Source organism: Rhizobacter sp. P2_H3, assembly GCF_056403355.1.
This window is the reverse complement of record NZ_JBFUFQ010000027.1, coordinates 1-45,364: the sequence shown is the minus strand read 5'-3', so window position 1 is coordinate 45,364 and position 45,364 is coordinate 1. Positions and strand designations below refer to the sequence as shown.

General features: G+C 69.4%; 35 protein-coding genes. 20 read left to right on the top strand and 15 right to left on the bottom strand.

What is annotated here, in order from left to right:
* Positions 1-172: 172 nt before the first annotated feature.
* The 4 genes from AC1D1T_RS08110 to AC1D1T_RS08095 all read left to right on the top strand — a co-directional run bounded on the left by AC1D1T_RS08110 (position 173) and on the right by AC1D1T_RS08095 (position 6,978).
* On the top strand, positions 173-613 hold the full coding sequence (locus AC1D1T_RS08110; RefSeq protein WP_477991740.1) for a hypothetical protein: 441 nt from the start codon (positions 173-175) through the stop codon (positions 611-613).
* 183 nt (positions 614-796) lie between these two features.
* Positions 797-5,935, top strand: coding sequence for a putative Ig domain-containing protein (locus AC1D1T_RS08105; protein ID WP_477991739.1), 5,139 nt, complete (start codon positions 797-799; stop codon positions 5,933-5,935).
* 6 nt (positions 5,936-5,941) lie between these two features.
* The gene (locus AC1D1T_RS08100) at positions 5,942-6,412 is read left to right on the top strand and encodes a hypothetical protein (RefSeq protein WP_465113358.1); all 471 of its coding nucleotides are present in this window, start codon (positions 5,942-5,944) and stop codon (positions 6,410-6,412) included.
* Positions 6,409-6,978, top strand: a complete 570-nt coding sequence (locus AC1D1T_RS08095) for an SCO family protein (RefSeq protein WP_477826675.1) — start codon at positions 6,409-6,411, stop codon at positions 6,976-6,978. Before AC1D1T_RS08100 ends, AC1D1T_RS08095 begins: the two co-directional genes overlap by 4 nt.
* A gap of 319 nt (positions 6,979-7,297) precedes the next feature.
* Here the strand turns inward: AC1D1T_RS08095 and AC1D1T_RS08090 are convergent, their stop codons facing one another.
* The 4 genes from AC1D1T_RS08090 to AC1D1T_RS08075 are packed head-to-tail and all read right to left on the bottom strand — an operon-like array spanning position 7,298 to position 10,450.
* Positions 7,298-7,936, bottom strand: a complete 639-nt coding sequence (locus tag AC1D1T_RS08090; protein WP_477991738.1) for an ATP-binding cassette domain-containing protein — start codon at positions 7,934-7,936, stop codon at positions 7,298-7,300.
* A gap of 4 nt (positions 7,937-7,940) precedes the next feature.
* On the bottom strand, positions 7,941-8,678 hold the full coding sequence (locus tag AC1D1T_RS08085; protein ID WP_052211912.1) for an ABC transporter ATP-binding protein: 738 nt from the start codon (positions 8,676-8,678) through the stop codon (positions 7,941-7,943).
* Entirely contained in the window at positions 8,675-9,418 is a 744-nt protein-coding gene (locus tag AC1D1T_RS08080) for an ABC transporter ATP-binding protein (protein WP_047506165.1), read from the bottom strand. Before AC1D1T_RS08080 ends, AC1D1T_RS08085 begins: the two co-directional genes overlap by 4 nt.
* Positions 9,419-9,421: 3 nt before the next feature.
* The gene (locus AC1D1T_RS08075) at positions 9,422-10,450 is read right to left on the bottom strand and encodes a branched-chain amino acid ABC transporter permease (RefSeq protein ID WP_465113362.1); all 1,029 of its coding nucleotides are present in this window, start codon (positions 10,448-10,450) and stop codon (positions 9,422-9,424) included.
* A gap of 117 nt (positions 10,451-10,567) precedes the next feature.
* Here AC1D1T_RS08075 and AC1D1T_RS08070 point away from each other — a divergent pair, with 117 nt between their 5' ends.
* The 11 genes from AC1D1T_RS08070 to AC1D1T_RS08020 all read left to right on the top strand — a co-directional run bounded on the left by AC1D1T_RS08070 (position 10,568) and on the right by AC1D1T_RS08020 (position 27,222).
* Entirely contained in the window at positions 10,568-11,434 is an 867-nt protein-coding gene (locus AC1D1T_RS08070; protein WP_477991737.1) for a MurR/RpiR family transcriptional regulator, read from the top strand.
* Complete coding sequence (locus AC1D1T_RS08065; protein ID WP_477991736.1) at positions 11,431-13,428, top strand: bifunctional 5-dehydro-2-deoxygluconokinase/5-dehydro-2-deoxyphosphogluconate aldolase; 1,998 nt, start codon at positions 11,431-11,433, stop codon at positions 13,426-13,428. The genes AC1D1T_RS08070 and AC1D1T_RS08065 overlap by 4 nt, the downstream gene beginning before the upstream one ends.
* The gene (locus AC1D1T_RS08060) at positions 13,374-14,378 is read left to right on the top strand and encodes an NAD(P)-dependent oxidoreductase (protein WP_477825553.1); all 1,005 of its coding nucleotides are present in this window, start codon (positions 13,374-13,376) and stop codon (positions 14,376-14,378) included. Before AC1D1T_RS08065 ends, AC1D1T_RS08060 begins: the two co-directional genes overlap by 55 nt.
* 56 nt (positions 14,379-14,434) lie before the next feature.
* Positions 14,435-15,781: an ABC transporter substrate-binding protein gene (locus tag AC1D1T_RS08055; protein WP_477991735.1), complete on the top strand. Its 1,347-nt coding sequence runs from the start codon at positions 14,435-14,437 to the stop codon at positions 15,779-15,781.
* Entirely contained in the window at positions 15,778-17,055 is a 1,278-nt protein-coding gene (locus AC1D1T_RS08050; protein ID WP_477825548.1) for an ABC transporter substrate-binding protein, read from the top strand. The genes AC1D1T_RS08055 and AC1D1T_RS08050 overlap by 4 nt, the downstream gene beginning before the upstream one ends.
* A gap of 13 nt (positions 17,056-17,068) precedes the next feature.
* Complete coding sequence (locus tag AC1D1T_RS08045; protein WP_047506173.1) at positions 17,069-17,998, top strand: branched-chain amino acid ABC transporter permease; 930 nt, start codon at positions 17,069-17,071, stop codon at positions 17,996-17,998.
* Positions 17,999-18,006: 8 nt separating this feature from the next.
* A complete protein-coding gene (locus AC1D1T_RS08040; RefSeq protein ID WP_465113366.1) occupies positions 18,007-18,753 on the top strand; it encodes an SDR family NAD(P)-dependent oxidoreductase in 747 nt (248 codons plus the stop codon).
* A gap of 4 nt (positions 18,754-18,757) precedes the next feature.
* Positions 18,758-19,570 carry an SDR family NAD(P)-dependent oxidoreductase gene (locus tag AC1D1T_RS08035; protein ID WP_477991734.1) on the top strand — a complete coding sequence of 271 codons (813 nt, stop codon included), beginning with the start codon at positions 18,758-18,760 and terminating at the stop codon, positions 19,568-19,570.
* Between the two features lie 62 nt (positions 19,571-19,632).
* Positions 19,633-20,487, top strand: a complete 855-nt coding sequence (locus AC1D1T_RS08030; RefSeq protein WP_477840725.1) for a MurR/RpiR family transcriptional regulator — start codon at positions 19,633-19,635, stop codon at positions 20,485-20,487.
* Positions 20,488-20,635: 148 nt separating this feature from the next.
* A complete protein-coding gene (locus tag AC1D1T_RS08025) occupies positions 20,636-24,607 on the top strand; it encodes an Ig-like domain-containing protein (RefSeq protein WP_477840723.1) in 3,972 nt (1,323 codons plus the stop codon).
* Positions 24,608-24,624: 17 nt separating this feature from the next.
* On the top strand, positions 24,625-27,222 hold the full coding sequence (locus AC1D1T_RS08020) for a PQQ-dependent sugar dehydrogenase (protein ID WP_477991733.1): 2,598 nt from the start codon (positions 24,625-24,627) through the stop codon (positions 27,220-27,222).
* Between the two features lie 2 nt (positions 27,223-27,224).
* Here the strand turns inward: AC1D1T_RS08020 and xerD are convergent, their stop codons facing one another.
* On the bottom strand, positions 27,225-28,133 hold the full coding sequence (gene xerD, locus AC1D1T_RS08015; protein ID WP_477828946.1) for a site-specific tyrosine recombinase XerD: 909 nt from the start codon (positions 28,131-28,133) through the stop codon (positions 27,225-27,227).
* Entirely contained in the window at positions 28,134-29,111 is a 978-nt protein-coding gene (locus tag AC1D1T_RS08010; protein ID WP_047506185.1) for a tripartite tricarboxylate transporter substrate binding protein BugE, read from the bottom strand. It lies immediately after the preceding gene.
* Between the two features lie 144 nt (positions 29,112-29,255).
* Between AC1D1T_RS08010 and AC1D1T_RS08005 the strand changes: the two genes are divergently transcribed.
* On the top strand, positions 29,256-30,158 hold the full coding sequence (locus tag AC1D1T_RS08005) for an AEC family transporter (RefSeq protein WP_477991732.1): 903 nt from the start codon (positions 29,256-29,258) through the stop codon (positions 30,156-30,158).
* Between the two features lie 108 nt (positions 30,159-30,266).
* Here the strand turns inward: AC1D1T_RS08005 and AC1D1T_RS08000 are convergent, their stop codons facing one another.
* From AC1D1T_RS08000 to queG, 4 genes are all read right to left on the bottom strand, one after another.
* Complete coding sequence (locus AC1D1T_RS08000; RefSeq protein ID WP_477826085.1) at positions 30,267-32,492, bottom strand: TonB-dependent receptor; 2,226 nt, start codon at positions 32,490-32,492, stop codon at positions 30,267-30,269.
* 77 nt (positions 32,493-32,569) lie between these two features.
* Positions 32,570-33,613: a purine-nucleoside phosphorylase gene (locus AC1D1T_RS07995; protein ID WP_465113377.1), complete on the bottom strand. Its 1,044-nt coding sequence runs from the start codon at positions 33,611-33,613 to the stop codon at positions 32,570-32,572.
* On the bottom strand, positions 33,610-34,641 hold the full coding sequence (locus AC1D1T_RS07990; RefSeq protein ID WP_477991731.1) for a 5'-methylthioadenosine/S-adenosylhomocysteine nucleosidase: 1,032 nt from the start codon (positions 34,639-34,641) through the stop codon (positions 33,610-33,612). Before AC1D1T_RS07990 ends, AC1D1T_RS07995 begins: the two co-directional genes overlap by 4 nt.
* Before the next feature lie 64 nt (positions 34,642-34,705).
* A complete protein-coding gene (gene queG, locus AC1D1T_RS07985) occupies positions 34,706-35,800 on the bottom strand; it encodes a tRNA epoxyqueuosine(34) reductase QueG (protein WP_477991730.1) in 1,095 nt (364 codons plus the stop codon).
* On the opposite strand from queG, the gene tsaE reads away from it, so the two are divergent.
* Together tsaE and AC1D1T_RS07975 are read left to right on the top strand one after the other, a co-directional pair.
* On the top strand, positions 35,801-36,289 hold the full coding sequence (gene tsaE, locus AC1D1T_RS07980; RefSeq protein ID WP_477826088.1) for a tRNA (adenosine(37)-N6)-threonylcarbamoyltransferase complex ATPase subunit type 1 TsaE: 489 nt from the start codon (positions 35,801-35,803) through the stop codon (positions 36,287-36,289).
* Entirely contained in the window at positions 36,286-37,653 is a 1,368-nt protein-coding gene (locus AC1D1T_RS07975; protein WP_477845084.1) for an N-acetylmuramoyl-L-alanine amidase, read from the top strand. The genes tsaE and AC1D1T_RS07975 overlap by 4 nt, the downstream gene beginning before the upstream one ends.
* A gap of 1 nt (position 37,654) precedes the next feature.
* On the opposite strand, the gene AC1D1T_RS07970 is transcribed toward AC1D1T_RS07975, so the two are convergent.
* Both AC1D1T_RS07970 and AC1D1T_RS07965 read right to left on the bottom strand, forming a co-directional pair.
* Positions 37,655-38,299, bottom strand: a complete 645-nt coding sequence (locus AC1D1T_RS07970; protein WP_477826944.1) for a DedA family protein — start codon at positions 38,297-38,299, stop codon at positions 37,655-37,657.
* Between the two features lie 53 nt (positions 38,300-38,352).
* A complete protein-coding gene (locus AC1D1T_RS07965; RefSeq protein ID WP_465113383.1) occupies positions 38,353-39,984 on the bottom strand; it encodes a cation:proton antiporter in 1,632 nt (543 codons plus the stop codon).
* A gap of 44 nt (positions 39,985-40,028) precedes the next feature.
* Here AC1D1T_RS07965 and mutL point away from each other — a divergent pair, with 44 nt between their 5' ends.
* Both mutL and AC1D1T_RS07955 read left to right on the top strand, forming a co-directional pair.
* The gene (mutL, locus tag AC1D1T_RS07960) at positions 40,029-41,909 is read left to right on the top strand and encodes a DNA mismatch repair endonuclease MutL (RefSeq protein WP_477991729.1); all 1,881 of its coding nucleotides are present in this window, start codon (positions 40,029-40,031) and stop codon (positions 41,907-41,909) included.
* Positions 41,910-41,911: 2 nt separating this feature from the next.
* On the top strand, positions 41,912-42,505 hold the full coding sequence (locus tag AC1D1T_RS07955) for a MarC family protein (RefSeq protein ID WP_197066902.1): 594 nt from the start codon (positions 41,912-41,914) through the stop codon (positions 42,503-42,505).
* A 59-nt stretch (positions 42,506-42,564) separates the two neighbouring features.
* Here the strand turns inward: AC1D1T_RS07955 and AC1D1T_RS07950 are convergent, their stop codons facing one another.
* From AC1D1T_RS07950 to AC1D1T_RS07940, 3 genes are all read right to left on the bottom strand, one after another.
* A complete protein-coding gene (locus AC1D1T_RS07950) occupies positions 42,565-43,533 on the bottom strand; it encodes a porin (protein WP_477842189.1) in 969 nt (322 codons plus the stop codon).
* A 186-nt stretch (positions 43,534-43,719) separates the two neighbouring features.
* Positions 43,720-44,472 carry an amino acid ABC transporter permease gene (locus AC1D1T_RS07945; RefSeq protein ID WP_477991728.1) on the bottom strand — a complete coding sequence of 251 codons (753 nt, stop codon included), beginning with the start codon at positions 44,470-44,472 and terminating at the stop codon, positions 43,720-43,722.
* A gap of 18 nt (positions 44,473-44,490) precedes the next feature.
* The gene (locus AC1D1T_RS07940) at positions 44,491-45,360 is read right to left on the bottom strand and encodes a basic amino acid ABC transporter substrate-binding protein (protein WP_047506211.1); all 870 of its coding nucleotides are present in this window, start codon (positions 45,358-45,360) and stop codon (positions 44,491-44,493) included.
* Positions 45,361-45,364: the final 4 nt, after the last annotated feature.

Here is a 45,364-nt window from a genome sequence, read left to right as displayed (position 1 = left end):
GCTTGAACGGACTTCGGCCTTTCGAGTGCCTGATGTCCAACGAAAACCTGCCTCGGGCCAAGGTTCTTGCCAAGGATGAGCTCATCGCCTACCTGAATCTGTCCGCTGGTTCTTCCTTGTTGGAGCCCGTCAGGCGAGCGTTGGAAAGAGAACTCACCGAAGGTCAGGAGACATGAGCGGTCCCTTCCCGGTGCTTGATCCGGCCTTCGTTCTTGCCGTCGAGACGGCCACCAGGGAGACTTTCCATCGGGTCTATTGGTTTGGACAGAACCCGATGAAGCCGAGTGTGGCGGGGGGCAATCGCTATGACTGTCCTGCTGCGCTGCCGCCTTCCGATCAGTTTGGGGTTCTCTACCTCGGCTACGACCTGCCGACGTGCTGGATGGAGACGGTCGTGCGCCAGAACATGGTCCGCCCCGCAGGAACGGACATCCAGATTCCCAAGGCGAAGATGACCGCCCGATGGGCCTGTGAGATCTCTTCCAGGGATCCGCTCGTGCTGGCCCAGTTTGCCGATGAGCCCCTCATCGACCTCGGTGATTGCGCATCGAATGACGTCGACAGAGGCTCAGTCGATCATGCGACGGTACCGCGTGGTGCCCATCTAGGCTGAGTCGCTGATCCCGTCGCTCTGAGTACCTGCCCGTGTTGACAGCGCGTCGGCACCCCTGTAAAAAGAGCGAATGTTCTAGTTGATTAAAAAATAGAACATACGTTTACAGCAAGCCTTCCCCGATCAACGACATGGCGCAGCGCGAGCCCCCGGGCCGCCGCATGCACCAGGCAGGAGACAAGCATGACCCGATTCTTCCGCGTCCCGGTGCCGCGTGGTGCCGTGCTGGCTGGTGCGCTGCTGCTGGCAGCGTGCGGCGGCGGCGGCGGTGATACCGCGCCGACCCCACCCCCGGCTGACGCAGGTGCGTCGCCCACCGAGCGGGCGGCCGCCGTGGCCGCGCCCGGCGCCGGCCAATGGACCCCGCTGATCCCGCTGTCGATGGTGACGCCGTCGGCCGCGCTGCTGCCGAACGGCAAGGTGATGCTGTGGGCCTCGTCCGACCGCTTCACCGACGGTGCGCCGAGCGGCCAGACCTACACGACGCTGTTCGACCCGGCCACGCAGAACGCGAGCGAGACGCTGATCACGCAGACCGGCCACGACATGTTCTGCACCGGCACCACCAACCTGCCGGACGGCCGCATCCTCGTCAACGGCGGCAAGGACAGCGCCAAGACCACGGTCTACGACCCGGTCGCCAACGCCTGGAGCACCGGCGCGACGATGACGATCCCGCGCGGCTACAACGCCAACACCATCCTCGCCGACGGCTCGGTCTTCACGCTCGGCGGCTCGTGGAGCGGCGGGCGCGGCAACAAGCACGGGGAGCGCTGGACGGCCGCCGGCGGCTGGGCGCGCCTGACCGGCGTGCCGGTCGATGCGGCGCTCGGCAACGACCCCGATTTCGCGTTCCGCGCCGACAACCACATGTGGCTGTTCCCGGCGCCGAACGGCAAGGTGCTGCATGCCGGGCCGGCCGCGAACATGAACTGGATCGACACCCAGGGCAGCGGCAGCATCACGCCGGCCGGCACGCGCGGCGACGATGCGTACAGCCAGAGCGGCAACGCGGTGATGTACGACATCGGCAAGATCCTGAAGGTCGGCGGTGCGCCGGCCTACGAAGGGCAGAACGCCAACAACCGCGCCTACGTGATCGACGTGAACGCCGGCGTCTCGGTGCGCAAGGTCGCGCCGATGGCGTACTCGCGCATCTTCAGCAACGGCGTCGTGCTGCCGAACGGGCAGGTGCTGGTGATCGGCGGCCACAGCTTCGGCCGCCCGTGGTCCGATGACAACTCGGCCCTGGTGCCCGAGCTGTGGGATCCGGCCACCGAGACCTTCGTGCCGCTGCCGCCGATCGGCGTGCCGCGCAATTACCACAGCATCGCGCTGCTGCTGCCCGACGCCCGCGTGCTGACGGCCGGCAGCGGCCTGTGCGGCAGCTGCTCGACCAACCATGCGAACGCGCAGATCCTGACGCCGCACTACCTGCTGAACGACGACGGCACGGCCGCGACGCGCCCGGTGATCAGCACCGCGCCGGCCAGCGCGACGCAGGGCACGAACATCGCGGTGACGACGAATGCCGCGGTCGCGCAGTTCTCGCTGGTGCGCGTCGGCTCGACCACGCACACCGTCAACAACGACCAGCGCCGCATCCCGCTGCAGTTCACCACCACCGGCAGCAATGCGTATTCGCTGGCGCTGCCGTCGAACCCCGGCGTGCTGCTGCCCGGCTACTACATGCTGTTCGCGATGAACGCGGCCGGCACGCCGTCGGTGTCGAAGATGATCCGCATCGGCGGCGATGCCGCGCCGAAGCTCGTGAACCCCGGCACGCAGAGCAGCATCAGCGGCAGCGCGGTGAACCTGGCGCTGGCCGCCACCACGCCGACCGGCACGCTGACCTGGTCGGCGACCGGCCTGCCGCCGGGCCTCGCGATCAATGCGAGCAGCGGCGCCATCACCGGCACGCCGACCACGGTGGGCCAGTACGTGGTCACGGTGAGCACGCGCAACGACGTGGCGGCCAGCAGCACGATGCTGGCGTGGAACGTCACGCCGGTGCTCGGCGCGACGGTGCAGTACGTGATGCTGGAGGCGGTGTCGGAGCAGGGCGGCAACGCCTGGACCTCGATGGCCGAGTTCAACCTGCTCGATCGCGCCGGCGCGGTGATCCCGCGCACCGGCTGGGCGGTGCAGGTCGACAGCCAGGAGGCGGCGAGCGGCCAGAATTCGGGCGCCGCCGCGATCGATGGCGATGCAGCAACCTTCTGGCACACCAAGTACACCGGCGGCAACGCGCCGCTGCCGCACCGCTTCATCGTCAACCTCGGCACGGCGCGCGGCATCGGCGGCTTCAAGTACCTGCCGCGCCCGGCGGCGGGCGGGTTGAACGGCATCATCGCCGGCTGGAACTTCTACATCGGCAACGACGGCGTCAACTGGTCGCTGCTGAAGAGCGGCAACTTCAACGACTTCCCGGACCGCAGTTCGGAGAAGACGGTGACGGTCGACCGCGCACCGGCCATCGCGCCGATCGCCAACCGCAACAACCTGGTCGGCCAGGCGGTGTCGTTCGGCGTCAGCGCCGGCGATCCGGATGGCGATGCGTTGACCTACTCGGCCACCGGCCTGCCGAACGGACTGTCGATCAACGCGACCAGCGGGCTCATCAGCGGCACGGTGAGCACCGTCGGCAACTTCGCGGTGACGGTCGGCGTCAACGACGGGCACGGTGGCACCGCGAGTGCAGCCTTCAGCTGGAACGTCAGCGCGGCGGCCTTCGTGATCGACCCGGTCGCGGTGGCTCCGGTGGTCTCTGGCAGCAGTGTGACCTTCAACGTCGCGTCGAACGGCGGCACCGGCACGCGCTACCGCTGGACCTTCGGCGACGGCACGGCGCAGACGGCGTATTCCACCGCCACGTCGATCGCCCACACCTACGCGGCGCCGGGCCTGTACAGCGTGACGGTGGAGGCGATCGACGCGAACAACGTCGTCACCTCGCGCACCTTCAGGCAGGCCGTGTATGCGGCGGCCACCGCGGCGCGCCCGACCTCGTCGTCGGCGATCGCGCTGGAGCCCGCGACGACGCCGCGTGTGTGGCTGGTGAACCAGGACAACGACAGCGTCAGCGTCTTCAACGGCAGCACGAATGCGCGGGTCGCGGAGATCGCGGTCGGCACGCGGCCGCGCAGCGTGGCACGCGCGCCCGACGGCCGCATGTGGGTCGTCAACAAGGGCGATGCGACGATCAGCATCGTCAATGCCGGCACGCTGGCCGTCGCGCAGACGGTGGCGCTGCCGCGCGCCTCGCAACCGTTCGGCCTCGCCTTCGCGCCGGACGGCAGCGCGGCCTACGTCGCGCTCGAGGGCAGCGGCCAGTTGCTGAAGCTCAATGCCTCGACCGGTGCGACGCTCGGCAGCGTGGCGGTGGGCGCGAACCCGCGGCATGTGTCGGTGACGGCGGCGAGCGACCTCGTGCTGGTGTCGCGCTTCGTCTCGCCGGCGTTGCCGGGCGAGGGCACGGCCAGCGTGCAGACGGCCGTCGGCGGCGTGAAGAAGGGCGGCGAGGTGGTCGTCGTGACGGCCGCGCTGGCGGTGGAGCGCACCGTGGTGCTGCAGCACAGCGACAAGCCCGACAGCCTGCTGCAGGGCCGCGGCATCCCGAACTACCTGGCGCCGGCGGTGATCTCGCCGGACGGCCAGAGCGCCTGGGTGCCGTCCAAGCAGGACAACCTGTTGCGCGGCACGCTGCGCGACGGCAGCAACCTGGACTTCCAGAACACGGTGCGCGCGATCAGCTCGCGCATCGACCTGGTGGGCTGGGCCGAGGACTACGCGGCGCGCATCGACCACGACAACTCCGGCGTCAGCAGCGGCGCGGTGTTCCACCCGACCGGGGCGTTCCTGTTCGTCGCGCTCGAGACGAGCCGCGAGGTGGCGGTGGTGGACCCGGTCGCGAAGGCCGAGATCTACCGCTTCCCGGTGGGGCGTGCGCCGCAGGCGGTGGCGGTGTCGGCCGACGGGCTGAAGCTGTACGTCAACAACTTCATGGACCGCACGCTCGGCGTGTACGACCTGACGCGGCTCGTGAACTTCGGCGAGCTGAACCTGCCGCTGCTCGCGAACGCCGGTGCGGTCGGCACCGAGAAGCTCGCGGCCAATGTGCTGACCGGCAAGAGGCTGTTCTACGACGCGGCCGACACGCGGCTGGCGCGCGATGCCTACATGAGCTGTGCGTCGTGCCACAACGACGGCGGGCAGGACGGCCGCACCTGGGACTTCACCGGGCTCGGCGAGGGCTTGCGCAACACGATCTCGCTGCGCGGGCATGCCGGTGCGCAGGGCAACCAGCACTGGACCGGCAACTTCGACGAGATCCAGGACTTCGAGGGCCAGATCCGCAACTTCGCGCTCGGCACCGGGCTGATGAGCGATGCGCAGTTCAACACCGGTACGCGCTCGCAGCCGCTGGGCGATCGCAAGACGGGCATCAGCGCCGATCTGGATGCGCTGGCGGCATACGTCGCGTCGCTGAAGGCGAGCGATGCGAGCCCGTACCGCAACGCGAACGGCACGCTGACCGCCGATGCGCTGGCCGGGCAGGTGCTGTTCCGCGGCGCGGGCGGCTGCCTCGCCTGCCACGGCGGCACCGACGTGACGGACAGTGCCGGCGGCGTGCTGCGCAACGTCGGCACGATCAAGGCATCGTCGGGCAAGCGGCTCGGCCAGACGCTGACCGGGCTGGACACGCCGACGCTGAAGGGCGCGTGGGCGACAGGGCCGTACCTGCACGATGGCTCGGCGGCCACGCTGCTGGACGTGCTGACGACCGCCAACGCGGCCAACCAGCACGGCGCGGCCGGCAGCCTGACGGCGGCGCAGCGCACGCAGCTGGTGGCCTACCTGCAGCAGCTGGACGACAGCAGCGATGCGATCAGCGCGGCGACGATCGGTGGCCTGTCGGTGCTGGACACGGCGAACGCGGCGGACTGGTCGGTGCAGGCCAACCTGCAGGCGGCCGGGCTGCAGTTCGGCGATCGCACCTTCACGATCACCGGGTTGCCGGCGGTGCTGTCGGGTTCCCCCTGGTTGCGCACCGCGAACGATTCGAAGACCTTCACGGGCAACCCGACGGCGAGCTTCACGCTGAACCAGCCGGCGGATGTGTATGTGACGGTCGACGACCGCTTCACCGGCGCGTTCTCGTGGATGGCGGGCTGGTCGAACACCGGGCTGAAGATGACGACCGACGAGGCGGGCACGGCACGCAGTTTCAGCGTGTGGACGAAGAGCTTCCCGGCCGGGACGGTGAACCTGGGGCCGGTGGGGTCCGGAGGGAACAGCATGTACAGCGTGGTGGTGCGGTAGGGGACGGTGGCGAACGCACACGAACCGTTCGGACTGAGCCTGTCGAAGTCCTGGTGGCTGGGCGGCGGCTTGGCCCTGTGTGCGGTCGTCGCGTTCGCCGATCCCGTCACCCACCTCGGCCGCCAGCTGTATCGCGGCGAGGTCGCGCTCTCCGGCACGATCAGCGGCCATGCCCAGCCACTGCCGCCGATCGCGACGCGCTGCACCAACTGCCATTCGCGCGACAGTGCGGCGCAAGCCGCCTCAGGCGCCGCCTCGTTCGCGCCGCTGCTGACGCGCGAGCGGCTGCTGGGCCCGATCGCGCGGCGGGGCGGCCCACCGTCGCGCTACGACGAGGCGGCGTTCTGCCGATTGCTGCGCAGCGGCATCGACCCGGCCATCATGCTGATCCCGCGGCAGATGCCGCGCTATGCGATCGACGATGCGCAGTGCAAGGCGCTGTGGGCTTACCTGATCGATGGAGGAGAGACGCGATGACGACGCGGCGAGAGTGGCTTGTCGGTGCGGCTGCCTGCGCGCTGCTGTTGCACGAGGCGCGGGCCCACAGCGTCTTCGGCCCGGTGCAGCCGGCGCTGCCTGCGCCGGCGCTGTCTCTGCAGGACATGGCCGGCAGATCGGTGGCGCTGCCCTCGCTGCTCACCGGACAGGTCACGGCCGTGCAGCTGATGTTCACCGGCTGCAGCGCAACCTGCCCGATCCAGGGCGCGGTGTTCGCCGATGCGCAGGCGCGGCTCGCGAAGGAGAACGCCGGGCTGCGGCTGCTGTCGCTGTCGATCGACCCGCTCGGCGACGACCTGCCGGCGATGCGGGCCTGGCTCGCGAAGTTCGGTGCGCAATCGCCGCGCTGGGCGGCGGCGCTGCCGAAGCTGAAGGATGTCGACCTGCTGCTCGACTTCCTGCGCGGCCGCGCGCCCGGCACCGATCGCCACACCGCGCAGGCCTTCGTGTTCGACCGGCAGGCGCGGTTGGTCTATCGCACCGAGGACATGCCGCAGCCTGAGGAGTTGGTGAAGCTGATGCAGAGGGTGGCTGCCCGAGCGTGACCCGGCCATCCACCCTCACTTGTTCGCTTGTCAAATCCGAAGGAGCAGGGTGGTGGCAGAAGGCGCGTGTGGGGAGGCTGTGGAGCGCCAATAAGGAGGGGGCGCCGGAGCTGGCTGGTTTCATGGCCCCGCGCGAAGCGCGATCGTGAACTGACTGTCGTCGACTGTTTGACCACAACGAACGAAGTGAGTGGAGGGAGTTTCGACGACGGGCCTTGAAACCAGTCAGCGCAGGGCAGTCAGCGCCCCGCCAGGGGTGATGACCGCACCCGACGGCGCGCCACAGCCTCCCCACACGCGCCTTCCGCACCAACGCCCATCAGGCAGAAACCGGCGCCAGCCTCCCGAGGTAGTTCCGCACGCTCGCCTGCATGCACAACTCCCCCATCGTCGTCGCATGCATCAGCCGGCTGACCCGGCTCTCGTCCTTGTGCACGAAGATGTAGCGCTCGCAGATGTCGGCCAGGATCTCCATGTGCACCGGCTCGTTCGGGTGCAGGCACAGGAACACCAGCTTGCCGTGGTTGCGCAGCTTGCGGAAGAACTCCAGCATGAAGCCGATGTAGCCGTCCTGCGTGTTGAACTGCGGCTCGTCGAACAGGTGCACCACCGCACGCTCCGCGCCCGCATGCTCCAGTATGAAGTTCGGCCGGTCGCGCTTGAACGAGCGCACCTGGTACGACTGGTGGTAGTGCAAGGCCAGCCGGTCGCGCTCGCGATACCGCACCTTGTGGATGTCCTGCCCCGCCACCATCACCCGCCCGCCGCTCGGCGCGTTGCCGCCGGTGATCAGCTCGAACATCGTCGTCTTGCCGGCGCCGTTGGCGCCCATCACGCCGATGATGCCGGGGCCGTCGACCTGGAAGTCGGCCTCCAGCGAGAACGTCGTCTGCCGGTCCGGCCAGCCGCGCCGGTACTGCTTGCGCAGGCCATCGACATGAAGAATCGGTGCAGCCATCTCGTCAGACTCCCAGCAGCTTGCGTTGCAGCGCCGCATCGCCGCGCAGCGCCGCGGCGCTGCCCTCGTGCACGATGCGGCCCTGGTGCATCACGTACGCGCGGTCCGACACCGCCAGCGCACTCTCGACGTTCTGCTCCACCAGCAGCACCGCCACCCCCTCCCGCTTCAGCCGCGTGACGGTCGCCATCACGTCCTGCACCACCTTCGGCGCGAGGCCCTGGCTCGGCTCGTCGAACAGCACCAGCCCCGGCGAGCCGATCAGCGCGCGCGAGATCGCCACCATCTGCATCTCGCCACCCGACAGGTTCTCGCACTCGCGGCCCATCAGGTACTCCATCGCCGAGAAGATCTCGAAGCACTCCTTCTCGCTCCACGCCCGGAAGCGCGTCTTCTTGCGCGCGATGGCGAGGTTGCGCGCCACCGTCAGCGTCGGGAAGATGCGCCGGTCGTCCGGTACCCAGCCGACGCCCATGCCGGCGATGCGGTGCGTCGGCACATGGGTGATGTCGGCGCCGTCGAAGCGCACGCTGCCGCGCTTCGGCGGCGTGAGCCCGAGGATCGAGCGCAGCGTCGTCGTCTTGCCGGCGCCGTTCGGCCCGAGCAGCGACACCACCTCGCCCGGCGCGATGCTCAGCGACACGCCGAACAGCGCCTGCGTCTCGGCGTAGAAGGTCTCGATGCCGTGGATCTCGAGGATCGCTGGCTGTTGCGTGGGTTGCGGTTTCAGGACGGCGCTCATGACAAGGTCCCCAGGTTCGAGCGTTGCACCCACGGGTTGTCGCGCAGCTGCGCCGGCGTGCCCTCGGCGATCACCTGGCCCCAATGGATCACGTTGATCTTGTCGGCCAGGCCGAACAGGAAGCGCATGTCGTGCTCGATGATCACGATCGTCAGCTCGCGCTTGAGCTGCGCGATGAGTTCGGCCACGCGCGCGGTGCCTTCGGCGCCCAGCCCGGCGGTCGGCTCGTCGAGGAACAGCAGCCGCGGGTCGGTCGCGAGCGCGACGCCGATCTCCAGCGCGCGCCGCTCGCCGTACGACAGCGCGCCGGCCATCGCCGAGGCCTTGGCCGCCAGCCCGACGCGGTCGAGCACCGCCATCGCCAGCGCACGGCCGCGGCTGAAGCGGCCGAGGTCGCGCCACATCGACAGGCCCTGCTCGCGCACCGCCGGCAGCGCGACCAGCACGTTGTCGAGCGTGGTCTCCTCGTCGAACAGGTTCATGATCTGGAACGAGCGCGACAGCCCGCGCCGCGCGATCTGCCGCGGCGACAGGCCGGTGATGTCCTCGCCGGCAAAGCGCACGCTGCCGCGGTCGGGCGTGTAGCGGCCGGTCAGCACGTTGAAGCAGGTCGTCTTGCCGGCACCGTTGGGACCCATGATCCCGGTGAGCTGCTTCTCCTCGAAGGCCAGCGTGATGCTTTCCAGCACCACCTGGTCGCCGAAGCGCTTGTGCAGTTGATGGGCTTCGAACAGGGCCACGGGTCAGGTCTCCTTCGGAGTGGCGAGCGTCGCGTTGGGCTGCGGCGGCGTGTGCTTGCGGGCCGCGCAGCGCGCGCGCCACGATTGCCACGCACCGGCCACGCCGTCCGGCTGGAACAGCACGACCAGGATGAACAGCAGCCCGTACCAGAGCAGCCAGGTCTCGGTGTAGGCGCCCAGCAGGTCTCTCGTCAGGATGAACACCAGCGCGCCGATCACCGGCCCCCAGAAGCTCACCAGGCCGCCGCCGATCAGCACCATCATCACGACGAAGCCGGAGTTGTGCAGGCTCATCACGTTCGGGTAGGCCGATTGCTGCGCCATCGCGAACAGCGCACCGGCCAGCCCGGCCACCGCCGTCGAGATGATGAAGGCCAGCCACTTGTAGAGCCACACCGGGTGGCCGACGAACGCGGCGCGCATCTCGTTCTGCTTGATCGCGCGCAGGATGCGGCCGAACGGCGAATGCACCAGCCGCCACAGCGCCGCCAGCACCAGCGCGAACACCACCAGCGCGAAGTAGAAGAAGGCCTCGTTGCTCTTCAGCGAGATGTCGACGAAACCGAGCGACAGGTCGGGCCGCCTGATGTTCAGCAGCCCGTCCTCGCCGCCCGTCACCGTGTGCCACTTGCCGGCGATGAACCAGGCCAGCTGCCCGAACGCGATCGTCAGCAGCGCGTAGTAGATGCCGCGCCGGTGCGAGATGAACGCGCCGACCAGGGCGCCCGCCAGTGCCGCGATGAGCACCGCGCCGAGCACGCCCAGCACCAGCCCGGCACCGCCGCGCAGCTGCAGCAGCCCGAACGCGTACGCGCCGATGCCGAAGTACGCGCCGTGCCCGAACGACGGCAGCCCGCCGTAGCCGAGCAGCAGGTTGTGGCCGAGCGCGAACAGCATCCAGATCATGATTTCCAGCGCCAGGTACTGGTAGAGCCCGACCTGGCTCAACCACAGCGGCGTGCTGGCGAGCACCGCCACCGTGATCAGGAGGGGTAGCGGGGCGAGCGGCGCGTGTCGTGTGGTGCTGAGCATGTTGGAACGCTGGGCAATGAACTGTGGACTCGCCGGAATATATGTTCTACAGTTTCCGAGCGCAAGAATGTTTGTTCCTATTGCGGGTCAGTGCTTCCCCCTAGACAGTTCAGCCTCATGAGTCCCATCTCCAGCTACGACGAATTGAAGGATGCGATCTCGCGCGCCTACCCGGAGCTTCCGGCGCAGCTGCAGCGCATCGCGCGCTTCGCGCTGGAGCGCCCGAACGAGCTCGCGCTCGGCACGGTGGCGGTGATCGCCGAGGCGGCGCAGGTGCAGCCGTCGTCGCTGATCCGCTTCGCCAACGCGCTGGGCTTCAACGGTTTCTCGCAGATGCAGCAGGTGTTCCGCGGCCACCTGGTCGAGCGCTCCGGCAGCTACCGCGAGCGCATCAACCAGCAGCGCCGCAGCGGCGACGGCGCGGCCAGCGGCGGCTTCCTGAACCAGTACGTGGCCGAGGCGATCGRCGAACTCGGCCACCTCGAAGACAGCGTGCGCGCGGCCGACGTGAAGGCCGCCGTGCAGCTGCTGTGCGCCGCGCGCCGCGTGCACGTGCTGGCGCAGCGGCGCGCGTTCCCGGTCGCCTGTTACCTCGCCTATGCGCTGAGCCAGCTGGAGCTCAAGGCCTACCTGCTCGAAGGCCTGGGCGGCATGCTGCGCGAATCGTTGCGCAACATCGCGCGCGACGAGGTGCTGGTGGTCACCAGCTTCCACAGCTACTCGCGCGACGTGATCGATGCCGCCGAGGCCGCGCAGCAGGCCGGCGTGCCGGTGATCGCGATCACCGACAGCGCGCTGTCGCCGCTGAAGCGTTCGGCGAGCGTCTGCTTCGAGCTCGGCCTCGCGTCCGACCAGGTGTTCCGCTCGCTCGTCGCGCCGCTGTGCCTGGCGCAGGCCATCGTCGTCACCACCGGGCACCGGCTCGCCGAATTGGCGGCCCGCCCCCGCACCCGACCCCGTCATTTGAATGGAGATGCTGCATGAGTGTCAGAGATTCCGCCCCGCCAACGGCCCGCGCGCTGGACCTGGTCTGCGTCGGGCGGGCCRCCGTCGACCTGTACGGCGAACAGCTCGGTGCGCGCCTGGAGGACGTGCAGACCTTCGCGAAGTACCTCGGCGGCTCGCCGGCCAACACCGCGGTGGGGGCGTCGCGGCTCGGGCTGCGCTGCGCGATGCTGAGCCGCGTCGGCGATGAGCACAACGGCCGCTTCGTGCGCGAGACGCTGGCCGCCGAGGGCGTCGACGTGTCGCAGCTGAAGACCGATCCGTCGCGGCTGACCGCGCTGGTCTTCCTCGGCCTGCGTGACCGCGACACCTTTCCGCTGGTGTTCTACCGCGACAACTGCGCCGACATGGGCCTGTGCGAGGACGATGTCGACCCGGCCGTGATCGCCGGCGCCCGCGCGCTGCTGATCTCGGGCACCCACCTGTCGCGCCCCGGCACGCGGGCCGCCTGCCTCGCGGCGATGCGTGCCGCGCGCGCGGCCGGCACGCGCGTCGTGCTCGACATCGACTACCGCCCGGTGCTGTGGGGCCTGACGGCGCCGGGCCTCGGCGAGCAGCGCTACATCGCGTCGGCCCACGTCAGCGCGCAGCTGCAGGAGATCCTGCCGCTGTGCGACCTGGTGGTCGGCACCGAGGAAGAGGTGCACATTGCCGGCGGCAGCGACGACAGCGCCACGGCGCTGCGCCGCATCCGCGCGCTGACGCCCGCGCTGATCGTGATGAAGCGCGGGCCGATGGGCTGCGTCGCCTACGACGGCGCGATTCCCGCGCGGCTCGACGACGGCGTCGCCGGCCCGGGCTTCCCGGTCGAGGTGTTCAACGTGCTGGGTGCCGGCGATGCCTTCATGGCCGGGCTGCTGCGCGGCTGGGTGCGCGACGAGCCGCTGCCGCAGGCGCTGCGCTATGCGAATGCCTGTGGCGCGATCGTCGTGTCTCGCCATGGCTGCGCGCCGGCCATGCCGAGCTGGGTCGAGCTGAGCCATTTCCTCGCGCACGGCTCGCGCCACCAGCGGCTGCGCGAGGACGCGAAGCTGGAGCAGCTGCACCGCGCGTCGACCCGCCACCGCCAATGGCCCGGCCTCGCGGTGCTGGCCTTCGACCACCGCTCGCAGTTCGAGGAGATCGCCGCCAAGCACGGCGCGCCGCGCGAGCGCATTCCGCAGTTCAAGGCGCTGGTCGCGCGCGCCGCGGCGCAGGGCCATGCGGCGGCACGCGCGGCGCACCCGCTGCGCCACCCGGGCCAGGCCTTCCCCGAGGCCGGCGTGATCCTCGATGGCCGCTTCGGCGAGCAGATCCTGCCGCCGCTGACCGGTGTCGGGCTGTGGGTCGCACGGCCGGTCGAACTGCCCGGCTCCCGGCCGCTGGATTTCGAGGACGGCTGCAACGTCGGCCTGGCGCTGCGCACCTGGCCGCAGGAGCACGTCGTCAAGTGCCTCGTGTACCACCACCCCGACGACGAGGCCGGGCTCGCGGCGCAGCAGGTCGCGAGCGTCGGCCTGCTGGCCCAGGCCTGCAACGCCACCGGCCACGAGCTGCTGCTGGAGGTGATCCCGCCGCGCGGCATGGCCACCGACGACGAGACGCTGGCGCGCGCGCTGCGCCAGTTCTATGCAGCCGGCATCCAACCCGACTGGTGGAAGCTGCCCCCGCCCGCCAGCGAGGCGGCGTGGCGCCACATCGAGGACGTGATCGCGTCGAACGACCCGCTGTGCCGCGGCGTGCTGCTGCTCGGCATGGAGGCGAGCGAGCAGGCGCTGCGCGAAGGCTTCCGCACGGCCGCCGCACGGCCGCTGTGCAAGGGCTTCGCGGTCGGCCGCTCGCTGTTCGCCGAAGCGGCGCACGGCTGGTTCGCCGGCACGCTGGACGATGCGGCCGTCATCGAGCAGGTGGCGGCGAGCTACCGGCGGCTGATCGAGTTCTGGACCGAGGCGCGGGCCGAAGCCGGCAGCGCAACGCTCGTCACGAATTTCTGAACATCGCACTGAACACCAACTCACCAGGAGAGAACGACATGACGACAGCAAGCAAGACCAAGGTGGGCTTCATCGGCCTCGGCATGATGGGCCACGGCATGGCGAAGAACCTGCTCGCCAAGGGCTTCGGCGTGAGCTTCGTGGTGCACCGCAACCGCGCCAACCTGCAGGACCTTCTCGATGCCGGCGCGACCGAGCAGCCGAGCCGTGCGGCGGTGGCGGAGACCAGCGACGTGGTCATCATCTGCGTCACCGGCTCGCCGCAGGTCGAGGAGATCGTCTACGGCAACCAGGGGCTGCTGGCCGCGGCCGGCAAGGGCCTGACGGTGATCGACACCTCGACCGCCGAGCCGGCCTCGACCGCGCGCATCCGCGCCGATTTCGCGGCCCGCGGCGTCGCCTTCATCGATGCGCCGCTCGCGCGCACGCCGAAGGAGGCCGAGGAGGGCCGGCTGAACACGATGGTCGGCGCCGAGCCGGCCGACTTCGAGCGCGTGCGGCCGGTGCTCGCGGCGTTCTGCGAGAACATCTTCCACGTCGGCCCGCCGGGGCACGGCCATGTGCTGAAGCTGATCAACAACATGCTCGCGATGACCACCGCGGCGGCCATCGCCGAGGCGGTGGCCACGGCCGCGAAGAGCGGGCTGTCGCTGCAGAAGCTGTTCGACGTGATCTCGGCCGGCGGCGTCAACTCCGGCATCTTCCAGATGATGCTGGGCAAGACGCTGCAGGGCGACCTGACCGGGCTGAAGTTCGCGATCGGCAATGCGCAGAAGGACCTGCGCTACTACACCCACCTGACCGAGATGCTGCCGACGACGAGCTTCGTCGCCGAGGCGGCGCACCAGAGCTTCGTGCAGGCCGGCAACCTGGGCCTGGGCGACAAGTTCATCGCGTCGCTGCTGGAGGCCCAGGAGAAGCTGAACAACGTGCAGATCATTCCGCGCTGATTTTTTCTGCGCCCGACAACCGGCGCGGACCCACCACAACAACCCTGGAGACAAGCATGGACAAGTCGACGAAAGAAGTTCAAGCGATCGATGCCGGCGCACCTGATGTCAGCGCACCTGACACCGGAAGGCGCAGCCTGCTGAAGGCGGGCGCCGTGGCGGCCGCCGCGCCGGCGGCCTTCTTCGGCCCGTGGGCGCACAACCGCGTCTGGGCCCAGGCGGCCACGGCCAAGCCGCTGGTCATCGGCCTGACGATGGACGCCTCCGGCCAGTACGGCGCGAGCGGCGGCGAGGAGCGGCTCGGCGCGATGATGGCGATCAAGGAGTTCAACGACAAGGGCGGCGTGCTCGGCCGGCGCATCGAGGCGCTGCACATGGACACCGAGACCACGCCGGCCTCGGGTTCGCGCATCGCGGAGCGCATGATCACGCGCAACGAGGTGGCCTTCCTGGTGGGCGCGCTGCACTCGGGCGTCGCGAACGCGATCTCGCAGGTCGCCCAGAAGTACGGCACGATCTTCCTGAACACCAACTCCAGCTCGCCGACCGAGGCCGGCAAGGACTGCCACCGCGTCAAGTTCGTCTGGGACGGCAACGGCACGAACTTCGCGCATGCGATCGTCAAGAACGCGATCAAGGTGAATGGCAAGAACTGGGTGCTGCTGACCAACGACTATGTGTGGGGCCGCACCACGTCGGCGGCGACGCGCGCGATCGTCGAGGCCAACGGCGGCAAGATCGTCGAGGAGCTGCTGGTGCCGCAGAACACCCGCGACTTCTCGTCGTACCTGCTGAAGCTGCAGCAGCTGAAGCCCAATGCGGTGGCGACCGCGATCGGCGGCGACGACATCAAGGCGCTGCGCCAGCAGGTCATCCAGCTCAACCTGCAGAAGAGCATGGCCTGGATCAACAACCAGCAGGACTGGCCGGACGTGTACGGGCTCGGTCCGGAATCGATCTTCGGCGTGTTCGGCACCACCTGGTACTACCGCCTCGACCTGCCGGGCGTGAAGGAGTTCGTCGCGGCCTACCAGAAGCAGTTCCCCGGCATGGCGATCAAGGTGCCGGGCAACGTCTATCACAACAGCTACATGGCCACGCGCGAACTGCTGCGCTGCGTGGAAGAGGCCGGCACCACCCAGAACATCGCGGTGATCAAGAAGCTGGAAGGCCGCAAGATGCCCGCGCGCGACCGGCTGCAGCACTTCGATGCGTGGATGGACCCAGTGACGCACCAGGTGCAGCAGACCATCTACATGGCGAGCTACAACGAGGCGCCGGCCGAGAAGGACGACATCTTCAAGATCCTGTCGAACGTGGATCCGAAGGAGGTCGTCGATGCCGATGCGCAGAAGACCTGCAAGCTCGAGAGCTACGACGCCACGCCCTCGTACCAGCAATGACGCACGCTCGCAGGCGCATGCTGCTCGGCGGGGCTGCGGCCGTCGCCGGCTTCAGTGGACCCTGGGCCCACCACCATGCGTGGGCCCAGGCGAAGCAGAGGAAGCCGCTGCTGATCGGCCTGGCCACCGACGACAGCGGGCAGTACGCCGCGAGCGGGCAGGACGAGCAGCTCGGCATGCGCATGGCGATCGCCGAGTTCAACGAGCGCGGCGGCGTGCTGGGCCGGCGCATCGAGACGGTGCACGAGAACACCGCCGGCGACCCGGTGGTCGCGGTCGCCGTGGCCGAGAAGATGATCCGCCAGCAGGAGGTGGCGTTCCTGATCGGCGGCGTGCATTCGGGCGTCGCGAGCGCGATGTCGCGCGTGGCGCAGAAGTACGGCTGCATCTACTTCAACAGCAACTCCAGCTCGCCGAGCGAGGCCGGTGCCGAATGCCACCGCGTCAAGTTCGTCTGGGACGCCAACGGCACCAACTTCTCGACCTCGGTGGTGAAGGGCGCGATGACCGGTTTCGGCCGCCAGTGGGCACTGGTGACCAGCGACTACCTGTGGGGCCACAACACCGCCAAGGGCATCCGCCGCATCGTCGAGGGCAACGGCGGGCAGGTCGTCGAGGAGCTGCTGGTGCCGCAGGGCACGCGCGATTTCGCGCCGGTGCTGGCCAGGCTGCGCCGGCTGAACCCCGGCGTGGTGGCCACCGCGGTGGGCGGCGACGACCAGAAGACGCTGCGCCAGCAGGTGCAGGAAGCCGGCATGGACCGCAGCGTCGGCTGGATCAACAACCAGCAGGACTGGCCGGACGTCTACGGCCTCGGCCGGCAGGCGCTGTTCGGCATCTTCGGCACCACCTGGTACTGGCGGCTCGGGCTGGCCGGCGTGCCGGAGTTCGTCGCGCGCTACCGGCAGGCCCATCCGGAATACCGGCTGAAGGTGCCCGGCAACGTGTTCTTCAACGGCTACATGGCCACGCGCGAGCTGCTGCGCGCGATCCAGCGCACCGGCACGACCAACAACCTGAAGCTGATCGCCGAGCTGGAGAACCTGCGCGTGCCGGCCGCCGAGCGCATGCAGCATTTCGACGCGTGGATGAACCCGCACACCCACCAGCTGCAGCAGACGGTGTACGTCGCCGCCTACAACTCGATGCCGACCCAGCCCGACGACCTGTTCCGCATCCTCGCGCGCATCCGGCCCGAAGAGGTGCAGGACGCCGAGAGCGCGCCCGCCTGCAAGCTCGAACCGCTGGCAGCAACGCCTTCGTACGAAACCTGAACCGCGAAAGACCATGGACACGCTGCTCTCACTCGTTCCCCACCTGGCCAACGGCATCACGCTGGGCCTGCTGTTCGCGCTGATCGCGCTCGGCTTCATGCTGATCGTCGGCGTGATGGAAACCATCAACCTGGCGCACGGCTCGCTGTTCGCGCTCGGCATGTACGTCGCGCTGTTCCTGCTGGCGCCCAGGCTCGGCTGGTTTCCCGAGGCGCAGGCGGCCTACATGGCGCTGCCGCTGGGCACGCGCTACGGCATCGCGCTGTTCGCGGCGCCCTTGGTGGTCGGGCTGGTCGGGCTGGTGCTCGAGGCCTGCCTGCGCCGCACCTACGGGCGCGACCCGCTGTACGGGCTGCTGCTCACCTTCGGCGCGGCGCTGCTGATCGAGGAGCTGATCCGCCTGGTGTGGGGCAGCAACGAGCAGCAGATGCCGCTGCCGCAGGCGATCTCGGGGGCGTTCCTGATGGGCGACCTGATCTATTCGCGCTACCGTGTGTTCGCGAGCGGCTTCGCGATCCTCGCGATCGCGGCGCTGTGGCTGTTCCTGGAGCGCACGCCGTACGGCGCGATCATCAAGGCCGGCGCGCACGACAGCGAGATGGTGCGTGCGCTCGGCATCAACCTGTCGCGGCTGCGCTCCGCGGTGTTCGCGCTCGGCGTGGCGCTGGCGGCGCTGGCCGGCGTCGTGATGGCGCCGATCTGGGGCATCCGGCCGCAGGTCGGCGTGGATGCGGTGGTGCCGGCCTTCCTGATCATCGTGCTCGGCGGCGTCGGCTCGCTGTGGGGCGCGGTGATCGCCGGGCTGCTGGTCGGGCTGGTCACCGGTCTCACGGGGGCGTATGCCTCCGAATGGTCGCTGATGTCGATGTACCTGCTGTTCATCGGCGTCGTCACGTTCCGCTCGCGCGGGCTGTTTGGAAAGAAGAGCGTGCTCGACACATGAAAGAACCCATGAAGGCAACTCTCGAAGGCAAGGTCGCGCTGGTCACCGGTGCCGGCGGCACGATGGGCCGCGCGGTGGTGGAGGCGCTGCGGCAGGACGGCTGCCGCGTCGCGATGGTCGACATCGCGCTCGGCTCGATGGATGCGCTGGTGGCGCGCCACGGCGAGCAGGTGCTGGCGGTGGCCTGCGACATCTCGCAGGCCGAGTCGGTGGCGGCGGCGCACCGGCAGGTGCGCGAGCGCTTCGGCGAGGTCGACATCCTGGTCAACAACGCCGGCGTGCTGTCGAACAACAAGATCGAGGCCACGTCGCTTGCCGAATGGCACCGCGTGCTCGGCGCCAACCTCGACGGCGCGATGCTGTGGTCGCAGGCGGTGGTGCCGGCGATGAAGGCGCGGCGCTGGGGCCGCATCATCAACACCAGCTCGCTGGCCGCGAAGACCGGCGGGCTGACGGCGGGTACCGCGTATTCGGTGTCGAAGGGCGCGATGAGTGCGCTGACCTTCTCGCTGGCGCGCGAGCTGGCGGCGCATGGCGTCACCGCGAACGCGATCGCGCCGGCCTACGTGCGCACGCCGATGGTGACCGAGCAGCTGAACGACGCGCAGCGGCAGGCGCTGCTGCAGCAGATCCCGGTCGGCCGCTTCTGCGAGCCGGAGGAGTTCGCGCATGCGGTGAGCTTTCTCGCGTCGCCGCTGTCGGGGTTCATCACCGGCGAGGTGCTCGATCAAAACGGCGGCCTGTTGATGGATTGACGCGATGACGACGACATCGAGCGGCGGGACGCTGGCCGACCTGTTCGGCCTGCAGGGGCGCGTGGCCTACGTGCCGGGTGGCTACGGGGGGATCGGGGAGGCGATCGCGCGCGCGCTGGTGGGGGCCGGCGCGCGCGTCGCGGTCTCGGGGCGCAGCGCGGACAAGGCCGAGAGCCTCGCCGCGTCGCTGCGCGCGCAGGGCGGCGACGTGCTGGGCCTCGCGATGGACGCGCACTCGGTCGACAGCGTGCGCGAGTCGGTCGATGCGGTGGCGCGGCATTTCGGCGCGCTCGACCTGCTGGTCAACTGCATCGGCATCCAGCGCGAGGAGCGGCTGGCCGAGGTCACCGAGGACGCGTTCGACGAAGTCGTGCAGGTCAACCTGAAGGCGGCGATGTTCCTCGCCCAGGCGGCAGGGCGGCACCAGGTCGAGGCCGTCGCGGCCGGCCGCGCGCCGGGGCGGCAGCTGCACCTGCTGTCGGTGCGCGCGCAACTGGGCATGCGCGACAGGGGCTACTCGGCGTACTGCGCGACCAAGGGTGCGCTGGTGATGCTGATCAAGCAGCATGCGGTGGAGCTGTCGGCGCACGGCATCACGGTGAACGGCATCGCGCCGACGGTGGTGCGCGGCGAGATGGGCGCGCACTGGCTGAACAACCCGGCGACGCGCGAGCACATCCTGCAGCGCATTCCGCTCGGGCGTGTCGCCGAGCCGCAGGACGTGGCGGGCGCCGCGGTGTTCTTCTGCGGGCCCGGGGCGGCCTTCGTGACAGGGCAGGTGCTGTACCTGGACGGYGGTCTGACGGCAACGCAGTGAGCGTCGAATGATTGTGGTTGCGTGGGATCAGAAAGAACGTTTGTTCATGATAAGTTTCATGGATGACCCGGGCCACCAGTTACGACGAATTGAAGGCTGCCATCGAGCAGGCCTACCCTGAGCTGCCGCAGCAGCTGCAACGCATTGCGCGCTATGCGCTGGACCAGCCGAACGAGTTGGCGCTGGGCACGGTGGCGGCGGTGGCCGAATCGGCGAAGGTGCAGCCCTCGTCGCTGATCCGCTTCGCGAATGCGCTGGAGTTCAAGGGCTTCTCCGAGATGCAGCAGGTGTTCCGCGGGCACCTGGTCGAGCGCTCGAGCAGCTACCGCGAGCGCATCGACCGGCAGCGCCGCCAGGGGCAGCCGGCGACCAAGGGGGCGGGGCTGCTGAGCCAGTTCGTCGGCGAAGCGGTGTCCGAGCTCGGCCAGCTCGAGGAGAGCGTGCGCGCGGCCGACCTCACGGCCGCGATCAAGCTGGTGTGCGCGGCACCGCGCGTGCATGTGCTGGCGCAGCGGCGCGCCTTCCCGGTCGCGTGCTACCTGGCCTATGCGCTGAGCCAGCTCGACCTGCGGGTGCACCTGCTCGACGGCGTGGGCGGCATGCTGCAGGAATCGCTGCGCAACCTGGAGCGCGGCGAGGTGCTGATCGCGACCAGCTTCCACAGCTATTCGCAGGAGGTCGTCGATGCTGCTGCGTCGGTGCATGCCCGCGGCGTGCGCGTGATCGCGATCACCGACAGCGCGCTGTCGCCGCTGAAGCCGTCGGCGACGGTGTGTTTCGAGCTCGGCCTCGCCTCCGACCGCCCGTTCCGCTCGCTGGTGGCGCCGCTGTGCCTGTCGCAGGCGCTGGTGGTGGGGGCGGGGCATCAGCTGGCGGAGGCGGGGAAGGGTGCGAAGGGCGCCCGGCCGCGTCCCTGATCCCGACCCCGATTGACACCCCTCCCCATGGCTGATATAAGAACAAATGTTCTTTGATATTGTTGTGTAGAACGTTCATTCAACAGGCGTTCTGCGCAGCATCCGCAGCACCGGACCACCGGCGCGCGGCCACTGATGGAGACAAACGATGTTCAAGCACCTTCGGCGCGCGCGTTGGGCTGCGCGCATTCTTCGTGTCGTCCGGACGCTGCCGATCGCCGCCACGCTGTGCGCGGCCGGCACCGCCAGCGCCGCCGGGCCGGGCCTGCCCAACCTCACCTACAGCGCCTCCGAGGTCTTCCAGCCGCTGTCCGTCATCCACAGCGCCGTCGGCGGCAGCGCGCGCGGCGAGGGCACCGTGCAGATGGTCGAGGGCTACCTGTTCGTGCCGTTCGGCAAGGACTCCGGCGTGTCGGGCGGCGGCTTCTCGTTCTACGACATCTCCAACCCGCGCTCGCCGGTGAAGGTGTCGCAGACCGACGTGACCGCACTGCGCGAGCCGCACGGCTTCGGCTTCGCCAACGGCGGCAAGCATGCGGTGATGCAGACCATCAACGGCATCATGTTCTGGGACTTCACGAACCCGCTCGCGCCGGTGCAGCTGAGCCAGCTGGTGCTGCCCGGCATCCAGGAGTCCGACTACGCGCTCGGCGCCTGGTGGGCGTTCTGGCAGGCGCCCTACGTCTACGTCGGCGGCTCGGGCAACGGCCTGCTGATCGTCAACGCCGCCGATCCGCGCAACCCGGTCTACGTGAAGACCATCCCGACCAGCACCTGGGGCGGCTTCCGCGTCGGCCCGACCTTCGCGGTCGGCAACCTGCTGGCGATGACCAGCACCGACGGCGCCGGCCTGGTGACGCTCGACATCAGCGATCCCGTCAACCCGCGCCTGATCGGCTCCAGCTCGACCACGCCCGGCCAGTACAGCGGCATCCTCAACGGCGAGCGCATCATCACCTCCGGCACCGACAACAAGCTGCATGTGTTCGACATCAGCAACCCGGCCGTCTTCACGCAGACCGCGGTGTCGGCCGACCAGGGCGGCAAGGGCGGCTACGTCTCGGTGCAGGGCGGCTACGCGCACTCCGGCTTCTCGGTCAAGTACTCGAAGGTCGACCTCGCCACCGGCGCGACCGCCGGCACCGGCACCTCCAACATCTCCGGCCGCGACGAAGACTTCGGCACCGTGTTCGGCAACCTGGTGCTGATCGGCAACGACCACGGCTCGGGCAGCGCGATCGTGCCGCACCAGGCGGCACCGTGGACGCAGACGCCGAGTGTCAACATGGTCTCGCCGAAGAACAACGCGGCCAGCATGCCGGTGACGAGCCGCATCGGCCTGACCACCACCGCGCACATCGACCTGCGCACCGTCTCGGCCACCAGCTTCATCGTGCGCCCGCTCGGCGGCTCGGCCCTGCCCGGGCGCTACAGCGGGCAGTCCGGCGTGCTGAACTTCGCGCCCGACGCGCCGCTCTTCCCCGGCACCACCTACGAGGTGGTGGTGCCCGCCGGCGGCATGAAGGACGACAACGGCAACGCGATCGCCGCGTTTACGTCGCGCTTCACGACCGCCGGCAGCGCGGCCGTGGCCTGCACGCTCGCGCCGCGCACGGCCGCCCTGGTCAACAGCAGCCAGTCGTTCGCACCCGCGTCCACCAGCGGCGCCAGCCTGCAGTACTCGTGGAGCTTCGGTGACGGCAGCAGCACCGCCTTCTCGACCACGCCGTCGGCCACCCATACCTACACCGCGCCGCGCCACTACCCGGTGATCCTGTCGGTGCGCAGCGGCACGCAGACCAGCACCTGCTCGGCCAACCAGACCATCCACACGCCGCCCACCGCCAACGCGCCGCGCAGCACCGGCACCATCGCGTACGACGCCGGCCGCAGCCGCGTCTGGGTCGTCAACTCCGACAGCAATACCGTCAGCGCGATCAACACCGCGAACAACACGCGGGCGCTGGAGGTCGGCGTCGGCACCAATCCGCAAACGCTCGCGTTCGCGCCGGACGGCCGGTTGTGGGTCGCCAACTTCGGCTCGGGCGACATCAGCATCCTCGACCCGGCGAGCGGCGGCCTGGTGCAATCGATCGCGCTCGGCAACGGCTCGCGGCCGTTCGGCATCGTCTTCAACCCTGCCGGCACCGCCGCCTACGTGTCGCTGTCGGGCTCGCAGGGCGTCGTCAAGCTGCACCCGACCACCGGCGCGGTGCAGGCCACGCTGTCGCTCGGCGCGGTGCCGCGCGGCATCGCGGTGAGCGGCGATTCGTCGCGCGTGCTCGTCACCCGCTACCTCTCGCCGGCCACGCGCGGCGAGGTGATCGAGGTGAACGCGGCGCTGACGGCCGTCACCCGCACCTTCGCGCTCGCGACCGACCCCGGCCCCGACACCGAGGCGAGCGGCCGCGGCGTGCCGAACTTCCTGACCTCGATCGCGATCCAGCCCGACGGCCAGCGCGCCTGGATCCCGTCGAAGAAGGACAACACGCTGCGCGGCAGCTTCCGCGACGGCCAGGCGCTCACCTTCGAGAGCACGGTGCGCACCATCGTCTCGCAGATCGCGCTCGACACCAATGCCGAGGTGCTGGCCGACCGCATCGACCTGAACGACCGCGAGCTCGCGAACGCGGTGGTCTTCAGCCCGCTCGGCGACTACGCCTTCGTCTCGACGCAGGGCACCAACCAGATCGAGGTGGTCGATGCCTACACGCGGCAGCTCAGCACCGGCATCGTCAACGTCGGCCGGGCGCCGCGCGGCCTGCTGCTGACGCCGAACGGGCGGCTGTACGTGCAGAACTTCATGTCGCGCAACGTCGGCGTGTACGACGTGAATGGCATCCTGAACGCGACCAGCAACGTCGCGAGCAAGATCACCGACGTGGCGGCGGTCTCGTCCGAGCCGCTGCCGGCGCAGGTGTTCCAGGGCAAGCAGCTCTTCTACAACGCCGACGACCGGCGCATGAACCGCGACAAGTACATCTCGTGCGCGACCTGCCACCAGGACGGCGGGCACGACGGCCGCGTGATGGACTTCACCGACCGCGGCGAGGGCCTGCGCAACACCACGGTGCTGAACGGGCGCCGCGGCACCGGCCAGGGCCGGGTGCACTGGAGCGCGAACTTCGACGAGATCCAGGACTTCGAGCACGACATCCGCAACGCGTTCGGCGGCACCGGCTTCATGACCGATGCGCAGTTCAACACCGGCACGCGCAACCAGCCGCTCGGCAACCCGAAGGCGGGTGTCAGCGCCGAGCTCGATGCGCTGGCGGCCTACGTGAGCTCGCTCGCCACCGTGGGCCCGAGCCCGTACCGCAATGCCGACGGCACGCTCACGCCCGACGGCGTGGCCGGCCAGGCGATCTTCAAGGGCGCCGGCCAGTGCAGCAGCTGCCACTCGGGCGCCGATTTCACCGACAGCGCGACCGGGGTGCTGCATGACGTGGGCACGATCAAGGCCTCGTCGGGCAAGCGCCTGGGCGGCCCGCTGACCGGCATCGACACGCCGACGCTGCGCGGCGTGTGGGACAGCGCGCCGTACCTGCACGACGGCTCGGCCGCGACGCTGATGGACGTGCTGACCACCGCCAACCCGGCCGGCCTGCACGGCGCGGCCAGCAGCCTGACGGCGGCGCAGCGCCAGCAGCTGGTGAGCTACCTGCTGCAGATCGACGACAGCACCGACGGCGCGGCCGGCGTGGTGCTGAGCAACCTGTCGGTGAACGACACCGCGAACGCCGGCGGCTGGGCGCTGGTGTCGAACCTGCAGGCCGGCAACCTGCAGTACGGCGACCGCACCTACACCGTCACCAGCGTGCCGGCAGCGCTGGCCGGATCGGCGTGGATCCGCAGCGCCAACCTGTCGCGCGCCTACACCGGCGCGACGCTGGCCAGCTTCACGATCAGCCAGGCGGCCGACGTGTACGTGGGCATCGACAACCGCACGGGCGCGCCGTCGTGGATGAGCGGCTGGACCAACTCGGGGCTGCAGATCGTCAACAGCGAGTCGCCGGGGCGCACCTTCGTGCTGTACCGCAAGAACTTCCCGGCCGGGACGGTCTCGCTCGGGCCGCTGAACAACACCGGCGTGAGCATGTACACCGTCATCGTCAAGTGAACCTCAGGGAGCAACCCATGAAGCTTCTCACCCGACTGCGCCGCCTGTGCGGCGCCCTCGCGGCCGGTGCACTGCTCGCCGGCCCCGCGCTGGCGGCCAGCGTGCCGACCGGCTTCGTCGACGCCCAGGTTGCCACCGGCCTCACCAGCCCGACCTCGATGGCGGTGATGCCCGATGGCCGCGTGCTGGTGGTGCAGCAGAACGGCATCGTGCGCATCATCAAGAACGACGCGATGCTGGCGGCCAACTTCCACGCCTTCGCCAACGTCGACTCGAGCAACGAGCGCGGCTGCCTGGGCGTGGTGCCCGATCCCGCGTTCGCGACCAACCACTACGTCTACTTCTACTGCTCGACGGTGGTCGGCAGCGTTTCGCGCAACCGCGTGATCCGCGTCACCGAGGCAGCCGACACCGTGGTGGCCGGCAGCGAACGCGTGGTCTTCGAGCTGCCCGACATCCCGAGCGCGACCAAGTGGCACATGGGCGGCGCGATGCGCTTCGGCACCGACGGCAAGCTGTACGTCGCGGTCGGCAACCACGAGGACAACCCGCAGCCGGTCGCCACCTCGAACTCGCAGAACCTCGCGAGCGCCTTCGGCAAGGTGCTGCGCATCAACGCCGACGGCACCATCCCGTCGGACAACCCGTTCTTCAACAACGCGAGCGCATACAAGGCCAACTACATGCTCGGCTTCCGCAACCCGTTCGTGCTGGACATCCAGCCGACTACCGGCGCGATCGTGATCGGCGATGTCGGCCAGGGCAGCTGGGAGGAGATCAACCGCGGCCAGGCCGGCGGCAACTACGGCTGGCCGGCGGTCGAGGGCACCGGCAGCAATGCCTCTTACATCAACCCGATCTACGCCTACTCGCACTCGGTGGGCTGCTCGATCACCGGCACGCAGTTCTACAACCCGGCCACCGCCCGCTTCCCCGCGAGCTACGTGGGCCAGCTGTTCTTCGCCGATTTCTGCAACGGCACCATCAAGTCGCTGAGCCTCGCGTCGCCGACGGTGATCAACAACTTCGCGAGCGGCATCGGCAACCCGACCAACATCGGCGTGTCGCCGAGCGGCGCGCTGTACTACCTGGCGCGCAACCAGGGCACCGGCACGCCGGCGCCGGGCGCGGGCACCGTCAGCAAGATCAGCTACACCGGCAGCCAGGCCCCGGCCATCACCGCGCAGCCGCAGAGCATCACGGTGTACGTCGGCACGGCGGCGACCTTCAGCGTCGGCGCCGATGGCGCGACCAGCTACCAGTGGCAGCGCAACGGCGCCAACATCCCGGGCGCCACTGCCAGCAGCTACACGCTCGCGACGACGACGGTCAACGACACCGGCGCGAGCTTCCGTGCGGTGGTCACCAACGCGTCGGGCAGCGTCACGTCGAACGCGGCGACGCTGACGGTCACGACCAACCGCTCGCCGACCGCGACCATCCTGACGCCGGCGGCCGGCGCGGGCTTCGCGACCGGCGACGTGGTCTCGTACTCCGGCAGCGGCAGCGACCCGGAAGACGGCACGCTGCCGGCGAGCGCGTTCACCTGGAAGGTCGATTTCCAGCACGACTCGCATGCGCACTCGTTCGTGACGCCGGTCAGCGGCGCATCGAGCGGCAGCTTCACGGTGCCGGACTTCGAGGCGACCGAGGCCAACATGTGGCTGCGCATCACGCTGACGGTGCGCGATTCGTCCGGCGCCACCGCGACCGCGACGCGCGACATCATTCCGCGCACGCCTGTCAGCCAGCTGCCGGTGGTGGGCACGCCCGCCAACGGCTGGGGGCCGTACGAGGTCGACCGCAGCAACGGCGAGCAGGGCGCGGCCGACGGCCGGACGATCACGCTCGCGTCGGTGCCGTACCTGAAGGGGCTGGGGGTGCATGCACCGTCGGACATCAGCTTTGCGCTGAACGGCAGCTGCAGCGGCAGCTTCCTGAGCGACCTGGGCGTCGACGGCGAGGCCGGCAACAACGGCTCGGTGGTGTTCCAGGTCTGGCTGGACGGCGTGCTGGCCTACGACAGCGGCGTCACGCGCGGTGGCGAGATCCGCAAGAAGGCGCTGGTCAGCGTGGCCGGCAAGAACACGCTGCGGCTGGTGGTCACCGATGGGGGCGACGGCGTCGGCAACGACCACGCGGACTGGGGCGGCGCGCGCGTGACGGGCTGCGGCACGACGCCGCCGGTCGCGACGATCGGCAACCTGGCGGTGTCCGATGGCGCCAACTCGGCGGCCTGGTCGGTGCAGTCCAACCTGCAGGTCGGCAACACCGTCTATGGCGACCGCACGTTCACCGTGGCCAGCCTGCCGGTCGCGGTGGCCGGCGGCCGCTGGGTGCGCACCGCCAACGCGTCGAAGTCGTACACCGGCACGCCGCTCGCGAGCTTTTCGCTGAGCGCGGCGGCCGATGTCTACCTGGCGTTCGACAACCGCGGCGCGTTGCCGTCGTGGGTCGACAGCAGCTGGGTCGACACCGGGACCGACCTGACGACCTCGGAGGGCGGCACGACCCGCGCGTTCAGCATCTTCAGGAAGCGCCTCAACGCCGGCACGGTGACGCTGGGGCCGCTGAACAACGCGGGCATCAGCATGTACCTGGTGATCGTGAAGTAGCGTCAGCCGCGGGGGTGGTGGGCGGCGTGAAGGGCCTTCAACCGCTCCCGCGCGACGTGCGTGTAGATGGTGGTGGTGGAGATGTCCGCATGCCCCAGCAGCATCTGCACCGCGCGCAGGTCGGCGCCGTGGTTCAGCAGGTGGGTCGCGAACGCGTGGCGCAGCGTGTGCGGCGACAGCGGTGGATGGATGCCGGCCTGCAGTGCGTACTTCTTGACGAGCTGCCAGAACATCTGCCGTGTCATCGGCCCGCCGCGGCCGGTGACGAACAGGGCGTCGCTCGCCTGGCCCTTCAGGATGTCGGCGCGCGCCTCGTCGAGGTAGCGCCGCAGCCACGCATGCGCCTCGTCGCCGAACGGCACGATGCGCTCTTTCGAGCCCTTGCCGGTGACGCGCAGCGCGCCATCCGAGAGCCCGAGGTGCACGGCTTTCAGCGTGACCAGTTCACTCACGCGCAGCCCGCTCGCATACATCAGTTCGAGCATCGTGCGGTCGCGCAGGCCGAGCGGCGTGTCGACATCGGGCGCCTTCAGCAGCGCCTCGACCTGGGCTTCGCTCAGCGTCTTCGGCACGCGCAGCGGCTGGCGCGCGGCCAGCAGCTTCAGCGTCGGGTCGGCGACGACCAGGTGCTCGCGCAGCGCCCAGCGGAAGTAGCGCCTGAAGACCGCCAGGCGCCGGTTCGCGCTGGTGGCCTTGCCGGCGACCTGCGTCACCGCGTAGGCGCGCAGGTCGGTCTCGGTGCTGGCGTTCAGCGCCTTCTTCGGCTCTTTCGCGAGCCACTGCGCGTACAGCGCCAGGTCGCGACGGTAGGCCGCCAGCGAGTTGGCCGCGAGGCCGTCCTCGATCCACAGCGCGTCGATGAAGCGGTCGATCGCGCCGTGGCTTTCCGTCAGTTCAGGCGAGGCGTTCAATCAATCCAGCTTGAGTTTCTGCTGCGCGACGACCTTCTTGTACACCTCGTACTCGGCCGCGATCTGGGCCGCGAACTGCTCCGGCGTGTTCGCCACCAGCAGCGAGCCGGTCTCCTCGATGCGCTTCTTCACCGCCGGGTCTTCCAGCGTCTTCTTCACCGCAGCGCTCACCTTGTCGACGATGTCCCTGGGCAGGCCCTTCGGCCCGTAGATGCCGTAGAACGCCATGCGGTTGACGCCCTCGAAGCCGACCTCCTTGAAGGTCGGCACGTTGGGCAGCACGGCCAGGCGCGTCGGTGCCGCGACGACGATCGGGATCAGCCGGCCATCCTTGATGAAGGGCAGGGCGGAGGGCAGGTTGTCGAAGATCATCGGCACCTGGCCGGCGATCGTGTCGTTCAGCGCCGGGCCCGCACCGCGGTAGGGGATGTGCGTGACGAAGGTGTTGGAGAGGCTCTTGAACAGCTCCATCTGCAGGTGGCCGATGCCGCCGGTGCCCGAGCTGCTGAACGAGTACTTGCCGGGGTTCTTCTTCAGCTCGGCCAGGAAGCCGGCGAAGTCCCTGGCCGGGAAGCTGGGGTGCACCGCGATCACGTTCGGCGTGGCCGCCACGTTGATGATCGGCGTGAAGTCGGTGATCGGGTTGTACGGGATCTTCGCGTTGATCGCCGGGTTGGCCGCGGTCGTCGACACGGTGGCCACGCCGAGCGAGTAGCCGTCGGGGGCGGCCTTCGCGATCTCGTTGGCGCCCACCGAGCCGCCGCCGCCGGCCTTGTTCTCGACGATCATCGTCTGGCCCAGCGGGCCGTTGATCTTCTCGGCCACCACGCGGGCAATGATGTCGGTCGTGCCGCCGGGCGCGAAGGGCACGACCAGCCGCACCGGCTTGGTCGGGTACGCCTGGGCCTGGGCGCCGCCGTGGATGGCGAGCAGCGCGCTCGCGAGGGCAGCGGCGGCGATCAGTGTTCTGCGTTGCATGGTGTCTCCTGTTGCGGATGAGTCGAAGCACGAAACGAGGGGCATTGTGAGCGATCCTGCTCCCGTCGCCGGACGGCGGCAGTGTGGAAACTACGAAGCGGGAAAGCACGAGGGAGCGGGGTGTCACTGGCACACTCGGGCCGCATGTCGAATGCCCTGCTGCTGCTGCCCGATTTCCTGCTGATCGTCTGCGGCTTCTGCATCTGCCGCTACACCGCGCTGGACCGCCCCGTCTGGGAGGCCGCCGAGCGGCTCGTCTACTACGTGCTGTTCCCGGTGCTGCTGTTCAACTCCATCGTGCGCAGCCCGCTGCAGCCGGCGCAGACGCTGAGCCTCGCGGCCAGTGGCGTCGGCATGCTGGGGGTGGGCATTGCACTGTCCTACGCGCTGCGACGCTGGCCGGGCGTCGATGCGCGGCTGCATGCGTCGGGCGCGCAGACGGCGTTCCGCTTCAACTCGTTCATCGCACTGGCGCTGGCCGAGCGGCTGGGTGGCCAGCAGGGTGTCGCGTGGATGGCCTTGCTGATCGCGCTGGGCGTGCCGCTGTGCAACGTGGCGGCGGTGTGGCCGCTGGCGCGCCATGGCGGGCATTCGTATGCGCGCGAGATCGTGCGCAACCCGCTGATCGTCAGCACGGTGGCGGGGCTGCTGGCCAATCTGGCGGGGCTGCAGTTTCCGGAGGCCGTCGCGACGACGTTGCAGCGCATCGGGGTGGCGGCGCTGCCGGTGGGGTTGATGGCGGTGGGGGCCGGCCTGCGGGTGGCGGGGCTGCGGGCCGCGCCGGGGCTGGCAGCGRCCTTCCTGTCGATCCGGCATGCGGTGCTGCCGGCGGTGGCGATCGGGCTGACGGCGGTGCTGGCGCTGCCGCTCGCGCAGCGGGACATCGTCGTGTTGTTCGCGGCGATGCCCACCGCGTCGAGCGCCTATGTGCTCGCCGCGCGCATGGGCGGCGACGGGGCCTACGTGGCCGGCCTCGTCACGCTGTCGACGCTCCTCGGGATGCTGAGCATCCCGATATGGCTTGCGGTGCTCGCGGCGCTGCCTTGATCCGAGCAAGCGCAGCGAGCGACCCATCAAGCAACGCGCCGGGGAACTGGCTTTGCCAGGCCCCTGGCGTGGCGCCCCTTGGGGGCAGGAGCGAAGCGACTGGGGGGCTCAGAAACTTGCCTTGAACTGCGCGCCGAAGGTGCGCGGCTCGTTGACGAACCCCGTCAGGTTGTTGAAGTCGATCCCGCCGACGACCTGGATCTCGTTCGTGATGTTGCGCGCGAACACCGCCGCCTCGTACTTGCCGTTGGCCCACTGGTAGCCCAGCCGCAGCCCGCCGGTCAGCAGCGACTTGCCGGTGAACTCCGTCGACTCGTACAGGAAGAAGTTGATCTTGCTGCGGTACGACCAGTCGGTGTAGACGAAGTACTCGCCGCCCGATGCCGTCGGCACGCCGTAGCGCAGCGTCACGTTGCCGATCCACTTCGGGGCTTGCGGCAGCGGGTTGCCGTCGATGTGGTACGTGCCGGCCACCGTGCCGGCCGGGTCGGTCACCGTGCACTGCGCACAGCCGGCCACGACGAGATCGCCGTCCTTGATCTTCGTCATGTTGTAGCTGCCGTTCAGGCCCAGCAGCAGCGTGTCGGTCAGGTACGCGTCGAAGTTGAACTCCACGCCCTGGCCCTGCGCCTTCTTCGCGCTGACCAGCGTCGTCACGTTCTGCGAGCCGCCCACCGCGCTCAGCTGCTGGTCCTTCACGTCGTAGTGGAAGACGCTGACCGAGGTGCGCGCCCGCTTGTTCCACAGGTCGGCCTTCACGCCGGCCTCGTACGAGGTGTTGGTTTCCGGGCCGGCCTTCGACTGCGGGCCGAAGGCCGAGGCGTTCTGCAGGCTCGAGGCGCGGAAGCCGGTCGCGACCCGGGCGTACAGGTTCACGTCGGGCGTCAGCGTGTAGGTGCCGCTCAGGTCCCAGTTGACCTTCGAGTCCTTGGTGTCGGCGGTGGTGCCGGCGCTGCGGTCGATCGCCGTGTCGGCGGAGGTCGTTGCAAGGGTCTTCTCGTCATGCGTGTAGCGCAAGCCGCCGCGCACGTTCAACTGCGGCGTGAACTGGTAGTTGGCCGAACCGAACACCGCCCAGGCGTTGTTGACCTGCGTGGTCTGCACCGAGGTGTCCGGGCCRTGGAAGATCGTGTCGTAGCTGACGCTGTTGATCAGGTAGCGCTCGCGGAACAGGTAGACCCCACCCTGCCACTTCAGCGGGCCGCCGGTCAGTGATTCGAGGCGGAACTCCTGCGAGTACTGGCGGTGGCCGTTCAGCGCGTCCGAGGTCTCGCTCGAGAACGGGATGAAGCCGGGGCCGTTCACGCCGCCCCCCGGTGCGTACGGGGCGCCGTAGCCGCCATCGACGTCGCCGCGGCTGTAGGTGTACAGGTGCTCGAAGCCGGTAATCGAGTTCAGCGCCACGGTGTCGAAGGCCCAGCGCAGCCGCAGGCTGGTGCCGAAGTTCGACAGCGTCTGCTCGTTCTTGCCGTCGATCGTCACCGACTTCTCGTCGAAGCCGTCGACCAGGTCGTTCGTGCCCGGCTTGATGATGTTGGCGCGGAACAGCCGCGCCGTGCCCTTCAGGTCGCGCATGTGCACGTTGCCGAGCGCGCTGAAGCTGCTGCTCGGCTGGTACAGCGCCTGCAGGCGGATCGCGTTGTCGTCGTAACCCTCGAGCTTGTCGGTCTGCGCCGGGCGGTAGTTGTTGTCGACCCAGTCGTCGCGGTGCTGCGACTGGATCGACACGCGGGCCGCGAAATCCGGGCTCGCCGACGCGTTCCACGCGCCTTCGAGGTTGGTGGTGCCGAACGTGCCGTAGCTGATGCTGCCGTAGCCCTCGTTCTTCTTCAGCTGCGGCTTGACCGATTCGAACTTCACCACGCCGGCCGGCGTGTTGCGGCCGAACAGCGTGCCCTGCGGGCCGGCCAGCACCTCGATGCGGTCGAGGTCGAAGGCCGGGAAGCCCTTCAGGATCGGGTTCTCCTGCACCACGTCGTCATAGATCAGCGAGACCGGCTGTGACGCGTTCAGGTGGAAATCGGTGTTGCCGTAGCCGCGGATGTAGAAGCGCGGGAAGGCGCGGCCGAACGACGACTCGATGTTCAGGCTCGGCACGCGGCCCGACAGCATGCGGATGTCTTCGCCGGACGAGTTCAGCACGTCGAGCTTCTCGCCGCCGAGCGTCGAGATCGACATCGGCACGTCCTTCGCGTTCTCGCTGCGGCGCTCGGCGGTCACGGTGACCGGGGCCAGCACGCTGGTTTCCTGGGCCTGGGCGGCCAGTGCGGCCAGGGCCAGTCCGATGCAGAGGGAGGCGCGGGTCAGCGCGAACGGGGCCGCTTGTTGGGGCATGGGTACATCCGTGTGGGTGAGGGAATGGAGGGCAACAGCAACTGCCATGCCACGTTCAGGTGCATCGGGGCCGCCGCTCAGGGCGCGGGCACGCCGACGCGCCACTGGTCCCAGTGCGCGACGATGTCGGTCACCAGCGGCCCGCCGGCCGCGACCAGGTTCTGCGTGGCCGGCACGAAGCCGCCCGGCGTGCCGGCCGTCGACGCCATCAGCGACGCATACGCGCTCTGCCCCGAATGGGGGCGGTCGAAGTTCGAGGCGGTGCGCAGCACGGCCAGCCGCTTCAGGTCGACGCGGCCGGCGGCCGCCGCCCGGGCCAGCGCGTTGTAGGTGGCGTTGTCCTCCTGCTGGGTCGTGCAGTAGGTGCCCTTGCCGTCGGTCAGCAGCCGGGTCCAGGCGCGGGCGTGCTCGCCCAGCTTGTCGCCATGCCACCAAGTGTCGCCGCCCAGCGTATCGCACTGGGTCACGGTGGGCGGCTTGCGGGCCGCCGCCTGCTTGTAGCGCTTGCGGTAGGCCTTCGCGGCGTCGCTGTCGGCGAGCTTCGCGTTCCTGCTGAGCGCCAGCGCCTTCTGCAGCAGCGCCTCGTCGAGCTGCGCGAGCTCGGTGTGGTAGTCGAACTTCGGCTTCTCGCCGGGGCCCTTGGTCATGATGCCGAAGTAGCCCGAGGCCCAGCCCTTGGGCATCTCGCGTGCATCGAGTTCGTGCGCGATGCCGACATCGACCAGGTAGCGCGCCCATGCCGCCGTGCCGAGCGTGCCGCGCGCCGGGTCGATGCCCGCGATGCCGGCGATCAGGAAGTACGTCTGCCGCAGGTCGAAGCGCGGGTCGAGCGTGACGGCCATCGTGGAGGCGGCGACATTGGCGTGCCCCATGCCGGCTGTCAGCAGGCACACGTCGTCGCTGTTGCAGCGCAGCGCCGGGCTCTCGGGCAGCAGGCCGGGCACCGGGATGGCCTCGGTCAGCTTCATCGGCGCTATCCACGGCGCGGCCTCGGGCTCGAACATCGCGATGATCAGCACCTTCAGCGGGCGCGGGGCGGGGGCCGGGGTTGGTGTCTGGGCTTGCGCCTGGGCCAGCGAGGCGGCCGCGGCCAGCAGCAAGGCAAGGATCGTCTTCTTCATTTCGGTTGTCTCCGGGGAGTGGCGCGGGCCTTCCAGGCCTCGAGGAAGGCCATCGTGACGGCCGCTTCGTTGGTTTCGGCCAGCCCGCTCGAGAACAGCGCGCCGACGTCGGCGTTGAACTCCTCCGCGCCGGCCAGGTCGCTGAGGCTGCGGAACGCGATGTAGGGCACGCCGTTCGCGTGGGCCACGTGCGCGAGCGCGKCGGTCTCCATCTCGAAGGTCTCGGCCTGCAGCTGCTCGAACAGGTAGCTGCGGTAGGCCGGGTTGGCGAGGAACAGCGTGCCCGACACGCCGCGCCCGCCGACCACCACGCGCGGCTGCGTCGCGACGCACAGCTTCGGGTCCGGCTCGGCCACGCCCGGCGTGAAGGCCTTGGGGCCGCAGCGCGCCAGCGCTGGCCGGATCGCGCGGGCGACCTCGAGCATCGCCGGATCGGCCTCGTAGTCGAAGCGGAACTCGCCCTGCGGCGCGCGCTCGCGGCTCATCACGAAGTTCTGCCGCATGAAGAGCCCGCCGACCGGCGCCGCGCCGACGAAGGGCGGCACCGGTTTGCCGTCGGCCTCGGCGAGCTTCAGGCCGAGGCAGCTCACGTCGCCCGGGGCGCCGCAGGGTGCGGGCGGCGTGCCGTCATGGTTCCAGTACACCTCGAGCGGCATCGCCCAGCGCTCGGGCACGATCACGTCGCCGACGTGGTGGGCCGGGTTCACGCCGCCGCTGATGCCGCTCATGATGAGCCGCTGCACGTGGAAGTGGTCCAGCATCAGCTGCGTGACCATCGTCGAGTTGATCATGCTGACGCCGCTCAGCACGATGACGACCCGGTTGCCGCGCAGCGTGCCGGTCGTGAAGCGGTTGCCGTTGACCGTGAAGCTGCGCCGGCCCTGGGTGTTGGCGACCAGGATGTCGGCCTCGGCGCCGAAGGCCGAGACGATGCCGATGCGCGGCGTGCAGTCGCTCAGGCAGCGTGGCGCGGCATGCGCGGGGAGGGAGAGGACGAAGGCGAGGAGCAGCAGCAGGCGGGCGATCATCAGGGGCAGTTCGGTGGGGACAACATCGGATTGAGCAATGTTCGTGCCGTTCGACTGCCACGGATCACGCGGAGAGCGCCCAGTCTATGTGCTCTCGCACCAGTTCGTCAGCCCCCTCGCGCTCCGCCTGCAACGCCTCCACCAGCGCCGCGCGTTCGGCAGCCGGCGTGGCCGGGTCGCGCAGCGCGTTGCCGATCGCCACCGCGAGGTTGCGGCGCCAGCGCTGGTGGCCGATGCGGCGGATCGCGCTGCCTTCGGTGTGGCGCAGGAAGTCGGCCTCGGTCCAGGCCCACAGGCTGCGCAGCGTCGGCGCCGCGAGCGCGTCGCGCACGTCGAAGTCGGGCAGCGGGCTGCGCTGCGCGTACTTGTTCCAGGGGCACGCCAGCTGGCAGTCGTCGCAGCCGTAGATGCGGTTGCCGATCGCCGGTCGCAGCTCGACCGGGATCGGCCCCGCGTGCTCGATCGTCAGGTACGAGATGCAGCGCCGCGCATCGACGCGGTAGGGCGCGACGATGGCGCGCGTCGGGCAGACGTCGATGCAGGCGCTGCAGCTGCCGCAGTGCCCGGTGACCGGGGCCGACAGCGGCAGCGGCAGGTCGACGTAGATCTCGCCGAGGAAGAACATCGAGCCGGCCTCGCGGTGCAGCGTCAGCGTGTGCTTGCCGCGCCAGCCGATGCCGCTGCGCGACGCGAGCTCGACCTCGAGCACCGGTGCCGAGTCGGTGAACACGCGGTGGCCGCGCGGGCCGACGGCCTGCTGCAGGCGGTCGGCGAGCTTCTGCAGCCGGTGGCGCAGCACCTTGTGGTAATCGCGGCCGCGGGCATAGACCGACACGGCGGCCTGCGCGGGCGAGGCGAGGCGCTGCCATTCGACGGCCTGCCAGTCGTCGGGTGTCGCGTCGGGGAGATAGTCCATGCGCGCGGTGATCACGCGCACGGTGCCCGGCACCAGTTCGGCGGGGCGGGCGCGCTTCAGGCCATGCGCGGCCATGTAGCCCATCTCGCCATGGAAACCGTCGCGCAGCCACGCCAGAAGCCCTGCCTCGGCGGAGGACAGATCCACATCGGCGACGCCGATCTGTGAAAATCCGAGCGCGAGGCCCCAGTCGCGCAGCTGCGCGACCAGGCCATCACCGTCCAACTGCTGAGCTTCGGTCATTTGACGATTCTAGAAACCCGATCGCTGCCCTGGCCCGACGAGGCCGCCTGCGCCGCCACCGCGCAGCGGCTGGCGGCGCATCCCTCGCTGCGCCATGCCTTCATCGAACTGCACGGCCCGCTGGGGGCCGGCAAGACCACCTTCACGCGCCACCTGCTGCAGGCGCTCGGCGTCACCGGGCGCATCAAGAGCCCGACGTATGCGGTGATGGAGCAGTATCCGCTGCCGGGCGCACCGGTCATCTCGCATTTCGATTTCTACCGCTTCGAGGATCCGCAGGAGTTCGAGGACGCGGGCTTCCGCGACGTGTTCGGTGCCCCTGGGCTGAAGATCGCCGAGTGGCCGGAGAAGGCACAGGAGCTGCTTCCCGTGGCCGATCTGCGGATCGACATCGCGTTCGATGACGTTGACGCGGGCGAAGAGGGTGGGGGGCCGCGCCGCGTGCGCCTGGCCGCGCAGACGCCGCTCGGCGTGGAGCTGCTGGCATGAAGCGGCGCGCTGCGCTGCAAGGCCTCGGCAGCCTCGTGCTGCTGCTCGGCGCCAACGAGCTCGCGTTCGGCGCAACCATCGTCGCGGTGCGCGTCTGGCCGGCCGCCGACTACACCCGCGTGACGCTCGAGTCCGACTCGGCGCTGTCGGTCAAGCACTTCCTGGCCGAGAACCCGAACCGGCTGGTGATCGACATCGATGGGCTGGAGCTCAGTCCCGCGCTGCGCGAACTGGTGGGCAAGGTGCGTTCCGACGATCCGTTCATCGGCGGCGTGCGGGTCGGGCAGAACCAGCCGCGCGTCGTGCGCCTGGTGATCGACCTGAAGCAGGCGACCGCGCCGCAGCTGTTCACGCTGGCGCCGGTGGCGGCCTACCAGCACCGGCTGGTGTTCGACCTCTATCCGACCGAGGAGCGTGATCCGCTGCTCACGCTGATCAAGGACAAGGAGCAGGCCGAGCAGCGTGCGGCCCAGGAGGTGCAGGACGCCCTCGGCGAGTTCATCGGCAAGATCGGCCGGCCGCCGGACGTGAACATCAAGCCGCTGCCGGCGCCGGCGCCATCGCAGCCGCCGGTGGCCGCGGCCTCGCAGCCGCATGGCGGGCCGCTGGCGTCCGGTGCCGCCACGGTGCCGCCGATGTCGCAGGGGCGCATCGACCGGCTGATCATCGTCGCGCTCGACCCCGGCCATGGGGGCGAGGACCCGGGCGCGAGCGGTCCGAGCGGGCTGCACGAGAAAGACGTGGTGCTGCAGGTGGCGCTGAAACTGCGCGACCGCATCAACGGGCTGCCGGGCTTTCGCGCGATGATGACCCGCGACGCCGACTTCTTCGTGCCGCTGCAGGACCGGGTGCGCAAGGCGCGGCGCGTGCAGGCCGACCTGTTCGTGTCGATCCATGCCGATGCCTTCCTGACGCCGAAGGCGCGCGGCGCCTCGGTGTTCGCGCTGTCGCAGCACGGCGCGAGCAGCTCGGCGGCGCGCTGGATGGCCGACAAGGAGAACGCTGCCGACATGGTGGGCGGCGTCAACTTCAAGGCCAAGGACGCCGCGGTGCTGCGCGCGATGCTCGACATGAGCACGACCGCGCAGATCAAGGACAGCATGAAGCTCGGCAGCGAGGTGCTGGGCCAGATCGGCAAGGTCGGCAAGCTGCACAAGGGCAGCGTCGAGCAGGCCGGCTTCGCGGTGCTGAAGGCCCCCGACATCCCGTCGATCCTGGTCGAGACGGCCTTCATCTCGAACCCGGAAGAAGAAGCCAAGCTGCGCGACCCGCAGTACCAGCTGCAGCTGGTCGACGCGCTGACCACCGGGATCCGGCGCTACTTCGCGAAGAACCCGCCTCTCGCAAGGCAACGCCAGCTGTGAATCACGCTGTCTGGGCCCGCCGCGCTTTCCACGCCCCGAACAGCACCAGCAGCCCCGGCAGCAGGATCGCCCCCCAGATGATCTTGTCGAGGTGCTCCTTGACCCACGGGATGTTGCCGAACAGGTAGCCGGCCAGCGTCACGCCGCCGACCCACAGCACCGCGCCCGACACGTCGTACAGCGTGAACTTGCGGCGCGTCATCTGCGCGACGCCGGCGACGAATGGCGCGAAAGTGCGCAGGAACGGCATGAAGCGCGCGGCGATGATCGTGATGCCGCCGTACTTCTCGTAGAACGCATGGGCCTGCTCGAAGGCCTTCTTGTTGAAGAAGCGCGAGTTCTCCCACTGGAACACGCGTGGCCCGAAGTAGCGGCCGATCGTGTAGTTGCTCTGGTTGCCCAGGATCGCGGCCGCCACCAGCAGACCGATCGTCAGCGGCAGGCTCATCAGCCCCTTGGCACACAGCGCGCCGACGACGAACAGCAGCGAGTCGCCCGGCAGGAAGGGCATCACGACGACGCCGGTCTCGACGAAGATGATCAGGAACAGCAGCGCGTACACCCAGGTGCCATAGGCCGCGACGAAGTTCGCGAGGTGCACGTCGACGTGCAGGATGAAGTCGAGAATGAAGTGGGCGATGTCCATGGGCGGCGATTATCGGTGGTCGCAATTTGCGACCACCTCGGCCTCCGTGGCAACTACAGCAGCGTCTTGATCGCTCGCGCCATCTGCGCGCTCTGTTCGTCGCGCCCGTCGCTGACGAACTGCGCGCCGAACTCCTCCAGCCAGGCACGCTCGGCATCGGTGTTCGCGCTACCGCTGATCACGATGCGCGGGTTCAGCCGGCGCGCCTGCGTGCAGACCTGGATCTTGGCGCCCAGCAGCAGGTCGGCAACGACCAGCAGCCGCGCGTCGGCGATGCCGGCGGCCTCGAGCACCTCGCCGCGGGTCGGGTCACCGAACACCAGCGTCATGCCGGGCACCTCCTCGATGTCCGGATCGTGGTGCACGGCCGCGATCGCGATGCCGCCCTCGATGCAGCGCGCCGCGATGCGGCGCCCCAGTGCGCCGTAGCCGCACAGCAGCACGGCGGGCGCCGTGTGCCCTCCCTCGGCAACCGGCGCGGCCGTGGCTTCGACATGCGCCGCATCCGGCTCCGCGACCCGCTTGCCGATCCAGCGGAACAGCAGCGGGTTGACCGCGATCGAGACGATCGCGCCGACCACCAGCGCATCCATCGCCTCGCGCGGCAGCACGCCGATCGACAGCCCCAGGCTCGCGAGGATGAACGAGAACTCGCCGATCTGTGCCAGGCCCACCGCCACCGTCGCGCTGGTGCGCGAGGGCTCGCGCAGCACGCCGACGATCGCCACCGCGATCAGCGGCTTCAGCACCAGCACGATCGCGAGCACGCCCAGCACCATCCATGGCTGCTGCACGATGAAGCCCGGGTTGAACAGCATCCCCACCGAGACGAAGAACAGCGCCGAGAACACGTCGCGGAACGGCGCCATGTCGGCCGCCGCCTGCGGGCCGAAGCGCGACTGCCCGACCACCAGCCCGGCGAAGAACGCGCCCAGCGCGACCGACACGTGGAACACCTCGGCCGCCAGCACCGCGACACCCAGCGCGACGACGAACACCGTCAGCGTGAAAAGCTCCGACGACTGCGTGCGGGCCACCTTCTCGAGCACCCGGCCGACCACGCGCGTGCCGACCACGCCGACCAGCAGCGCGAACACGACGACCTTGCCGAGCGCCATCAGCAGCGCCATGCCCAGCGATTGCGTCGCACCGCTGGCGCCTGCGGCCGGCGGCGCGAGCAGCGGCAGCACCACCAGCGCGCCGACGGTGAACAGATCCTCGACGATCAGCCAGCCGACCGCGACATGGCCGTCGCGGCTCGCGAGCCGGTTCTGCTCGACCAGCATGCGCATCAGCACCACCGTGCTGGCCACCGCCAGCGCCATGCCGAAGATCGCGCCGGCCGCATGCGACCAGCCGAAGCCGCGCGCCAGCGCCCAGCCGGCCACGCCGGCCACCAGGCTCTGCCCGATCGCGCCCGGCACCGCGAGCTTCCACACCCGCAGCAGCTCCTGCGGGTGGAAGTGCATGCCGACACCGAACATCAGCAGGATCACGCCGATCTCGGCGAGCTGCGAGGCGAGGCCCGCATCGGCCACGAAACCCGGCGTGAACGGCCCCACGACGATGCCCGCGAGCATGTAGCCGACCAGTGTCGACAGGCCGATGCGGCGCGTCAGCGCCCCGAAGACCAGTGCAAAGGCCAGGCCGCCGGCCAGGGTKATCAGGAGGGTCAGGTCGTGCATCGGCGGATTATCACGACCCGTCGCGAGCCTCCTACAATTCCCCGATGAATGCCCTTTTGCAGCCCGCCCCACGCCGTCCGATCCGCGAGCTGCCCGACGAACTGATCAGCCAGATCGCCGCCGGCGAGGTGGTCGAGCGGCCGGCCTCGGTGGTGCGCGAGCTGGTCGACAACGCGCTCGACGCCGGCGGCCGCGAGATCACCGTGAAGCTGGTGGCCGGCGGCGTGCGCAGCATCCTGGTCGAGGACGACGGGCAGGGCATCCCGAGCGACGAGCTGCCGCTCGCGCTGCGCCGGCATGCCACCAGCAAGATCGCGTCGCTGGCCGAACTGGAGGGCGTCGTGACGATGGGGTTCCGCGGCGAGGCGCTGGCGGCCATTTCGTCGGTCGCCGAACTCGCCATCGCGAGCCGCACCGAGGGCGCGCCGCATGCGCAGCGCATCGATGCGCGTTCCGGCGAGCTGGTGCCGGCGGCACGCGGCATCGGCACCAGCGTCGAGGTGCGCGAGCTGTTCTTCAGCACGCCGGCGCGCCGCAAGTTCCTGAAGACCGACGCCACCGAGTTCGCGCACTGCCTCGATGCGGTGCGCCGCCATGCGCTGGCCCGGCCCGACGCCGGCTTCGCGGTCTGGCACGAAGGCAAGCTGTCCCAGCAATGGCGCCGCGCGACGCAGGCGCAGCGCGTGCGCGACGTGATGGGCGACGAGTTCGTCGAGCAGAGCTGCGAGGTGATGCTGGAGGCGGGGCCGATGCGCATCACCGGGCGCGCCGGCACGCCGGCCGCGGCCCGTGCCCGCGCCGACCAGCAGTACGTGTATGTCAACGGCCGCTACGTGCGCGACAAGCTGATCGCCCACGGCGTGCGCTCCGCCTACGAAGACGTGCTGCACGGCGGGCGCCAGCCGGCGTATGTGCTGTTCATCGAGATCGCGCCCGACCGCGTCGACGTGAACGTGCACCCGACCAAGATCGAGGTGCGCTTCCGCGATTCGCGCGAGGTGCACCAGGCGGTGCGGCGGGCGGTGGAGGGCGCGCTGGCCGCACCGCGTGCCGCCTCGGCGGCGGGTGACGAGGCCGGCGGCGTGGCGGGCGTGCTGCTCGCGTCGGAGCACCTGGCCGGGTATGCGGCCGTGCCGGCGGCGCGTCCGTCGTCGTTCGGCGGTGGCGGCTTCTCGCCACAGCCGATGCGCCCGCAGGTGCAGGGTGCGCTCGGGTTGCAGCAGGTGGCGACGCTGTGGGGCGGTGGTGAACCGGCACCGGCCGCGCGCCCTGCGCCGCTCGCTGCGGCACCGTCCCCGGTGCCAGCCTCGGCAGCATCCGCCATCGATTTCCAGCGCGACGAATGGCCGCTCGGCCGTGCCGTCGCGCAGATCGGCGGCGTGTTCGTGCTGGCCGAGAACAGCCACGGCCTGGTGGTCGTCGACATGCATGCGGCGCACGAACGCATCGTCTACGAGCGCCTGAAGGCCAGCCTCGGCAGCGCGGCGATCGAGAGCCAGCCGCTGCTGATCCCGGCCACCTTCGCCGCCACCGCGCAGGAGATCGCGACCGCGCAGGCGCAAGCCGACAACCTGCGCACGCTGGGGCTGGATGTCTCGGCGCTGTCGGCCACGACGCTGGCGGTGCGTTCGCAGCCGGCGGCGCTCGTCGGCGGCGACGTGGTCGAGCTCGCACGCAGCGTGCTGGCCGAGTTGTCGCAGTACGACGCCAGCAGCGTGATCCAGCGCGCGCAGGACGAGCTGCTGTCGACGATGGCCTGCCACGGCGCGGTGCGTGCGAACCGGCAGCTGACGATCGACGAGATGAATGCGCTGCTGCGCGACATGGAGCGCACCGAGCGCTCCGACCAGTGCAACCACGGCCGGCCGACCTGGCGGCAGATCACGATGAAGGAGCTGGACGCCCTCTTCTGGCGAGGCCGCTGAGCATGGACCACAGTTTCCTGTCGGCCTTCGTCCTGCTGCTGCTGGTGCTCGATCCGCTGGGCAGCCTGCCGATCTTCATCCCGATCATGCGCGAGGTGCCGAAGCACCGGCGGCGCTGGGTCGCGATGCGCGAGGTGGGCATCGCGTTCGGCGTGCTGTTCTTCTTCATGTTCTTCGGCAACGGCTTCCTGCGGGTGATGCACCTGTCGGAGCGTTCGCTCGAAGTGGCCGGCGGCGTGATCCTGCTGATGGTCGCGATCCGGATGATCTTCAGCCACGAAGGCGGCGTGTACGGCACGACCGAGGGCCGGGAGCCGCTGATCTTCCCGCTCGCGGTGCCGCTGCTGGCGGGGCCGTCGGCGATGGCCACCGTGCTGCTGCTGGCCTCGCGCCAGCCGGATCGCCTGCTCGACTGGGTGGCGGCGCTGACCGCGGCGATGGCGGTGTCGGGCGTGGTGCTGATGCTGTGCGACCGCATCCGCCGGCTGCTGGGCGACTCGGTCGTCTCGGCGATCGAGAAGCTGATGGGGCTGGTGCTGACGGCGATCGCCGTCGAGATGGTGCTGGCCGGCCTGAAGCGCTACTTCCTGGGCTGAAAGCAAAAAAGGCCGGTCTTTCGACCGGCCTTTCGGCTTCGACCTTGCGGGAGCAAGGATCAGAAGTTGTGGCGGATGCCGACAGCGAACGAGCTGAAGTCGTCGCCGGCCTTGGCGACAGAGTAAGCAGCCTTGGCCTTGTTGTCGACCTTCGTGTAGAAGGTGTAGACCTTGGTGCGCTTGCTCAGGTTGTAGTTGTAGGCCACGGTGGCTTGCTTGGCATCGGTGTCGCCGTTGCCGTCGACCTTGCCGGCCAGGCCGAAGTTCAGGTGGAATTCCGAAGCGCCGACAGCGTACATGCCCGACAGGCGGACGACGTTGATCTTGCCGTCGTTCGGAGCGAAGCTGGTGCCCAGCTCGGCGCGCTGGTAGTAGCCGCCGAACGTGAAGGCGCCCAGCGTGTACAGCGCGCGAACGCCGAACTGCTTGTCATCCTTGTTCTTCGAGAAGCCGGCACCCAGGGCCAGGTCGCCGACCGAGTAGTTGGCGGCGAAGTCATAGGCCTTCTCGGCACCCGCAGCACCTTCCGGTGCCGACACGGCGGCTTCCAGCGACAGGTTCTTCACGAACTCGGGGGCGCGGTAAGCGACCTTGTTCGTGTCGCGCATGACGTAGTTGTACAGCGCGTCCGACGAGGTGCCGGTGTCGTGGTTGTGCATGCTCACGTAGTCGGCCGTCGCGTAGTACGACTCGCTCGTGAAGTTGCCCAGGCGGATCGTGCCCAGCGCGGCGCTTTGCAGGAACACTTCCGACTGGCGGGCCCAGAAGGCGGTCTGGCTTTGCGTGCCGTTGTCGGCGTTGAAGCCGTGTTCCAGCTGGAAGCCGGCCTTCAGGCCGCCGCCCAGGTCTTCGACGCCCTTGAAGCCGATACGCGATGCATTGTTCTGCAGCACGGTCTTCTTGACGTCGCCGGTCTTCTGGTTTTCGATCGAGTCGTTCAGGCGGCCGTAGATGGTGACGCTGCTTTGTGCGAACGAGGCGCCGGCGGCAACGGTGGCCACGGCGGCGACGATGAGGGAGCGTTTCATGGATGCTTTCCTTGGGGTTGGGGATGGCGTGTATCTGCTGCACCCATTGCTTTTGTCTTGAAGGTGCAAGACGCAAATGTTATGCGGCGGAGGCTTCGATATGGAAAACCGAAGGCTCGAACACGCGAAACGCCGCCCGAAACGTTGTCATCAAACGACATTGACGCGCGGCCGAAGCCGCAGCGCTCAGCGCCCGCGCAGGTGAGCCGGGGCCTCGAGGCRTTTGGCCAGCATCGAGAGCAGCAGGGTCAGCACGAGGTACAGCGCCGAAATCGCGAGGTAGGGCTCCCAGTAGCGGGAGTAGGTGCCGGCCACGGTGCGGGCGGCCAGCGCCAGCTCGGCCAGGCCGATCGCCGACACCAGCGACGAGTCCTTGATGAGCGTGATGCCCTCGTTGACCAGCGCCGGCATCATGCGGCGGAAGGCCTGCGGCAGCACGATGAAGCGCATCGCCTGCGGGTGCGTGAAGCCCAGGCTGTAGGCGGCCTGGGTCTGCCCGAGGTGGATGCTCTGGATGCCGGCGCGGAAGATCTCGGAGATGTAGGCGCCGGCGTTCAGCGTCAGCGCGAGCGCGCCGGAGAAGAACGCGCCGTGGTTCTGGCGGAACTCGCGCGCCGCCTCGCCGCTGAGCAGCAGCCCGCCGTCCGGGTGGATCAGCGCCGGCATCAGCGCGAAATGCACCAGCAGGATCTGCACGAACAGCGGCGTGCCGCGGAAGAAGGTCACGTAGGCCAGCGTGAGCGAGCGCAGCCCGGCCAGGAACCAGCGCGCCGGCGCCGACTTCGGCGGCGGCGCATCGCGCGAGCTGCTGACCAGCCCGAGGGCGACGCCGAGCAGCAGCCCGGCGCCGATCGCGATCAGCGTCAGCAGGATCGTCGTCCACAGGCCCGACAGGAAGAGCGGCCCGTAGCCGGCCAGAATGCCCCAGCGCAAATCCATGACCGGCTCGGCGCGGGTTTACTTCGAGGCAGCCGAAGCGGCCGGCGCGGCCGCAGCCGGGGCGCCGAAGTACTTCGCGTAGATCTGGTCGTAGGTGCCGTCGGCCTTGATGTCGGCCAGGCCCTTGTTCAGCTTGTCGAGCAGCTCGGCGTTGCCCTTCTTGACGGCGATGCCGTATTGCTCGGGCGCGAAGGCCTTGTCGGCGACCGTCTTGAACTTGCTGTCGGCATTGTTGGCGACGTAGTTGATGACCACGCCGTTGTCGGCCACGACCGCGTCGACGCCGCCGGCTTCCAGCTCCTTCAGCGCGAGCGGGGTCGACTCGAAGCGCTTGATGTTGGTGCTGGTCTTGCCCTGCAGCTTGCTGACGACCTCGTCACCGGTGGTGCCGGTCTGCACGCCGACCTTCAGCTTCTTCAGGTCGTCGAACTTCGAGATCTTCGAGGTCTTCTTGACGGCGATCAGCTGCTGCGCGTCGAAGTAGGGGCCGGCGAAGTCCATCGTCTGCTTGCGCTCGTCGGTGATGGTGATGGCCGAGACCAGCAGGTCGCGGTCGCCCTGGCCGAGCGTGTTGAAGATGCCTTCCCACGGCGTGTTGGTGAACTTCACCTCGATGCCGGCCTTCTTCGCGATGGCGGTGACGACGTCGATGTCGAAGCCGACGATCTCGCCCTTCTCGTTCTGCGATTCGAACGGTGCGTAGGCGGCGTCGGTGCCGACGGCGTAGACCTTGGCGGGCGCCGGGGCCGGTGCGGAGGCGACGACGGCCGGTGCCGAGGCGGCCGGTGCGGCGGCGGTGGGCTCCTGCTTGCTGCAGGCAGCGAGCAGCAGGCCGGCGACGGCCAGGCCGGCCGTTTGCAGGAAGCGACGGGTGTTCAATGCGGTCATGCAT

Bases quoted from the DNA above. Each gene is read 5' to 3' on its own strand.
- AC1D1T_RS08110 (WP_477991740.1), top strand. From the start codon at position 173: ATGAGCGGTCCCTTCCCGGTGCTTGATCCGGCCTTCGTTCTTGCCGTC.
- AC1D1T_RS08075 (WP_465113362.1), bottom strand. From the start codon at position 10,450: ATGCTCAGCACCACACGACACGCGCCGCTCGCCCCGCTACCCCTCCTG.
- AC1D1T_RS08020 (WP_477991733.1), top strand. From the start codon at position 24,625: ATGAAGCTTCTCACCCGACTGCGCCGCCTGTGCGGCGCCCTCGCGGCC.
- AC1D1T_RS08050 (WP_477825548.1), top strand. From the start codon at position 15,778: ATGACGCACGCTCGCAGGCGCATGCTGCTCGGCGGGGCTGCGGCCGTC.
- AC1D1T_RS08025 (WP_477840723.1), top strand. From the start codon at position 20,636: ATGTTCAAGCACCTTCGGCGCGCGCGTTGGGCTGCGCGCATTCTTCGT.
- AC1D1T_RS08095 (WP_477826675.1), top strand. From the start codon at position 6,409: ATGACGACGCGGCGAGAGTGGCTTGTCGGTGCGGCTGCCTGCGCGCTG.
- AC1D1T_RS08085 (WP_052211912.1), bottom strand. From the start codon at position 8,678: ATGAGCGCCGTCCTGAAACCGCAACCCACGCAACAGCCAGCGATCCTC.
- AC1D1T_RS08055 (WP_477991735.1), top strand. From the start codon at position 14,435: ATGGACAAGTCGACGAAAGAAGTTCAAGCGATCGATGCCGGCGCACCT.
- AC1D1T_RS07970 (WP_477826944.1), bottom strand. From the start codon at position 38,299: ATGGACATCGCCCACTTCATTCTCGACTTCATCCTGCACGTCGACGTG.
- AC1D1T_RS07975 (WP_477845084.1), top strand. From the start codon at position 36,286: ATGAAGCGGCGCGCTGCGCTGCAAGGCCTCGGCAGCCTCGTGCTGCTG.
- AC1D1T_RS08040 (WP_465113366.1), top strand. From the start codon at position 18,007: ATGAAGGCAACTCTCGAAGGCAAGGTCGCGCTGGTCACCGGTGCCGGC.
- AC1D1T_RS07955 (WP_197066902.1), top strand. From the start codon at position 41,912: ATGGACCACAGTTTCCTGTCGGCCTTCGTCCTGCTGCTGCTGGTGCTC.
- queG (WP_477991730.1), bottom strand. From the start codon at position 35,800: ATGACCGAAGCTCAGCAGTTGGACGGTGATGGCCTGGTCGCGCAGCTG.
- AC1D1T_RS07950 (WP_477842189.1), bottom strand. From the start codon at position 43,533: ATGAAACGCTCCCTCATCGTCGCCGCCGTGGCCACCGTTGCCGCCGGC.
- AC1D1T_RS08045 (WP_047506173.1), top strand. From the start codon at position 17,069: ATGGACACGCTGCTCTCACTCGTTCCCCACCTGGCCAACGGCATCACG.
- AC1D1T_RS08090 (WP_477991738.1), bottom strand. From the start codon at position 7,936: ATGGCTGCACCGATTCTTCATGTCGATGGCCTGCGCAAGCAGTACCGG.
- AC1D1T_RS08010 (WP_047506185.1), bottom strand. From the start codon at position 29,111: ATGCAACGCAGAACACTGATCGCCGCCGCTGCCCTCGCGAGCGCGCTG.
- AC1D1T_RS07940 (WP_047506211.1), bottom strand. From the start codon at position 45,360: ATGACCGCATTGAACACCCGTCGCTTCCTGCAAACGGCCGGCCTGGCC.
- mutL (WP_477991729.1), top strand. From the start codon at position 40,029: ATGAATGCCCTTTTGCAGCCCGCCCCACGCCGTCCGATCCGCGAGCTG.
- AC1D1T_RS08105 (WP_477991739.1), top strand. From the start codon at position 797: ATGACCCGATTCTTCCGCGTCCCGGTGCCGCGTGGTGCCGTGCTGGCT.
- AC1D1T_RS08030 (WP_477840725.1), top strand. From the start codon at position 19,633: ATGACCCGGGCCACCAGTTACGACGAATTGAAGGCTGCCATCGAGCAG.
- AC1D1T_RS07995 (WP_465113377.1), bottom strand. From the start codon at position 33,613: ATGAAGAAGACGATCCTTGCCTTGCTGCTGGCCGCGGCCGCCTCGCTG.